Source organism: Ignavibacteriales bacterium (genome assembly GCA_016700155.1).
Taxonomy (GTDB): Bacteria; Bacteroidota; Ignavibacteria; order Ignavibacteriales; family Ignavibacteriaceae.
Window position 1 is genome coordinate 57,672 of the sequence record CP065001.1, and the last position, 57,671, is coordinate 115,342.

A 57,671-nucleotide genomic window follows, 5' to 3' on the forward strand; every position below is an offset into this window, starting at 1 on the left:
GGATCATATTCTTGAGTCCGCGGAAAGATCATTCAATCTGCTTAGTAAGCTTTTTAATTATTCGCCAAAAGAAAAAATTGTTATTGCCACATTTGATATTCATGATTATGGCTTTGGCGCAGCCACAACCGTTCCTTTGAATTTTATTAGACTTGAAATTGAACCATTTGAACCGGGTTATGAAAATGTACCTCTCAATGAGAGGTACCAGTGGATTTTAAATCACGAACTTGTGCATATACTCGTCAATGATCATTCTTCATCAGTGGAAAGATTTTTCAGAACGCTTTTCTCTAAAGTAGCACCGGAACAACCTCAACCACTGACTATACTGGCAAGTCTGTTTACGAATTCAAACAGATATACACCGCGCTGGCATCAGGAATCCATCGCAGTATTTCTTGAAACCTGGTTAAGCGGAGGTTATGGTCGTACTCTCGGAAACTTTGATGAAATGTATTTCCGCAGCATTGCAGCAGATGACAAAAATTTTGGCGGATATGTAGAAGTTGAATCTGATCTTGTACAAAATAATTTTTTACTGGAAACTCTTTATTATTTATACGGAGGCAGGTTCGCGACATATCTATACATTAAGTTTGGCTATGACAAACTTTTTAAATGGTTCATAACAGAATCTTCCGAATTTTATCCCGGATATAAATCCAAATTCGAAGATGTTTTTGGTGAATCATTTGATGAAGAGTGGCACAAATTTTCAGAATACGAAATAGCTTTTCAGAAGGAGAATATTAAACGCATAAAATCTTCCGGACTGACCGATTCAAGAAGAGTAGGGAACGAAAATTTTGGCTGGGTTACTCAGCCATATCTCGATTCAAAAAATTCAAGAATATTGTTCGGATATCATCGCCCTAATTCACTTGCGACTCTTGGATCAATAAACTTACACAATGGTTCTCAATCTGAATTACTTTCATTACCGACACCGAGTTTGATAAGTGTTGCTTCAACCGCGTATGATGCGCAAAATGATTTATTCTTTTATACGACAAATAATAACGAACTTTACAGGGATCTTTGGGTGCTTGATCTGAAATCCGGTGATAAGAAAATGATTTTTGAGAACGAACGGATTGGGCACTTGTGTCTGACACCTTCAACGAAAGCGCTGTGGGGGATTCAGCACAACGGCGGAAAAGCTATTCTTGTTTATTCTGATTATCCATACAATTCCATAAGACAATTAATCGGATTTGATATAGGTGACGATGTACAACAACTTACCTCGAATTTTTCAGGGACTATGATTGTTGCAACTCTGCATAAATCTAACGGACAGCAGATGTTAATTGTTTTTGATGGAGAAAAACTTAAACAGGGTGATATCTTCACCTATGATGTGCTTACTAACTCAGGGTCACCTGAGAATCCATCCTGGAGCGAGGACAATAAGTATATTTACTGGAATGCTTATACAAACGGAGTTTCCAATATCTATCGCTACAGTATATCAGAAAATAAAACCGAACCACTATCGAATACATTGAAAGGATATTTTAGACCGATTGAAATTTCAAAGGATTCCATTTTTGTATTTGAATTTTCAACTGATGGATTTATTCCTGTTGTTATTGCTAATAAACCAGCGGATCATTTGCCGGCTATTCAGTACCTTGGACAACAAGTAATCGACAAAGATCCAAAGGTACTTGATCTCGTAATTAATTCTTCTGGAAAGATACCTGTTGATATATCTGAAGCAGAAGAATATAATGGCTTTGAGCATCTTGATATTAACACCTTTCTTCCAGTTATAAGCGGATTTATTTCTCAGAAAGTATTGGGGTTTTATACTCACATTGCTGACCCGATCATAAATCATGATTTTACTATGGAGTTGGGAGTCTCACCATTTAAAGAAAATTCAAACGATGTAATGTTTCATCTTAAAGCTAAATATGATTACAAGAAAAGATTTGAACTCGGGATAAATCACAACGCGCCTGACTTTTATGACCTTGTAAATAAAAGAAAGAAAGGAATGCTCGGAACAAGAGTTCTTTTTGCTCACAATCACTACTGGATATATGATAATCCATTAAAGATTAAGCAAAGAACAGAGGTATCTGTTTTTACAGGAGTAGAATATTTTATCGATAACGCAATTCGTGTTTCTGAGCCGGACTTTCTTGTCGCACAGACGAATCTGAATTCAAAAAACCTTAGGAGAAGTGTCGGCAGTGTGGATTATGAAGAAGGCAGTGAATTTAATCTTTCATTTTTATTTTTTGTGTCAGACCCAAAAACATATTATGCAACCGGACAAATTTTTGCAGAATGGGATCACTACTCAGTATGGTTAGCATCACACAATGTATTTCACTTCAAACTTGCGTCAGGTTATCATCAGCCAAATGAAAGATTGTTTCAGGCAAAATTTTTCTTTGGCGGTTTCGGAAACAGGGAGCTGGAAAACATTCCGGTAAGACAGTATAGAAACCTGTTAAGATTTCCCGGTGTTCCGATTTATACAATCTTTGCGGATAATTTTGGTCAGTTATTGTTAGAAAATAATTTTCCACCTATTCACCCGGGTGATATTTCGTTCGCCTCTCAGTTTATCGATAACATAAATCTTTCGGTTTTTTCAAAAACACTTTTAATCGACCTGGAAAAACCATCAAAGTACATTGATGCCGGCGCTCAGATAAATTTTGTTTTCAAACATTGGTTTAACCTTGAATCAACATTTTCAGCAGGGGTAGCAAAAGCCTGGTATAAAGGCGGTGAATCGGATGAATGGTTCCTTTCCTTTAAACTATTGAAGAATTAATTGAACATTTATTAAGTAAGATGTCTGTTTATATATGTACTAATTGGTTTTTAATTTCTGTTCAAAAAGTTATATTGTTTGCAATTGAAATTTCTAAGTTTGAAGGGAGCAAATGAAATTTTCAGAATTTAAAAACAAACTGGATGCTGAACTTAAAAATCAGCTCCCTCCCGAAGAGTCGTCTGAAAGAGTAAAGAACCTTGAATCGATTCTTGATATAGTTAATTCGGTTAACAGGTCTTTAATTCTTGATGATGTTCTTGAGTTGGTATTGAAGAATTCAATACGCATAACGAATTCCGAAAGAGGTTTCATTGTACTAAAAGATGAAAACGGAAAACTGGAATTCAAAATCGGGCTTGACGCAAATGGAAACAATCTTCCCGAAAATCTGTTTCAGGTAAGTAATACTGTTGTTGAAGATGTGTTTATTTCCGGTCAGTCCATCTTTATCGAGGGTGCGCAAAGCGACACTAATTTTGATCCGAGTAAAAGTATTATCAAACTTGAATTACAAACAATTTTATGCTCACCGCTTATAACCGGTGATAAAAAAATCGGTGTTGTTTATGTTGACAGCAAGCATCTCCACAAAATAAAAGCAAAAGAAATTACAGATACATTCGAAATACTTGCTGGACAAGCAGCCACTGCCATTCGTAACGCACAGTTATACGACGGGCAGATAAGTGCTAACAATGCACTGCAGGAAGCTAATACGCAATTGATCCAGGCAGAAAGAAAGGCTCTTAAATCCAGTATTGATTCTGAAATCGGTCAGTCGTTACAGGGACTTGTTCACCTTGCACTGCTTGAAACTGAATCATTGATGCGTACTATTGAAAAATCCCAGAAAGAATCCTCTGAGAATAAAAGTGCTGACCCGATTTTGTTCGACAGACTTAAGTTAAAATCCAAAGTTGCGATTGACAGCATCAGAAGTATACAAAAGTATGCACAGGTATTACTTGAAACTTCTGTCATGAATCTTAATAAAGACAGTGGTGATTTGAACAGAACTATTCAATCAGTGATAAAATATATTTCGCCGATAAAAAGATTTTATTCAATGACATTTACAACTGAATTCAGTCCGCTTCCGATGTGTAAGTATGACTCTGAACAAATACAGCATTTACTTGTTCACCTGTTCACAAATTCTGCAGACGCACGGAGCGATGCAACCATACTTGTTAAAACTTTTGTTGAAAATCATTTTATAGTTGTAAGAGTTGCTGATAACGGACCTGGTTTTCCCCCGGATAAAGTTAAAAAAATATTTGAACTTGCTAATTCACAAAAAAGTAATTACGGACTTTTTCTTTGCAAAAGTATAATTGATCAACATAAAGGAGATATAAAAGTTTTGCCTGTTGAGAACGGAGCTGCTATTCAATTTACTTTGCCGGTTGTTTGATTATGAATGATACAGGCACAAAATATTTTCAGGAACTTTATGGGCAGCTTCACTTTCCTGTAGTAGTACTGAGTACTGCAGGTGAAATTGTATATGTGAATGATGAATACATCGCCTTTTGGGGGTACACAGTTGACGATCTTAAAAACTATTCCGTGTTTGACGATAGTGAACTGAGAAAAAATGGTGTGCTGGGAATCATTCAAAAAGTGATTGAAGAAAAAACGAAATTCCGTGTAGATAATTACTCTGATTCACTTTTAAGAAGTAAAGAAATTACGATTCCGGTCTTCCGCACAGAGATATTCCCGATCTTTATTGAAAACCAGTTTTATATTGTGATCACTCACGATGACCAGACGGAAATGTATCTGACAGAGCAGGAAGTAATGAAAGCACGGGATGGGAACCGTGAATCCGAACGACTCAAAAATACTTTTCTGAATGTACTATCGCATGAACTACGCACACCTCTCAATATAATTCTTGGTTATTCTTCAATCATTAAAGAAAATCTGAAAGATAAAATCAGCTCTGAGGATAAAGTTTATCTTGATAATCTTTACAGCGGAAGTGAAAGATTATTTAAAAGTATAACACAAATGCTCGAGTTTGCCCAGATTGAAGCCGGCAACTACAATTTGAAAATTGAGACAAGGGATTTAATCAATATCCTTGAGAATAGTTTAAAGCAGATCGAAAAAATTGCAGCCACCAAAAAAATTGAATTGAAAAAGAATTATAAAAATCTTCAGGCTATTGTTGACGTTGATGTGCATTGCGTTGAAAATGCTATCGACAACTTATTAAGCAATGCTGTCAAGTTTACACAGCAGGGATATATTGAAGTTGAAACAGAAGTATTTGAAGATCGTGGAATAGCTGTATGCAAAATCAAAGATACAGGAATCGGGATCTCATCAAAATATCTTGATCATCTTTTCCAGCCATTCAGCCAGGAAGACCTGGACATCGGAAGAAATTTTGAAGGCAACGGACTTGGTCTTGCATTATCAAAGCGGTACTTCGAAAAAATGGGCGGCTCTTTGCTTGTTGACAGTATAAAAGGTGTTGGCTCCACATTTACTTTTACACTGCCGCTTACTTCTACTGCGGTAAGGGAAGAAAGCACAATCAGGATTCAGCAGAATACTGAGATGAAAAAAATTCTGATGCTAGATGACTCAAGCGAATCTTATGAACTTTTAAATGCCTATTTAAAACGTACCCACATTATTGAAGCTCACAACTTCCGTGAATTCAAACTTGAGTACATCAGTAAAGAGGATTATCACGTAATAATTTTTGATGTAAACCAGAATCATTGGGAACAGAGCCTGATTATCTGCAGGGATCTTAAAAAGCATGATCCTTTAAAACGCCCGGTAGTTATTCTTTCAAGTGAGTTTATGGATGACAAGATAAAACAGTTTTATGAAGCCGGTGCCGATAAATTTATTGTCAAACCTTTCGCAAAAAACGTACTGCTCACCACACTTGAGTCAGTTACACGCTGACATTCAATTCTTTTTTAACCGGTACATTTTCCACCACGGAGTTGAAGGTGATTCGTGATGCTCAAGATGATAACCAAAAAAATAACAGCTTAGCATTGCCCATATATGATTTCGCTTTAGTGTTCTTGCATTATGCGGTTTCATTTTTTCATCATGCGGTTCCATGTGCGGTTTATAAGTCCCAAAATAAAATAACTGAATTGTTGAAAGTATAGCTGGGGCAACCCAGAAACTTATTATTGAAATTTCATCAGCAAAAAGTTTTAAAATGTTGAACACTATTGCCATTATGATTATCTGTATTAAAGACACATAATGACTTAGAAATATTACCCACCAGTAAAATAAATTTTGTGTGCGTGTTGAGTAATCCGGATCCTTTTCAGTTCCCGGATACCTGTGATGCAATTTATGATTGTCAAGAAGTCTTTTGTAAGATAACCCTGCAAATAAGAATGAGGATATAACCCCGATTAAAGTATTTAATTTCTTGTTTGTGGAAATACTCCCATGCATAGAATCATGCGCGGTTATGAATAAACCGGTGAACAAGTAAGTTTGAAGAATGATATGAGCATAGAAAAGGGGAGACATAAAATCGGTGCGCACTTCAAGAAAAATATAAACGAGGTGAACAAACCAAAGCACAATTATAGTTATTGCATAAATCACACCCATAAAACTATCCCAATATCCAGGAAAGAATCACAAAGAATAACAGTTGAACTAAAAAGTAAAATCTGAAAAGCACGTTGTCGTTTTTGATATTCATTTTGCCATAAATTATTGAACTAATAAACGCGATCAGGAACCATGCATAATAATTCCTCAGAGGAATTGATCCTGAATCCCATCGCCAGTAATCAAGAGCAATGGCGGCAGGCTCAAGCATTAAGTCAAACAAAACACAAAATACTCCTGAAAGTACTGAAGTTGTATAAAGATTTTTTTCTATCGATTGTGCTATTGTAATCGAACCCAGGATTATAAGCAACCAGTTGAATCCTATTAATAAAGGCACGGAAAAAAGTTTTAAACCAAGGGAATCACCATAGCTGTAATTTCCAAAGATCAATCCTGTTTTTACTCCTATTGCTTCAGTTGTAAATGTTATCATGTAAGTAAGCAGCATCCAAACAATCAATTTACTATTACTCTTACTGACAGAAAGAATCGTAACTGCTAAACCAGTAAAGAGCAGAATAGGCGGAGTTAAGGTGAGCATTAGCGGAAGTAAAGAGGGTATGCTGTGACCTATGATCCCAACCGAATAAAGAATAACGATCAGAATACGTACTGCTTTTACGATAAAACTTTTCTTCCTTTCCAAACAATATTTTTATTATGGAAAATTACCATTGAATAAATTCCTGTGATAAACATAAACAGCATTTGCAAAGGATGCAGAATAATATTAACTGTTGCATTCTGTTTACTCAGTATGGAAATAAATGCTCTGGAACAGATAATCATCAAAATAGGAATGAAATACATCTCGTTGACAAAAACAAAAATGAACGGTAAAACGTTCAACAAAAATATTACAAGAATAAAAACAGCAAATAAAAATGCAGGCATTCTAAAACCGGGGTAAAAATTTTTAGAAAAACCGTTTATTGATTCAAGCAGACCTTTATACATTCTGCAATTTACTAAATCGCCTCCGAGTAAAGTCATCACTCTAAAATTCAACTGTTTTGCTTTTGAAGCAAGAAACATATCTTCAACAAGTTCTGTTGAAGCAGACTGGTGTCCGCCTGTTTTATCATATACAAATCTCCGCCACATAAAGAACTGACCGTTAGCTGCGATAAAAGATTTGTTCCTTGATTTAAAAACCAGGTTAAGCGGAAGAAGTAAAAGTAATATCCAGTTCATCAATGGAACTACCAACCATTCTCCTGTTGATTTGATTTTTTGTGTCGGAAAAATTGTGAGTACATCGGTCTTATCTGAATTAAAATATTTTAATGAAGATTCAATGCAGTCTTTGTGCAGTGCTACATCAGCATCAATGAATAAGAGAAATTGACCATTAGCGTTTTCCGCAAGCTGATGACACGCCCAGTTTTTTCCAAGAAAATTTTCAGGTAATGGTTTACCGGTCAGCAGTTTATAGTTTTTAACACCAGGCAAAAGTTTTGATGCGATCTCATATGTCTTATCTGTTGAATTATCATCAAGAACAATTATCTCAATATTAGTATAGGTCTGATCCAAAATGCTTTTGACACATTTGGATATGTTGTCTTCTTCATTCCTTGCGGGAATTAAAACTGAAACAAGAGGAGGATTTATTGAATCAAACTTACTGCTTTTGAAAAGAGGGTTTGTTAACAGATTATAACCTGCAACAATTATTAAAAGAAAAAGAGGAATTGAAATAAGTAAGAATAAAATCATAGTGTAAATAAATCTATGCTCTTTTCTCCAGGAGAAAATTCATCAAGCAGGGAAAGATTATTAGTAAATTCAGTCCTGATCAGTTCGAAAGAATTCTCCCGCGGTGCAACAGAGATCATCTTTCCTGATCTGACGAACACATCAGGTAGTTTGTTTTCAGAATAACTGATTTTAAAACCCACTGGTAGAACATTTGTTTTCAATTTAGAATTCTCCAGAACCTTTAATACTCCTGGCTTGAACAATGGAGGTCGTTTTTCATATTGTTCAATTTTACCCTGGGGATAGTAGACAACAAAATTATCTAGATCATTTAGCACTTCAGCAGTGTACTGAAGCGATTCGAAGGTGGATTTGGCATTATCAGGATTTATCGAATAAGCTCCCACTTTCTTAAAGAACCAGTAACGTTTCAATTGTTCTTCAAGCATCAGGAGATGAATTTTCCTTTTAATAAAATGTTTGGTGTAGTAGTCGATAAAGAAACCATCCCACCAAGAAAAATGATTGGGAAGTATTAACAGAGATGACCCTGGTTCAATTTCAGGAAACTCATTCACAAGAATAAAACGATTGAATTTATTTTTCAGTTCACGTGTAATGTAAATATCAAAAATAAATCGCGCCCATTTTTTATGATCGGCTTTAATCATGGTTTGATGAATGTTTTAATTCTCTAATCACCTTGTCCGAAGCAAGTTTACCCGATAGAATAACTAACGGAATCCCGCCGCCGGGATGAACACTTCCTCCGCAGAAGAATAATCCGTTTATCTTTTTTGATTTATTAGGATGCCTTAGAAATGCGGCGTTCCTGTTATTTGATGAGATGCCATAAATACTTCCTTTATCACTGCCTGTTCCTTTTTCAATTTCAGCTGGAGTTAAAACATGTTCAAATAAAATCCTGCTGCGGATATCAAGCCCGGTTCGTTTTTTTATAATCCTTAATATTATTTCACGGGCGTGAGTTGTTTCTTTTTCCCAGTCCTGACCTGAATTGAAAGGTGCGTTAATCATTACAAACCAGTTTTCACAGCCGGGCGGGGCATCGTCTACATTATATTTAGATGATATATAAATATAAACAGTTGGCTCTTCCGGAATCTGCCGCTTATTAAAAATATCATCAAACTCTTTTTCATAGTTTGTTGAAAAAAGAATGTTATGGATTTCAAGTTCAGGATTTAATCCCTCTATACCCCAATAAAAAACAATTCCTGAAAGAGAGGGTTCAGTTTTCTTTTGCGAGGGATTTATTGTTCCGTTGCCGAGAAGATTTTTATATGTAGTATTTACGTCAACGTTTGAGATAACTCTGTCATACGGAATTTCAATTCCATCAACTCTTAACCCAAGAACGTTTTTTTCGTGCAGCAATATTTTTTCAACAGGTGAGTTGAAAAAAAACTTTGCGCCTTTTTTTTCAGCGATACTTTTTAACGTGGAAGGAAGTTTTCTTATCCCTTCTTTAATTACATAACTGCCAAGATTGAATTCAACGTGTGGAATTATATTTAATGTTGCCGGTGCTTCATAGGGATTTGAACCATTATAAGTTGCATACCTGTCAAATAACTGGACTACTTTTGGATCCCTGAAAAAAGAAGAGTTGGTGGTGTGCATTGTTCTGAACAAATCAATACTCTTCAAGTTAAGCAGTGCTTTAAAAGCATTTCGGCTTATGAATGTACCGGGTGAATGAATGTCCCTTGAGAGGAACAACTCGCCTGTGAGTGAATAGATCTTCTCGCAATAATCAAAGTAACGTTCAAGTGTTGAAGGTTTGTCCAATGTTTTTTTTAAAATTTCATCGCTGAACTTTTGCCTGTCCGAGAATGCATCCAGTATGGTGTTGTCGGGATAAAAATACCGGCAGATAATCTTCATATGATGAAGACGAATGAAATCTTTTGACTTAAGTCCGATTGAGGCGAACAATTCATCTATAACATGATTCATCGTAAATAATGAAGGTCCTGAATCAAAAGTAAACCCGTTACCTGAAACTACCCCGGCTTTGCCGCCTGCGGTACTGTTTTGTTCATATACATCAACAGGAAATCCGGCAGATGCAATTCTGATAGCTGCCGAAAGTCCGCCCAATCCTGAACCGATAATTGCAGTACGAACACCTGAAGTCATTTATCTGCTGCCCTTAATGTTTTGTAAATCCGACACCGAAATTGATTCTACCTTCCTTAATTGAGTAAACTAAAATCCAGAAAGAAATCATTGAATAAGAATAAAAAAAATCTTCAACAGGTATTGTTATAAACTTTAATCCCCATATTGCATGATCTGAATAAACTACAACCGGAATATATGTTAATACAAAATTAAAAATAAGGAATGGAATAAATGTGATGAGAACTGTTAACCAGTAGTTCCGTGATTTTAAAATTGATCTGAAAAACAAAAGACTTATCAAAATAAAAGAAGCTGAAAACAGCAGCACTGTTGAAGTATAAAACTGATCATAAAAAATGACTGCAGTAATTATCAGAATCAGTGAACCGACTAAGAACAAGAATGGTTTAGTGCTTATTGTTCTTTCCTTTATGTAAAATGAAATTGTTTCAAAAATAAAGAGGCAGCTATACGGCACAGTAATGAAAAATAATATTTCTTCATAGGGAAGGCTGAAGTATTTTATTCCGCTGATATGAAATGAATTAAATCCCCAATCCCCCCTGGATGAGGCAATTGAGTCCCACGTAATAAACACAGTACTTACAATGATAATTGAAAAAAGATAAGATGGAATTTTTTTGTAGAAGCGAATGTTTTTTTCAAATGAAAAAATTAATGGTACTATAACAATCAGAAGATTAATTACAAGGTAAGTACTCATTTATCAGCAAGTGTGATGGCTATCCTTTTCATATCTTCCAGTTGTGTATCATCGAGCCGCTCGCTGTCAATCATAAACTGGACAATGCCCTGCTGAAGTTTTGGATTAACTTCCGAATAGTTCCTTTCTTTCAGGAGTTGACAAATAACCAAAAGGTCTTCATCACGTTCACTTCCATACCCAAGTATTCCCGGGAGATGATGCAGTATTGAAAAACGTACAAAACGGATCTCAAGACTGCGTGGTTCTTTTTTGACGGCAACTTCAATAATGTCTAACGCTCTGATAACGTGGTTAAGTTTGGAGAAAGGATTAAATGCGTGTTTACCTTTTAGCGCTTCAACCGCGCCGAAGTATGCTAGGATTACAGGATCATATTTAGACTGATCTTCTCCAAACTTTGCAGTGATAAATTTTTCAAGCGAATATGTTTTGTCCTCGTCTTCAACAGATTCATAAAAAGTATTACGGATAAAGTTGATGAGTGCAGTATCCCTTCCGGCTGAATAACCTGAAGGGAAAAGCATGCCGCTGAAAATGACTACAAACAAAAACACAAAACGATAATTCATCTAATTGGTTCTCAAAATTTTTACTTCAACGAGAGATTTAATGAACAATGCAATCTTTGTAATATTTGAGATACGAACTCTTCTTCCAAGCAGATCTTTGGCTTTCAATTTTTTTATTTTTCTGAAAAGCATCCAATAGTAAAGATATGCTGAGTATACACCGAGTCTCACTCCATTCGGTAACTGCTTTATTCCTTTTAATGCCTCTTTAAATTCTTTATCAATGTCCTCTTCAAGCTTCATTTTATTTGCATCATCAATGTGATGAAGGTTTTCAACACCGGGCAAATATATTCTTCCTCTTTCTTCAATATCACTTTTAATGTCGCAGGAAATTTACTTTCTGAAATGCTGAACCAAGGCATCTTGCCGGGTAAATTAATTCTTCAAATAATTTGTTATCCTTATCACAAAAAACTTTTAAACACATTAAACCAACTACTTCTGCTGAACCATAAACATAAGTATCGTAATGGTCCTGTTCATAATAACTGTTGCTCAGATCCATTTCCATGCTGTCGAGAAATTTTGTGATATACTCCAAATCAATCTTATAATCATTAACGGTTTTTTGAAATGCATTTACTACGGGATTTGTAGATAGCCCCGTTTCAATTGCATACAAAGTTTCATTTCTAAAATCAGTCAGCAATTTCTTTTTATCAAAACCATGAAAACTATCCACTATTTCATCAGCGAGACGAACATAACCATAAACAGCATAAATCGCGTCGCGGTATGCGGGCGCAAATGCCTGTATTCCAAGGCTGAATGAAGTGCTGTAATTTCTTGTAATTACTTTACTGATCTTAAAAGTTGTATTATGATAAAATTCCATGGTCAGCTTTGATTCTTTCTGTTACTAATTTAGAACTAATAATTACCATCGGCAAACCTGTGCCGGGTGTTGTTGAAGCTCCCACATAATATAAATTCGGAAAGTGTTCATCTTTATTCTTTGGTCTGAATGCACCAACCTGCATCATTCCATGAGCTAATCCTAATCCTGATCCTTTATACAAATTAAATTTATCTGCCCAATCAACAGGAGTAAAAATATTTTTTACAATTATGTTAGAGTTTATATCAAACCCAGTTCTCTTAGAAAGATCATCGATAATATTTTCTGCAAGTTCATCTTTATCATCCCAGTTGTTTTTGTATCTAAGATCAGGTACAGGACAAAGTATAAAAATATTTTCACATCCTTCAGGTGCTGAAGCGGGTTCTGATTTTGAGAGTGCGTTTACATAGTAATATGGCTTTTGTGGGCTGATCGAAGATGTGAAAATCTTATCAGCATAAGCTCTGAAATTATTTCCCAGGAAATAATTGTGATGATGAAGCTTATCGATTTTACCCCTTACTCCGAGGTATATTGTAAAAGGCGCGAGTGTCCATTCCATTTTGTCCAGTTTATCTTCATGGAATTTTTTCCTGTTAAGAACTTTACCCCTGAATGATGCCGCATCTGAATTCGAAACAAAAATATCAGCTGACCATTTGTTTCCGTGATTATCAACAAGAGTATTTAACCTTCCGTTTGAAGAATCAACGCCGACAATCTCTGTATCAAATACGAAATCGACTCCTTTTCCTTTCAGGATATTCACTAACTCCTCAACTAACCTGTACATACCGCCTTCAACAGCCCAGTAGCCGTTGTGTTTCATCTCGGTGTAATTAAGTAATGAATAAATTGCAGGTGTCTGGAAAGGTGTGGCACCAAGAAAAAAAGCTACTAATGAAAAAATTATTCTTACTTCATTTGAAGAAAAAGTTTTTTCTACCTCGCTCCACATATTTCTGAAAAGGTATGGCAGATGTTTCATCGGAACTTTTGTTAACGCATAAAGATATTCAGGCAGACTATCATAATTTGATTTTACAACTTTATCTTCTGTATCGTGGAAAAACTCACCTGCCTTTTTCAAATATCGTTCAACTTTAGTAGCAAGTTCAGGTTCGATTTCGTGAAATTCTTTCTCAAGTTTTTTTAAGTCTTTCCAGATGAGATAAGGTTTGTCATGCCCTTCAAAGAAGACCTGGTAAAGAGGGTCAAGTTCCTTAAGTTTAACCGGGTTCTTAACTCCACAACTTCTGAAAAGTTCATCAAGCTCATAACTCATGCTCATAAATGAAGGACCAACATCAAAAGTAAATCCTTCCATCTTAAGCTGATTAAGTCTTCCGCCGGCTTGAAAATGTTTTTCAATTATGGTGACTTTGTAACCATTGACTGCAAGGCGCAAAGCTGTTGAAAGACCGCCAAGTCCGGCTCCTATGATAATTGCTTTTTTCATTTATTATAAAATTGATGCGTACAGAAATACAAACGCAAATATCCTTAAATAAGTTCCTTTTAAGAAAAAAAATCTGACAGTGTAAAAAATAAGAATCAGTAAACTAAATTCTGATTTTATTTTACCAAGAAAAGCGGATCATTCAAGCCAATTTAATGCAGGTTCTTCATCAGTAAACCGTTTAACGTTATAGCCGGCATTGGTCATAACAGTTATCAGGAAATCATGAGATTCGTCATCAGGTGAAGTTAAAATTGCAACTTTGGATTCGCGTTGACCCTGGAATTTAGGCATTCCTTTATAAGCAAACTGGTAATTGGAAGTTGGGGATTCGGTATTCGGCGCATCACGAACATCGTATAAAAAACTCTTTATCCCTTTTTGTGATGCTAAAGACTGGGATTCTATAGCCGTTTGTTGTCCCTTTTCAACAGTCATTTCTTTAAAAACTTTTACGACAACAAATTTGCCGGACTCAGACACTTTTATTTCATAATCCATCTATCCTCCGGTTTAAAGATTAAAAATCATTTTGTTCCATAAAGGAGAAGGCACCTGAAATATCGTGCATCTAATACTAAATAATAGTATACAAAACACAAAAAGAAAAATTGATGAACTCAACATTCAACAAAAAAATGAAAAGTCAAAACCGGTTGTCACTAATACTGGTTATCAGAGGCGCCGAATATATGCAGATCAAAATCTTTCAAAAGTTCCCGGGCTGTTTCAAAGTCATTCCTGTTAACATAAATACTTACAGGCACAAGCAACGGACTTACCATTAAGAAGTTTTCACCTGTTAAATAGTAATCAATATCGCCGTCATCAAGTATAGATTTTATTATACTAATATCCCCCTGGTTTAATGAAGTAAGAAGTAGATCATAGTTTTGACGCTCGTATATTTTTGGCGGATCGACTGAATAGTCCAGAAGCGATTCACATTCCCCGCAATGAATCCTGCCGCTGGTTCTCTCTTCTTCAGAGAGTGACAACTCACTTTGACAAACCGGGCATGTGATAACCCCTGCAATTATGCCCATAGGTTTTTCATAATTCAAGACTGCCTGACATCCAGATTTTCTGCAGTAATAATATTCATTGCCTTCAACAAGACAAGCTTCACAAAAATATTCCCCGCAGTTATGGCAGGTTGAAAGTGCTTCTTTATCCGGGTGATTAATACAATAGTTTATAAATACCTCGCTAGTATAATTTACTATCTGTATTAAGATACAAAATCTATAAACGATAAGGCAGAGGCAGGAGATCACTCAACAATAAGTTCTGTATTTCGCCCAAGGAAAATTCCATAGTTCAATACCAGTGAATTTATTTTACTCCGGATTTTATTATCACAGTCCGTTAAATACTTAATGAAGATTAAACTTCTGTTATTACTGGTTGTTCTTCGCCAGATCCCTACAACCTTTCCATCAACAACCATGATTGGTCTGAATATTCCGTTGGAGGAAATTGTTTTTGGAGAGTTAACTTTATCAAGTGAGGCGCTTCGGTCTTTATAACTAATTAAAAATTCATCATACGCAGGCAGTAGAAAAATTGAGGATTTATTTTTAACACCTGCTTTATCTCTATCATAATCTTTCTCTTTAACATAGTATTCTTTCTCACCGATTTTCACTGAAAGAAATTCATCCTTTATCAGGTCAAGAGAAAGTTTTGCGTCTTTCACTTTTAGTCCAGACCACCAGATAAAGTCCTGCAGAGTTGCAGGACCGTGACTTTGAAAATACTTTATTGCCAGCGACTTCAGTGATTCTTCTTTAGAAATATTTTTTTGTGCCGGGATACGCTCATCAAGAAATGCAAATGTCTGTTTATTGCCCGTTAACTTTCCGCTGCAAATCAATCCATTTAGTTCTGCGAACATGAGAATGTGAGCAGCGCGATTGTCGTTAGTTCGAATTCCTGCATGTTCAAGCAAATCCACCAAAACTTCACGTTTAAGATGTTCGCCTTTGCTCAATGCTTTCTCAATTATTCGGATTGACTTTTTAATTGTCGCGTCGTCAAGTTCAAGTTGTTTATGCCTTCCTTTCATTGACGAAATAATGTTTGGCGCAGTGAGTTTTAACATCCATCTGATATCTTCCGGCGAAACAAAATGCCAGGTAGGTCTTAGAACATGTGTTCGTAAAATTTCTCCATTGCTTACGGCTTTGTCTATTGATTTATCCGTTGAGCCGGGAAGTCTTACGCCAATCGCCCATTTTGCCATTGAATAATCCTGAGCCTGCATCGCGCCCATCCAGTTTACCAGTTCATTTGGTGTTTTAAAATTTGTTGCAGCTATTTGCTGGTTTTGAAGACGATGGATTGGTATAGATTTATTATTCACGTCCGTTCTTCTGGTTGGGTCTTGTGCCTGATAAAATCCCTTTAACTAATAAAGAGAAATAAGTTAAAATTATTACTAATGATATGATCATTATACCATAGTTAATTCTTATCTCGGTTAACAGATCATTCTCGCGCTCATTTATCTCTTGCTCACTTATTTTATTATTTTTTTCAACTAAAATCCTTGCTTGATCAACTTCGTACTTCATGCTTACTTGTAAATTAAAATGTGCGTATATCGAGTGTAAGAGCATTAGTACTGCCACAATAAGCAGCACTTTTTTAAATAATAATTTCAATTAAAAATAACCTCTTTCTAGTTAGACCAAAACACATTAGCACAGTTATTGCATTTATTTTCAATTTCATGATATGAAGATGGTGAACACATTATAGCAATAGGATCATTCTTTTATCTTTTTTAATCTGAAGTGAAATATCACTGATGCGGCAGCAATTGCAATTTAATTTCCATTTGAGTAAAAAGTAAACAGTTATAGATGTTAGAATAATTGCTACTCCTATATAAATAGTTACAAAACGTAAGTTCTATCGCTTGATCAGCTTTCTAGTTGTAAATGATTGTTGAGCATCTTCAATGATGATTACTGTATCTCCGTTTACAACCGGCTTAGGATTGTAATACAAATATGATGGGTACAAGTTTGTTGGGTCCATCGTTACGACTAAATCAAACTTAGAAGTATCTGTTACTGCTATCTGGTTAAATAATCCTTTAATCGATTTGTGAAACTTAAACTCATCGTACGAAAGAATTGTGTTATCTGATAATCTTATTGCTTTGGAAATAGTATCATTTACAACATAGAGTTTAAGCCAAACTCCACCCTGTGGACAGAAACAGCCCATTTGCTGCTCAATTGTGTAATCAAATTGTTCCTCAACATCGATGGATGTATCGCAGCTTGAGATCAGAAAAACCAACGCAAGAAAATAAATAGTTTTCATTTTACTTTTCCTTTAATATCGATTGGATATTTCCTATTAGTTTTGGATTAAACAACATAAGGCTGTGAATCGGAGAAAAATATTTTCTATTCTCAGCGATTTCCCATTCTGAACTTTTCGATGGAATTATCATTAAGTCAAATGGTGTTCTGAAAGAGTACATTCTAATATTGTTAAAAGAACGTTCCTTCTTTTTAAGATTTTCTAATAATTGACTTTTAGGGCGTAGTTGTTTTGTGCCGATTCCAGGATAAAAATATGCAGTATAAGTTCCGTGATGAGGGGTCGAAATGCTTATAAATTTCTCAACACGGTTTATACCTCCAAGTTCCTGAAGATAATATCTGCAAATAATTCCACCCATACTGAATCCGATCAGAATAAATTTGGAAGTTTCACCAAGTTCGATATTTATCTTATCCCGAAGTTTAACAGCCTGATCCTCAATACCATATCTGGCATCGATTGGTTTTAATTTGGGTGTAACGCAGTTGAAACCCTGTCGTGATAATTTCTTTTTCATATAAAAAAAGATTTTATCCGTACTTAAAAATCCGTGTACTAGTACAATGTCCAATTTATTGCTGGTCAGTTTCTGAATTCTCAATCCGATGCTTTATATAATAGTAATGTCCAATTACACAATCTTCTGCGATGTAATAATTATTATGGAACATAATCGACATTAGACTAATCTCTGATTCAATTGATAATCCATCAATTGATCTGAAAGATAATTCCCAATGTTTATTGTTTGCTTCAAGAAGATACTTATTCGAAAAAGAATCAAAGTCTAAACGTTTATAGTCGTCGTGGATACTATCTGAATTATCAACTTCCCACGTGAGAGATATCTCATCCAAATAATCTGATTCAACCCTGATCTTGTTATCCCTGTTTTGCTTTAAGAACTCCGGGTAATTTTCAAACATTTTTTTGTAGTGACGTTCATAAATTAATTTACCTGTCATGTTATCAGTAACTATCTCTGAGTCCGTACCATTGTTGTCAATTTTGAGTGAGATGAATAGAATTGAATACGGAGTAGGGGGAGGGTTAATGTTATTTATGACTTTAAAATCCAGGCTGTTAAGAAATTCAGTTTCTTCCGAATCCGCACATCCTGAAAAAACTAAGAGTAATATGAAATAAATATATGTATGAGAATGATTAATCTTTTTATCAAACATAATCTGATGCTTCAACATTTTATTATTGTTTTAAATTTCATAACCCTATATTAAAAATAAATCCCAGTTTTATCATTGGTCCTATTTCATTTGTTGTAACTTTTCTTGTCGCCGGTATGTATTCCAACGAGTATTCAAGCTCACGATCACCGACCGGGATATAGTAATTCAGATCCATACCAAACACGCTTGTGAATTTTACTTCTGCTCCTATTCCCGCAAAACTAAAGTCAGTGCTATGAACCCCGCCGGTATTGCCTGAACTCCCCGCATTGTTATGTTTAAGGTAGGTTATCTGCGGATAAATATTGAAAAGTAGTTTGTACCTAAATGTGAAAGCATATTCAAATCCGGAAAATGTTTCGCCTAATTGTACTCCTGCCCTGGCTTCAATTTCATAGTCATCAAGAAGATTAACGCATCCTCTGATATACCCACTCAGTGGCAGACCAATTGTTGAAAACTCAGTGTTATTACTTGAAATATTTTTATTCAGGTATCCGAGTGATTCAACCTTAAGCCCTAAACTCACGGATTGTGCAAAGCTTACTGTTGAAAATAAAATTGCGAGAGAGAGAATTTTTACCACCGACATCATAAAGCCCTTTCGAATATTATAATGTATCAATATTGACGTATCTTCAGGATAAACCCTAAAACGAAATGAGTTAGCAATCCTGTAATTGAAAAAACAGGGAAATATTTTTTCAGCTTTTTTTGTCCTCAGAATATCCGAACAATCCAAACAGACCGAACATTGCATACATGGCATATAATTCAGGTTTGTTTAAAGCAGAACCGAGTGAGCCGAGAAAACCAAGGAAACCCAAAAAGCCGAGCAGATTAAGTTTCATTTTATTCACCCTAAGTTTATTTATTTAGTCAGCTACTTAGAATTCTTCGATCCTAAAATTTTAATTACGAATAACAACTGCTAAAAAATATAGTAACAAGCACCAAAACTGAAATAAAATTTTGAATAATTGTACTCTTGTACACTCGAATTCTTTTTTAAAACTGAATTTGAATAATTCCAGAAAGAATATCCAAGTTCAAAGTGAGTACCGACATAAGAAAAAAACGGATGATCGGATTCAATAAGTCTCGTTCCGATAAACACTGAGTAGCCTGTGTTATAACCAGGACCGGAATATTCCAGCACTTTATCTTTTTCATCTATGTATGTATAACCTGTACCAACATAAATAGGCAAGAAGTAGCTAGTATTAGCCATAAAAGCAAATGTGAGAGATGCACGAATATTTAAGGTTTTATCATAGATTCTAATCGTGTTGTTTGAAGTGGATGAGTTGTGAAGGCCGTATGTAAAACTGAAAATTAATCCATTTGTATAATAAACTATTTGCGGTCCTGACGTTATTCCAGAACCATCGATGCCAATGCCTAGTTTTTTTGTTTCCAATTTTAATTGCAAAGAATCCTGTGCGTAAAGAAAAGAAGGAAAAAAGATAATAGCAGCAAGAAAGAATAAAAATTTCATTTGGTCTCTTTGATTTTTGAAATCAGAAAAATAAAATTCCTTATGTCACTCAGTTACAATTTTCTTTCCGAATTTTGTTCTTAACAAACCCAAAATAAATCCTAAACCAAAACCCTGTAAGCACCAGTTAAATTGTATCCTGAAATTATAAATATCAATTATCCTGGCTAACTTAATCCATCCAGCCAGAATGGTAATGAGTATAATCAGTAACAGAATAAAAACACTTAGGGGTTTTATAATTTTCTTTGAAAAGTTGAAACCGAGAAAAGCAAACATTAAATAGTTTGTTAGTAAGGAAATGATAGTAAGTGTTTCCATAAATCTCCTTTGAAAAATTATTTAAGCACAGACTAAATGAGTGCCTTGTTGCTTTTCTATAATGCGTACATTTAAATAAAAACATGGTTGAAACGAAACTCATTTTCACTTCTCATTCCAACTAATTTTGAAGATTTCTTTTCTAATTTATAAACCATAATCCAATCAGAAACTTATAGTGTATTTTCCTTTTCGTAAGACTTCACCACTATTAATATCAATTAAGAAGTAGTCAGTATTAGTTTCATCAATGTCGCTGGTTACAATCCAAACAAATCTTACGAGACCATCTATTCTTTCAGTTATCAACATAGCCTTAATACATTCTGGGTCTGAACTAGGTATTCCAATTAATTTCGCAATTGAAATTGCCTTAAGAGAATCAATCTCGAAAGTACAGTTTAACGAATCAGAAATACAATCTGGTAGCCAATCTGGATGGTGGTCTTTAATCAAGTTCCCTAAACTGTCATAATTCCATATGAGTTCAATTCTTTCCCATGGTTTATTTGAAATTGAAAAAAAGTATTGAACTTTGTAATATGGGAATGCTAAGTAGTACTGGTAATCGTTTTTATCGAATTGTAAATAAGTCGGATTTCCCGGGTATAATCCTGATCTCAAAGAATCAAATGAAAAATAGTTTTGGTAAATATCAATTCCACACCTTGACTTGATTAGTGAATCTACTTCTAATCTAATTGTTTCTGGCACTTCAGCTATTTTAATATAATCAGCATCTCTAACAACTATAGTTATAGTTTGTGCTTGAGTAGTGATTACACAGCATAATATTAACAAATATTTGAGAAGCTGTTCTAACTCATCTAATATCAAAATGCCACCTCCAATATGGAGCATTTATTTGCGAGTTTCATTCTCCCATTTTAATAGAAGTGATGTAACTCGGAACTTCACAAGAAAATATTCAGTAACTTTTTAATCATTATTTGTAAAACGATGTTCAAATTCTACATCAACTTTTCCTGGCGTGATTTTTATATAAACTACAACCAACCCTGCTGCGATAAGTGTTGATAGTATTACCCAGATGATCGGAATATTACCTTCCTCGAGACTGCTGCCGAGCACTGACTGCGATGATAAATACAAAAGCATTATCGCAATAAAGTTATTTGTAAAATGCGCCGCACTTGATGGAAAAATACTTTTACTCCTGTAGTAAAAGAAAGAAAACAAAACGCCAAGTATCGACAATGAAATTAAACTAAGCGGTTGAAAGTGAAACAAACCAAAAACAATTCCGGTAATTATAAAACTTTTCATCCCGTTTGTACGTTCCATAGTTCGCTGCACATATCCCCTGAAAAAAACTTCCTCACAGACTGCGGGTGTTACGGCTATCACAAGTATCAGCATTACTAATTCAAAAACTGAATTGGCGGTGAACAGCTGCGCTCCCATATTACGAACCACTTCAGGAATTTCAAGCCAGTCAAGCAGAAGGTATGATACATAGTAGCAGAAGGGCAGCATCGCAATTGTAATCAGCACGGCAAGTATAATTTCTTTGAATGAACACCATCTTATCCGTAAATACTTTTTTATTTCGTGTGTATGCCAGCGTTTAACAATCCAGATAGTTGGATAAAACATAAAGACGAATTGAGAAATCACTAATGCAACGAGTATCGGCACTTTAAGTGTTTCTGTTATTGAATTCATCCTTTCCATAAAATCACCGGATATCTCTCCAGGTGAGATTGCCTGGTATATAAAAAAGATCATCATCATAACAATGGACTGAACATTGAAGTACAGTACACCAATCCCCAGCAAAGCCGCATACGCAGCGGCTGTTATACTTCTTCCTTTTTTTTCCCAGGAACCGTTAAGTTCTATTGAATCATTATCATCAATTAGAACAGCATCCGGATGATTTTCTGTTTCGGGATTATTCAATTACTATTCCTTCATTCGTTAGGTTTGTTTCAGGATTCTCTGCAGGAAAATCATTCTTCCTTATCTTCAGATCAAAATACATTACAACATTTATTAGCGGAGTAACCAATGAATCAAATATGGTACTTATGATTATAATTATCCCAAATGAAAAGCCGAATGATTCGAACATCTTTACCATACTTGATGGATCATTGTTGATCATCCCGCCTTCCGCAATCATTTTAAAATACTGAGAAAAGAAATCCCACATCAGTATAAAGCTAAGAGGGGTTGTGATGATCGAGATTCCAAAATCAACAATGAGCGAGGTGAGCAATAAAATTCCGAATACACGCCACCAGTTACCTTTCACTAAGTATGAACTTTTAGAGAAGGAATCGAATACATAGTTGTCTTCGCCTACAATTGAAACAAAAGCAAAATACCATTTGTAAATCAGGTAGATCATCAGGAATATTCCGGTAATGATAACTAACACACCAAGTATAGTTATTCCCGTCATACTTGCGGCGGCTCCAAGTCCTATTATAAATATTCCGACAAAAATGCATGCTGAAACCACGAAACCCAGCAGGATTGATTGACCAATGCATCTGAACAAAGTAACAGAGAAAACTTTTGCGAATGCTTCACCGACAGAGATTCTTTTTCCCTGCATTTCACTGAAACTGATTTTTGTTATTCCTATCATCACCCCGAGATATCCGAATGCGAATGCAAAAATTGCAAGCATATATATTCCAAGATTAGCAAAAAAGTTTGCCGGCAGCTGCGTTTGGGTATTGCCGTACTCGTACGAGGATTGAATGGATTCTTTCGCTGTTTCCATAATTGAGGAAAAGAATACATTAAAACCATACGCCATTAATAATCCGACAGGTACTAGAAAGGCGACGGCAATAATAATGTTACGTGAAAAAGTTTTCTTGAAAAGATTGAAAGTGATGCTGAAGATATCACCGAGTTCGAAAGGTCTGGATTTATCAAACATATTTTTCTCCCTTAGCCCATTAATTATTTGAGTTGGGTTTAAAATAGTTTAAATATTTGTTAGTTGGAACGGGAAAAATTTTAAAGTTCAGACTAGCTTAGAAGATGCCTAAAAATTAATTCGCAGAATATTTATGCTCACATCAGGCTTATTTAACTGGCGGAAGTCACTGATTGATGAAGTGTGATTTACCCGCAGTAGGTCAGTTTGATTAAAATCATTCTGCGGTTTCTCAGTCGCAAAAACATAATAGCCTAAAATCTCGAATGGAATTGCACTTAATAATGCGCCGAATAAATACTCATAACCATCGAGGGTTTTGTTTTCTATCAGCAGTACAAATAATGAAATTCCTACTCCGCCGCCTAATGCCGTGCCCCAGTAGCTGCTTTCATAATCACCTATTCTGCCAATAAGATATACGCCGAGAGTTGATCCGAAAATCCATCCGGCAACACCGTATACTGGGTTTGTTTCTCTGAACGGAAGTAAAAAAATTAATCCTGAAACAGCGCCCCCAAGTAACTGTCCGCTAATTACAAAAGGACTTATCGAGCTTTCAGATTTTATTGAATCGATTGGTTGCTGAATGTTTAATGAATCCGTAACCTGCCCATAGTTAATTGAGTGAAAGAGCAAAAATGTTATTATCAGAAAAGTTTTATTGAAATAGATTTTCGGAAATGGATTCGCAGAACTATATGAAACTTCTTTACCCAAAACATCAAGCCCATAAAATTATTTGATATCAACTTAATGCTGCAGAAAACTTATGTCAATTCATTTTTTTAAGGAAGGTTGATTTAGAATGGTTTTAAAGATAAACTCAGATGTCACACTTCGATGAACTCAGTGTGACATCTGTAAAATTATATCATACTTTTGATGATTGTTGTCTTACATTTACTTAATCACATTACCATCTGCATCAAGATATTTCACTTCACCTAAGCCAAGTTCCTTAATGCCAGCTTCAATTTTTGATTTATCACCGACAACAACCCAGATCAGATTATCAGTATGAATAAGTTTATCTGCGCATCTGCTCACTTCGTCCTTCGTAAGTGAACGAACCATACCTTCATACTTTGTAAAGTAATCATCGGGCAGATTATAGGTTATAATTTCTGTTAATGAACCTGAGACAGAGCCGGCAGTTTCCCATGTGCCAGGCAAACTGAGTGTACGTGAGTTTTTATCTTTCATAAACTCTTCATCGGTAATCGGCTTTGTGGATTTAATATCGTTCAGTTCATTAAGAACTTCCGTCATAGCTTCTTTTGTTTTATCTGTCTGAACTGGTGCATAAACAAAATACGGGCGCTGACCTTTAGCACCCCATAAAATTGAAAATGAGCCGTAAGACCAGTGTTTATCTTCACGAAGATTCATATTAATTCTTGAAGTGAAAACACCGCCTAAAATATTATTGAAACTTTCAATTGCGATTTCATCATCGGCGCTTCTGCGCGGAGCTACGTGACCTGCGAAAATTATTGACTGCTGAGAACCCGGTCTGTCCATAATATATATCACAGGTTTGTCGCTTCGTTTAACGTCCGTAACATTCTTTTGAGGAACGGTTCCGCTTTTCCAATCCTTAAATAACTTTTCAAGTTTGGATTGAACTTCACTCATTGTAATATCACCGACAACAACAAGCGTTGCGTTATTAGGTTTGAACCAGTCATTCCTGAATTTTACAAGATCATCTTTTGTAATGCTGTTCACAGATGCCTCTGTTCCGGAACCAGTAAATGAATTTCCATAAGCGTGATTGCTGCCGTATAATAGTTGCGGTAACACACGCAGTCCCATTTGTACAGGTGTTGCCTTCTCTCGCTGAATGGCAACCAGCAAATTCTTTTTAAGCCTGTCAAATTCCTTTTCAGAGAATGATGAATTAAGAATTACATCAGCATAAAGATCAAGCGACTGATCAAGATTAACTTTTAAAGCATTTAAATAAACTGTGGAGTAGTCAAGATTAGAACCGGTGGATAAATTTGCTCCGAGCAGATTCAGTTGTTCACTTATTTCAAGTGCTGAAAGTTTTTTTGTTCCCTCATCCATAACATCCATAGTAAGTTTTGCCGTCCCGGGTTTTATATTCTGATCAGCAGAATAACCGGCATCAACCATAAGATTAAAACTAACAACCGGAATTGAATGTCTTTCGGCGAGAACTATTTTTAATCCGTTAGATAATGTTGCACGTTGTACATCCGGAAATTTTATTTCGGGATTCATCCCAAGTTCAGGAAGTTTTGTTCTGTCAGCACTGTCTGTTGAAGCAGTATGTTCCGGGAAAGGATGAACTTCAAGAATAAAGACTCCGTCGGACAACCATTTGTTCGCAGTCTCTTTTAAATCTTTAATTGTTGCAGATTCAATTTCTTTAAGTGTTGTTTTGTAGTGATCGGCTACTCCGCCATAAATAATATTGCTTGCAAGAATATCTGACTTTCCGCCAAAGCCGCCAATACGCTCAATGCCTCTTATGAAACCCGCAAAGTATTGTGTCTTTACTCTCTGTAATTCTTTTTCAGTAGGACCGTTTTTTAAAAGTGCTGCAAGTTCTTCATCAATTGCGTTTTCAATTTTAGAAAGATCCTGTCCCGGTTTTGCTGTCACATCAATATAAAACTGTCCGGCGATTTCCATATCATCAACAAAGGAAGATACATTTGTTGCAACTTGTTCATCATAAACTAATCGCTTATATAATCGTGATGTTTTACCGGAAGCAAGAATGCTTGAAACAAGATTCAGATGATTATTTTCTTTTGTTCCCCATTGAGGCACATTCCACACTTTATAAATTCTTGCCTGCGGAACTCTGTCCTGCATAATTTGTCTGTGTGAACCCGACATCTTTGGAATCCACGTCTGGTGTTTAGCAATTGGTGGTCCCGGGGGAATATCGCCAAAATATTTTTCCACTTTCTCCAAAGCGGTTTGCGGTGTTATATCTCCGGCAAGAACGATCACTGCATTGTTTGGACCATAATAAGTTTTGAACCATTCGTGAACATCTTCAAGTGATGCAGCGTTCAGATCATCCATTGAGCCGATAACTGTCCAGGAATATGGATGACCTTTGGGGAATGTACTTTCTGTTATAAGGTTCCATACTTTTCCATAAGGCTGATCTTCACCCTGTCTTTTTTCGTTCTGAACTACTCCGCGTTGTTCGTCAAGAACTTCCTGGTTAATTGCACCAAGCAGATGACCCATTCTGTCTGATTCCATCCATAGTGCTACATCCAGTGCTGATGTCGGAACATTCTGAAAATAATTTGTGCGGTCGTTATTTGTGGTTCCATTTAAATCAGTCGCACCGATTTTTTCCATTACCTCAAAATATTCACCGTCAAAATTTTCACTTCCGTTGAACATAAGATGTTCAAACAAATGCGCGAATCCGGTTTTACCTTCTTTCTCATTTTTTGAGCCGACATGGTACCAGATGTTAACTGCCACGATCGGGGCTTTATGATCTTCGTGTACAATGAGGGTTAGTCCATTGTCCAGCACAAATTTTTGAAAAGGGATATCTATGGATTTACTCAAATCAGTTTTAGTTTTTTGCGCTGAGATCTGAAAGGATAACAGCAAAACAAGAACTGACACAAATAATTTATTGGGGCTCATTGCTAACCTTTTAGGTTTGTTGATAAAAAAAATCTTGAAATTGTTAGTTAAAACTTAATTTATACCCGGATTTATTGAAAACCGTTTATCAAAAAACAATTAAAATTTAATTTCACGGATTAACAGGAATTACTTAATTTTCTAAGGTAATTACCTCCAATCCTTAACTAATAACAGGAGTTTGAATGCATAAAGAAATCCATAAATGGTGGAGTCCCAATCTTAATAAAGATATGGAAATTGTCGTGTATGGTCATTATGGGTATGCATTGCTTATGTTCCCGACAGCAGCGGCGGATTTTCTTGAGTATGAACGCTTCCACCTGATTGACAGCATTTCTCACTATATCAACGACGGCACACTTAAAGCGTTTTCAATAAACAGCATCAACAATGAAAGCTGGCTTAACAGGAATATGCATCCCGCTCATAAAGCGATCAGGCACCAGCAATACAACAGGTACATAACTGAAGAGGTTGTACCTTTCATCAATAACCATTGCAAACAGCATGTGCCGATAGTTACTACCGGGGCTTCACTGGGAGCTTTCCATTCCGCAAATACTTTTTTCAGAAGACCGGATCTGTTTTCAGGTGTTATTGCAATGAGCGGAACTTATGATCTAAAAAGTTATACCGATGGATATTATGACGACAACTGTTACTTTAATTCTCCCGTTGATTATCTGCCAAGCCTTGGTGATGAGTGGCACTTATCACGTATGCGCCAAAGCAGTATAGTTATAGCAAGCGGACAGGGCGCTTATGAAGATCCCGGTTCCTCAAGAAAACTTTCTGATATATTACAGGCAAAAGGGATTCAGCACTGGCTTGACCTTTGGGGCTTTGATATTACACACGACTGGCCAACGTGGAGACAAATGCTTCCTTACTTCCTGAACCATTTGAGAATGTAAATGCGAGATGACAGATAGCTGGGGAAAAATTCTTAAAGAAAAAAAAGTTATAACGGAACTTGTTATTTCATCACTGATCCTTGCATCGGTATTATGGGCATTGACAATTTTTTTAGAGAATAATGAGAGAAGACAGGGAACAATTCTGTTCGATCCTTTTCTCTCATTGTTCACTCCCGCAGATGTTACCTGGTTTACATTTATAATTCTTTATGGTGCGCTTATAATTGGTGTGATTCATCTTACAAATAAACCAATCAAATTAATTTTGTCTCTACAGTTTTATTCATTGCTTGTATTAACACGAATGCTTGCAATGTACTTCGTAGCTCTTGAACCGCCGCCATTGATGATTCCGCTTGTTGATCCTTTTGTTGAATTTTTTACAACCGGCACGGTAATGAAAAAAGACCTTTTCTTCTCCGGTCATACGGCAACGCTTTTTTTCCTCTTTCTTTTGATTGATAAGAAAGGATTAAAATATTTTTTGTTTGTGTGTACGGTCATTGTGGGAGGATTAATCCTTGCTCAGCATGTACACTATTCAATCGATGTACTGGCTGCGCCGTTCTTTACATACGGGGTATACCGGCTTGTGTTATTAATCCGGGCAAAAATTAATTTGAATTAGTGCAAAATATTTTTTATTTCTGTATAAGAATATGATAGTGTCATCAAAATCTTCTTAAAACTCCTGTTCAGACAAGAACATACCGCTTGAAAAATTAATTTATGCGAGGTATAAGATGATAGAAGAACAAACTGAAACGCGTGAAGTATCGAAACTGGTTTTTAACCAGTTCAGCAGGAACGGATTTGAATCGGTGATTTCAAAAGAAGAGTTTGATAACCTGAACGAATTTAAAAATTACCTTTCCGGTAAACTTTCAGAATTGCTTGATAAAAATTATGACTTGCTGATCAAAACTTTGTACCGGATCGATGTAAATGAGAAAAAACTTTCAGCATTATTTTCAGCTGATAATAAACAAAGCATTCCTGATTCACTCGCGGATTTAATAATTGAAAGACAGTTACAAAAAGTTCATTTCAGGAATCTTTATAAGGCTGGCGCACTTTAGAGTTTGAGTTATTAGTTAACCTGAAAAACGCAATATTTAACAATAACAAATTGATTACATTTTGACCGGAAATTGAAAAATCCATCAGGATAATTATTACCGGGTTACAGAAAAAATTTGTTAAAACCTCGAAATAATTAGTCATTCATAATCTTGATTTATAGTATAATTTTTGAAAGATTGACGGCAAAACTAATCGAATAATTATCTGCATACAGGCAATAGTTGCCAAAGTCCAGGTGAAATATGTTAACAGGAGTCATTTATGGGCATTCTAAGTTCTAAAGCGGTTGATCAACTTCGTAAAGAGAATGAGGAACTTAAAAATAAGTTCCATCAGATGTACGAGAAGGAAAAAGATGTAAAGAATCTTGAAGACACAATCAATAAACTTAAAGTTGAAGTAACCCGCCTGCTCAAAAAAAGAAAAGTACTTGTCGAAGATCTTTCCGCAAAACAATCTGAAGATGAATTAAAGAAACAAACAATTGCCGAACTTGATAAAAGAGTTGCTGATCTGACAGAAATGAAGGATGATCTTCAGAACACAATTTTAAATTTTACAGACAGGCTGCAGGTGCTTGAAACCGGAATGAAAGACGGTAACATAAGCCAGGTGCAGTCGTTGCATTCAGAAGTTTCTTCAGAATTAAAATCAAAAGTTGAAGAACTTGAAAAAAGGGAAAAAGAACTTTCCGACAAATTATCAGCTAAAGAAGAAGAACTTTTCAGTATCGAAAAACTTATTAATGAAAAACTTGAATCAGCTGGAAGTTCTGATAAAAATTTATCCCTTATAGAAGAAGAATTCCGCGTTAACACTGAACTTGATTCCAAAAGAAAAGAGATTGATGAGCTCACCAATAAGCAGAGAAAATTACAGTTGGAATTAAGCTCCGGGGCTAAAAAGATTTCAATCTTAAAGGATGAAGAAACCCGGCTGAACAATAAGGTAAAAGAGTATGATAAAATTTTTGATGAAAAAAATATTCAGCTTCTGGAACTTGATGCCGGAATAGAATCAAATAAAAATATAATTGAGACTTTCAAAAATGAAATTCTGAATATAGAATCGCAAAATGAATCGCGTATAAACAGGCTGCAGGAAGAAGAAAAAATAAAGAACATACTGATTGAAGATTTAAACAAAACTATTTCAGCGAAAGAAGAAACTAAAAGATCACTTGAAACTGAGATCGATAAACTCAGGAAAAATGTCAATGTGCAAAAGCAGGAAGAAAGTGAAACAGTATGGCGGATTGACAAACTTGTAGAAGTGGAAAAATCCAAAAATGAACTGATAGCTGAGATTGATAACAAAATCAAATCACTTGAAATTGAAAAGAATAATTTTGAGTTGAATAATTCCGAGTTTATCAAAAAAGTAAATCACCTTCGTGATGAGGAAAAATCGATTGAGGCAAAGTTAGCCAGGCTTAATGAAGAGGAGAAAGACAGATCCAAACTATTGGAGGAAATAAGTAAATCGATCACTGTAAAAGAAGCGGAGCTTTCAGTAATAGAAGGTAAACTGAGTGAAGTTGACGATGAGTTCAATAAAAAATTTACTGCTCTTGCTGAAGAGGAAAAGGCAAAAATCAATTTTGCAAAAGAACTTGATGACCTGATCAACAGAAAAGAAAAAAATAAAAAAGTTCTTGAAGAAAAAATACTTACCATCAACGAAGAGTTGAGGGTTAAAACAAGCGGGTTGACCGATGAGATTAATTCGAAAAGTGAAACGCTTAAAAACCTTGAAAATGATATAGCCATTAAAGAAAATGAAAAAATTGCTCTTCAGAAAAATTTTGATTCGCAAAAAGAAAAACTGCTTTCACTTATATCTGAAGCTGAAGATCTGAAATTGAGAAATGAAGAAATGGCTGAGGAAGAACGAACCAAAATTGATTTTGTAAGACATCTTAATGAAAATATTGCCTCGCTTGAAGAAGCAAAATCATCGTTAGTACCAAAGATACCTATACTTGAAAAAGAAATTAATGAACGTCAGAAAAGGATAAATGTTTTAATACAGGAAACCGAATCGATTCAAAAAAATCTTACAATCAAATCAACAGAACTGGAAAACATATCAACTGAAATTTCCGGTAAAGCTGATGAGATCGAAAAATGGGAAAAGAATATCCAGGAACTTGAAAAGAAGAGTTTGTCGATCAAAGATGAAATAGAATTTTACGAAACGTTGAAAACCGAACTTCCGCAAAAAATAAGTGCTGAACAGGAAACGTATGATAAACTTAAAGAACAAAACAATAAGCTTTCCGAGCTTGTTGGGTTACTGGAAGACCGGAGAGGTGAAATTGAAAAAGGTAATACTGCATTAGAGAACCGGTTTACAAAAATGTTTCAGAAGTTTAACACTGAACTGAATGAGATAAATAAAAAACGCAACATGCTTGAGCAGATAGTTCTGAAAAAAGAGAAAGATATTGAAGAACGCGATCAGCAGTTATTTGAAAAAATTGCGGCGCTCGAAGAAAGTGAACGCGTTTTAAGCATGCGCCAGGCAGAGATAGAATCCTTTGAACAGGTTATACGTGATTCAAAAGAACAGAAAGAAATGGTTAAACTTGAAATGCAGAAGCTTCAGGATAAAACCACAGAGATGCTTACAGTGAATGATGACATTAAACTTGAAACCGACATGCTTCTGAAAAAGAAAGCGGGACTTGAACGCGAACTTCAGGACCTGCTAAATATGATGAGCGATAAATACAGCCGCTCAAAAGATGATAAACTCAGGCTCGACAATGAACTGAAAGAATATGACGATCAGCTGCAGAGATACCGTGAGAGAATAACAGATTCAATGAAAGAGCTTGGCGATCTTCAAAAAGAGGTGAGTGCTGCGAGAGTTGACAGTGAAGAACTACGCGGCAACATTTCAAAATTGTCTGCATCAAAAACCAAGCTTCAGGAAGAAATTTCCAAGCACCAGGCAGTGCTTCAAAAATACCAGCAGATACGTGAAAAACTTAAGATGCAGCAATCATCATCCGAAACAAAAAATGAGGAGCAGCCAGCTAAAGAAAATTAGGCGGCATATCAACCAAACGGCTTTGTTTAGTATTTGTGATATTCTAATTTTACAGGCGTCAGATTAAAACCCTGGCGCTTTTTTATTTATGTATTATGAAAATAATCTGAGGATTCAATGAATAGAATTAAATCTACCAACGTGTTTATAGTACTGTTGTTATTTGTTTTTCAGAACACTCTTTTCAGCCAGGTTCATAAGTCTATAATCAAGCATCCTGAATGGAGTTATAATCTTTCAATCTATGAAGTAAATCTGCGTCAGTACACAGAAGAAGGTACATTCAAAGCTTTTGAAGAACACATTCCAAGACTTAAAGAACTGGGAGCTGGAATTTTATGGTTTATGCCAATTCATCCGATTGGAGAACTTAACAGGAAAGGAACACTCGGCAGTTATTATTCAGTTAAAGATTACCTCGCGGTGAACCCGGAACACGGTACGATTGAAGATTTTAAATCTCTTGTTAATAAAATTCATGAAGCAGGTATGTATGTAATAATAGATTGGGTTGCCAACCATACTGCATGGGATAATCCTCTCGTTACTGAGCATCCGGAATGGTACACAAAAAATGCTGATGGAAATTTTGTTCCACCTGTTGCGGACTGGGCTGATGTTATCGATTTGAATTTTGATAATGCTGAGTTAAGAGAATACATGCTCAACGCGCTCAAGTTCTGGGTTGAAGAATGCAACATTGATGGTTACAGATGTGATGTTGCAGGTATGGTACCGATGGAATTCTGGAATCGTGTACGGGAAGAACTTGATAAAATTAAACCGGTATTTATGCTCGCTGAGGATGAAAAACCTGATTATCATGAAAAATCATTTGATATGACTTATTCGTGGGAACTCCATCATTATTTTAATGAAGTTGCTCAGGAGAAAAAACCCGCATCAATAATTGCTGACTATTTTGAATCCGAGAAAATTATTTATCCTAACAGTGCATTCAGAATGAGGTTTACTTCAAATCATGATGAAAATTCCTGGAACGGAACTGAATACGAAAGACTTGGCGAAGGCGCTGAAACATTTGCTGCTCTTAGTTATATAATTCCGGGTATGCCCCTTATTTACAGCGGTCAGGAAGCAGCATATAATAAGCGGCTTGACTTCTTTAAAAAAGATGTGATCAAATGGGAAGAACATGAAATTGGTAAACTCTATTCAAAACTGAATCAGTTGAAAGAAGGTAATCCATGTTTGTACAATGGTGAAATGGGAGGTGGATTCGTAAATCTTCCAAACAGCAAAGGAGAAGATGTTTTTACGTTTGCAAGGATAAAAGGTGAAAGTATTGTCATTGGCATTTTTAATCTTTCCAAAGATGAAGTTCATTTTGACTTTGGCGGAGAGGGAGTTGAAGGTAATTACAAATCACTAAACAACGATGATCTGGAGATTGAAATGAATAATCATTTTAAACTTGAAGCATGGGAGTATAAAATTCTAATAAAGCAATGATGCTGACTTTTATAATTGTAATTGACCGTTTATAAGTTTTTTATTTATAGCCCTGAAGCATTTCGTAAGTTTCACATACAAATTTTAATTGACAAACTAATGGAATAAAAATGATAAAAAAAATTCTGATCTTGCTCGCGCTCACTTTAACTTCTGCAAATATTAATGCGCAATCTGCCGGAATAAATTTTACACTTGGGTTCCCGATGGGTGAATTCAAAGACAACCTTGACAGGCTTGGTTACGGCATCTCAGGACACTTTGCTTTATGGAATCCTAAACCTCAAATGCCTTTTACATTTGGATTGAATATCGGCTACCTTAATTACGGAAGTGAATCGAGGAGAGAGCCTTTCAGTCTTACCATTCCTGATGTTACAGTTGATGTAGACAGAACAAATAATCTTGTGAACTTTCATTTGCTTTTCCAGGTGATGCTTCCTGAAGGTCCTTTCAGACCATATGCTGAATTTCTTTTTGGAGGAGCTTACTTATTTACTGAAACATCCATTCATAGCAGAGGCGATGGTGATGACGTAGCAAGCTCAACAAACTTTGATGACTTTGCATGGAACTATGGAGCCGGCGGCGGATTTTTAATCCAGGTAAGTGAAGGCAATGATGAGGAAGTCGGCGGAGTTTTTATCGACCTTAAAGCACGATATCTTTTTGGGTCAGAAGCTGAGTACTTAAAAGAGGGTTCTGTAAGGGTTCAAAATGGTAGGGTGATTTATGATGTTACAAAATCAAAAACAGATTTATTAACTGCACATCTTGGTGTGATAGTTTTCTTCAATCATTTGTAGAAAAAATATGCATCAATTCCGGCACAAAATAAGTGAGACTGCCGGAAATCTTTCAAAAATTAAAGCCTCGTTCAACACGGGGCTTTCTCTTCTCATAGTTTGGAATCCACTATATCCAAATTCTCCCAAATGACAAATGCTCTGCTAAATGTGAAATAAAGGCGGTATATATCAGCAGAAATCAAACCATTTCAATGGAATATTATTTGAAATGATGCCCGCTCAAGAACAGTACTGTTCACAAATTTTTATTCACTTTAGTGGTTTGAAATGTACAACTCCATAGTGATGGTAAAACAGGTACCCGATACAGCTAATATTTCGGGTAAAGTAATGAAGGATGACGGTACGGTAAACCGTTCAAAACTACCCGCAATTTTTAATCACGAAGACAAGGTAGCATTAGAACTTGCGCTCCAGGTTAAAGAAAAATACGGCGGTAAGGTTACTGCAATAACAATGGGTCCGCCAAGAGCATCAGATGTACTTCGCGAATGTTTATTCATGGGCGCAGATGAAACTTATCTGATAAGTGACAGAAAATTTGCAGGCGCTGATACGCTTGCTACATCTTATGTTTTAAGTGAAGCGATAAAAAAAATCGGTGGCTATGATTTTATTTTTGCAGGCAGACAGGCGATTGACGGGGATACCGCTCAGGTTGGACCGCAGACAGCGGAGAAACTGAAAATACCACAAGTTACTTACACAGAAGAGATCCAAAATATTGAAAACAAAACCGCTACTATAAAAAGAAAAATTGATGGCGGGTTTGAAGTTCTGAAAACAAAACTCCCGGTGTTAGTTACTGTTCTTAAAGATTCAATTGAACCAAGACCATATTCAGCAAAAAGGGTGATGGCGTTTAAAGGCGCTAAGTCTCTTATGGATATAGAAAAACTTGCTGAAGGTAACCCGCTTCTTTATGTCGATTCACTTCTTCACGAATATAAATCACGTTCACTTTTTATTCCGACACTAACGATGGATGACCTTCAGCTTGATGTTGAAAAATGCGGAATAAAAGGTTCGCCGACAAAAGTTTTTAAAGTCGAATCTGTTGTGCTTGCCGGCGGTAATCACATAAATATTGAAGCTAACAAAGCAGGAATGAATCTGCTCGTTGAAAAATTAATGGAAGATCACATTTTCGGATAAGAATTATGCAGATGAAAACAACCAATGAAGTCTGGGTATTTATTGAACAAAGAAGCGGCAAACCCGCTGATGTAAGTTTTGAACTTTTATGCAAAGGAAGAAAACTTGCTGATGCAATGAACGGTATTCTTAAGTCCATTGTGATAGGTTCAGGTGTTAAAGAGATTGCAAAGGAAACTTTTAAATACGGTGCTGATGAATCCATCTTAATAGATCACGAACAGCTTAAAGACTATAAAACAATTCCCTACAGCAGAATATTAAATGACCTTGTAAATAAAATTCAACCGAGAATTGTGTTGTTCGGTGCAACAGTTATTGGCAGAGACCTTGCACCTCGTGTTGCTTCAAATACAAGAAGCGGACTTACCGCTGACTGTACTGATCTTCAGATTTCTGATCTGACTTACCTCGGACAAAAGTATGAAAAGCTTTTGCTTCAGATAAGACCTGCATTTGGCGGAAATATTATTGCAACGATTATCACCCCTGATAATCCCGTTCAGATGGCAACAGTAAGAGAAGGTGTGATGGAAAAATCATTTTATCCTTCACCTAAAGAAATTAAGATTACAGAGATTCCTTATGCTCACGAAGAATATGATGATCTTGTTTCAATAATCATGCAGCATAGAGAAGAAAGCAAAGTGAATCTTAAAGCAGCACCGATAATTGTCGCAGGCGGCTACGGACTTGGAACAAAAGAAAATTTTAAACTCGTTACTGAACTTGCAAATGTAATTGGCGGCGAAGTTGCTGGAAGCCGTGCAGCGGTTGATGCAGGTTTTATTCCTGCTGAAAGACAGGTTGGACAAACAGGCGTAACAGTGCGGCCAAAATTATATATCGCCATCGGAATATCGGGAGCGATACAACACCGGGCTGGTATGCAGGAAGCAAATAAAATCATTGCGATAAACAGTGACCCAGATGCACCGATATTCGGTGTAAGTCATTATGCAATAGTAGGTGATGCGATGGAAGTTATACCCGCTTTCATTGAAGCATATAAACACAAATTGAAATAGGAAATGTATGTCAAACTATTTTCTTGAAAACGCCGATCTTCAGTTTCATTTCAATAATCTTAAAATAAATGAAATTGTTGAAATGGCAGAAAATAATTACAAGCAGTCAGAACAGTTTAATTATGCTCCTGTCAATTATGAAGATGCAATGGAGAATTACAGGAAAGTTCTTGAAGTTGTTGGTGACATTGCCGCAAACTTTATTGCCCCAAGAGCTGCTGATGTTGATCACGAAGGCGCTGCTCATCAAGATGGTAAAGTTACTTATGCAAAAGGTACAAGAGAAAACCTACAGCAACTATCCCAGGCTGATTTAATGGGAATGATTCTGCCGCGTAAGTACGGCGGACTTAATTTCCCGTTCGTTATTTATATGATGGCAGTTGAAATGGTTTCAAGAGCTGATGCTTCACTCATGAATATTTTTGGTCTTCAGGATATCGGTGACACAATCCGGAAATTTGGCAGTGAAGAACAACGCCAGGAATTTCTTCCCGGGTTTTCTTCAGGTAAATATACCGGTGCAATGGCACTAACAGAACCCGACGCAGGCTCTGACCTGCAGGCTGTAAAATTAACTGCGTACCAGGATGAAAATGGAAACTGGTTTCTTAAAGGAGTAAAGAGATTTATAACAAACGGAAATGGTGAGGTACTTTTGGTACTTGCTCGTTCAGAGCAGGGAACAAAAGACGGCCGCGGTTTAAGTATGTTTGCTTGTTATGGCGATGAAACAGTTAGAGTAAGAAGAATTGAAAATAAACTTGGAATTCATGGATCACCTACTTGCGAACTTCAGTTTAATGATACGCCTGCACAGCTTGTCGGCAGCAGAAAATTCGGATTGATAAAATACGTTCTTGATTTGATGTACCGTGCAAGAATGGGAGTTTCTGCACAGGCTCTCGGCATTTCACAGGAAGCTTATGAAGAAGCAGTTAAGTATGCGAAAGACAGGGAACAATTTGGTAAATCAATTTATACTTTCCCTGTTATTTCGAATATGCTGATTGATATGCGTGTTCAGCTTGAAAGTAATCGTTCATTATTTTACAGCGCCGCACAATGGGTTGACAGAAAAGAAAATTATGAAAGACTGATTGACGAACTCAAAGCTGAGCATAAACCTTTTTCGGAACAGAATAATGAATTAAAATGGATAACGAAAGTAGCGAACTTTATTACGCCGCTTACAAAATATATTCTGACTGAATCTGCCAACAAGATAACTTATGACGCACTGCAGATACACGGCGGAACAGGTTATATGAAAGAGTTTAAGATTGAACGCCTTGCACGTGACGCACGCATCACTAACATTTATGAAGGCACTTCGCAGCTTCAGATTGTTGCTGCCTCCGGCAGCGTTATCAATGATATTCTAAAAGATTACTTTGACTCAAAAGAAAAGAAAGATTACAAAGGCGGATTATCCAGACTTGCAGCATATCTAAAAGAGATCAGGGCAATTTTTTATGACTGCCTTAAATACGTTGTTGAGAAAAAAGACCAGGGCTTCCAGGATGTTGCCGCAAAAGATCTTGTTGAATTGTATGGTTACCTGTATATCGGTTATCTTCTTCTTGATGAAGCTGAAATTGAACCGAGAAAAATATTTATAGCAAACAGATACATAATAAATTCACTGGCTCTTGCCAGAAAAAATGCTGAATCAATTAAAGATGAATTATTTTCTGATATACTTCACGCAGATAAAATATTAATTTAGAAATAAAAACCGGATCGTTATGAACACACAATTATATTATTACAGAATTTTTGATGATAAGGAAGAGTTCAGTTATATAAAAAGTTCGCTTGACCACGATAAGGTTGAAAAACTTGTTAAGGATTTTGAAAAGTCTCATGAAAAATATCTTAATCCCGATCTAGTTGACTATCTTCAAAGATTTGACCCTGAAGCTGAACTTATTTCAGTAAGTGATATATCTTACTAGGATCAAAAAACATTTTATGTGTATGATCATCTCCGGGAATAATTCACGGAGATGATGCGTTAGACAAGCCGATCCCCAATTAATAACTGTTATTTCACTCCGTATATCTTTCACTTTTTCATATATTTGATATAAAAATTTTGTTTTAATTCGTTTTCCGGAGTAGAAAAATGCCCGTTACCTCAAAAAAGATAGATGAACTTGCCATAAATACAATCCGTTTCCTTGCAGTCGATGGTGTACAAAAAGCCAATTCCGGTCATCCAGGAATGCCGATGGGATGCGCACCAATTGGTTACATGCTTTATGCGAAACTAATGAATCATAATCCATCAAATCCAAAGTGGTTGAACAGGGACAGATTTATTCTATCTGCCGGGCACGGAAGTATGCTTCTTTATTCACTGCTTCATCTATGCGGATATGGTGTCAGTCTTGATGAATTGAAAAAATTCAGAACGTATGGAAGTATAACTCCGGGGCATCCTGAATTTGGATTAACACCTGGAGTTGAAACTACAACCGGACCGCTTGGACAAGGTTTTGCGAATGCTGTGGGAATGGCAATTGCGCAGGAATATTTAGCTTCAATGTTCAATAAAGGCAAACACAAAATTTTAGATCACTACATATACGGAATATGCAGCGACGGTGATCTGATGGAAGGTGTTTCGCATGAAGCTGCATCACTCGCCGGACATTTGAAATTGAGCAAACTTATTTTCTTTTATGATGATAATAAAATCACAATTGACGGTTCAACTTCACTTGCATTTTCAGAAGATGTCGGTCAAAGGTTTGATGCTTATGGATGGCAGGTTTTAAGAATTACGAATGTAAATGAGTTATCACAGATTGAAGATGCAGTTAATAAAGCCAAAGCCGAAACAAAAAAACCAACTTTAATAATTACCAAAACCAATATCGGTTACGGAAGTCCTAATAAACAGGATACATCAGAAGCGCACGGTTCGCCGCTTGGCGATGAAGAAATAAGACTGACAAAGAAAAAATTAGGCTGGCCCGAAGATCTATCATTCCATATACCTGAAGAAATATTTGAAATGTTTACAAAGGTAAAAGATGAAGGTGAACAAAAAGAAAAAGCCTGGAAAGAATTATTTAATGAATATAAAAAAGAATTTCCGGATGATGCCTCAAAGTTTATTTCATATATGAATAATGATTTTGGCAATGAGTGGGAATCCGCTTTACCTGTATTTGAAGACGATGGAAAAAAACTTGCAACACGCGCGGCATCAGGAAAAGTTCTAAATTCAATTGCTTCCAAACTTCCTACATTGATTGGCGGCTCAGCGGATCTTGCACCATCAAATAATACTTTTATTAAAGGTTTCGGAGAATTTTCCGCAGAGAATCGTTCAGGAAGAAATTTTCACTTTGGAATACGCGAACACGGGATGGCGAGTATTATGAATGGAATGGCTATCTACGGAGGTGTAATTCCTTATGGTGGAACATTCCTTATTTTTTCTGATTATCTTCGTCCGGCCATAAGACTCGCATCATTATCACATGTAAAACCAATTTATGTTTTAACTCACGATAGTATTGGACTCGGTGAAGATGGTCCAACGCATCAGCCGGTTGAACATCTTGCATCATTAAGAGCAATTCCGGGAAATCTTGTAATCAGACCTGCAGATGCTAACGAAACCGCAGAAGCATGGAAAGCAGCACTGAATCATAAGAACGGACCGGTTGGTTTAATACTTACCCGCCAGGGTTTGCCTGTACTTGATCAGAAAAAATATAAATCAGCGGCGAACCTGCACAAAGGTGCTTATGTTCTTTATGAAACTTCATCTGAACCTGATATTATTCTTATCGCTTCTGGAAGTGAAATAGGTGTAACACTTAAAGCTGTCCCTTTACTTGAAGAGAAAGATATAAATGTTCGTGTTGTTAGTTTTCCATCATGGGGGTTGTTTGAAAAACAAAATGCGGATTATAAAGAATCAGTACTTCCGCATAAAATAAAAGCACGTGTTGTTATTGAAGCAGGTGTTAAACAAGGCTGGGAAAAATATGCGGGTGAATCAGGCGAGATAATAAGCATCGAAAAGTTCGGCGCATCCGCTCCAGTTGAGGTAATATTTGATAAATATAATTTCAATCCCGGCTATATATCTGAGACTGCTTTCAAGGTAGTTGAAAAGCTGAAAAAGTTAGGTAAGAATATTTGAGTTTATGTTATTTGGTAATGTCACCGGATGTCTAAAATTTATAAACAATTCTCCGATAAAGAATGGAATGACTGCTGCGGTAAATTTTGCAGCGGATGTGAAATAGCAGCAGCTTTCAAAAAGAAGTATGGAAAGAAAAAGGGTGAACAAAAGCTTAAAAAAACAATAAAAAAGATTTGTTAAGTAGTTAGTGAATTAAATATATTCTCACGGTTCATTTTTTTTATTATTATTCGATAATTCAAATGATAGTTTCACTTTTGTTATAACCAATAAAATATTTTTTACTGGGCGCCGTTATTAAAAAATTTTTTAAAATAATTATTCTTCTGGTTTTAGCGGTTCTGGTATTTATCCAGTTCATACCGACTAAAAGAACAAACCCGCCAAAAGCTGGCGAGATACTTACCCGCCAGGAAGTAAAGCAATTGTTGAAACGTTCCTGTTATGATTGCCACTCAAATGATACTAAATGGCCTTCATACAGTTATGTTGCACCGCTTTCCTGGTACTTTATTGAAGAAGTCGATAAAGGCAGAAGAAAATTAAATTTTTCAAACTGGAACCGGCTTTCAAAAGAAGAGCAGGATAAACTGCTCGTTGATATCTGGGATGAAGTTGAAGACAGCGATATGCCTCCTTCCCAGTATTTATGGTTGCATGGAGAAGCAGAACTTTCTGCCGGTGATAAAGATTTAATTTACAGATGGACTCACGGTCTTCTTCCTGAATTTTAATACTCTTTCTAAAGTTCTTTTATTCATTTCCGATTAACATTTTCCACTAATAATTCCACTTCCCGATATGAAAAAGAAAATTACAGTGCTTGGTTCAGGTATGGTTGGCAGTGTAATGGCTGTTGATCTTTCAAATAACTATGATGTTACTTGTGTAGATCTTGATGAGCAAAAACTTGATCTGCTAAAAAACAAACCGGGTATAAAAACACTTAAAGCAGATTTATCAGATCAGAAAATTATTCAGGATACAATAAAGGATTGTGATCTTGTGGTGTGTGCCGTTCCCGGCTTTATGGGTTTTGAAACAATCAAAACAATCATCGCTTTAGGGAAAGATGTGGTTGATATTTCTTTCTTTGACCAGGATCCGTTTGAGCTCGACAATCTTGCAAAAGAAAAAGATGTTACAGCTATTGTTGATTGCGGTGTAGCGCCTGGTATGAGCAATATTATTCTCGGATACCATAAACAGAATATGGAGATTGATGAATACGAATGTCTTGTCGGCGGACTGCCATTTCAGAGAAGCTGGCCGTTTCAGTATAAAGCTCCGTTTTCGCCATCTGATGTAATTGAGGAATATACAAGAGAGGCAAGGTATGTAGAGAACAGCCGCATTGTTTACAAGCCGGCGTTATCTGAACCCGAATATGTTGAATTTGACAAAGTCGGTACACTTGAAGCTTTTAATACTGACGGACTAAGATCATTAATTAAAACAATGAACATCCCTAATATGAAGGAAAAAACTCTCCGCTACCCGGGACATATAGAGCACATGAGGGTTTTAAGTGAAGCCGGATTTTTCAGTAAAGAATTAATTGATATAAAAGGAAAAAAAATTCGTCCGCTAGATGTTACATCTGCTTTATTATTTCCTTTATGGAAACTTGAGAATAGTGAACCTGAATTCACCGTTATGAGGATAACCATAAAAGGAATTGAAAATAATGTTCGTAAAGAGTATACATATCATCTGTTTGATACCTTTGATGAAATAACAGGGAACACTTCCATGGCGCGTACAACAGGTTACACCTGCACTGCCGCTGTAAAACTGGTAATGGACGGCAAATTTGTCCGCAAGGGTATATGTCCGCCGGAATTTATCGGCGCAGAGAATGATTGCTTCAACCTGGTGAACTCCTATCTTAAAGAAAGAAATGTTATTTATACAAGCGTCGAAAAGGTTCTCAATTGATCATTGAATAATCTTTTAAAATTAAAATCATCTTATCTGATAAAGATGCAGGACAAAAAATATTTTGTTATTGCACTCGCATTATTGGTCACTTTTCTCTGGTCTACATCATTTGTAATAATCAAAATCGGTTTAAATAATATTCCGCCCTTGACTTTCGCAGGACTCAGATACTTTCTTGCATCTCTGACACTGCTTCCTTTATTGTTTTCAAAAAAGAATAAATCGTCACTTGCCAAAATAACGCGGAGACAATTCCTGCAATTATTTTTACTTGGGATACTTTTCTATTCACTTACACAAGGGGCTCAGTTCATCGGGTTATCGTTACTGCCGGCTGTTACCGTAAGTCTTTGGCTGAATTTTACTCCGTTTGTTGTAGCGTTCTCGGGAATGATCTTTATCAATGAGTACCCAACAAAAATGCAATGGATAGGAGTTATTTTTTTTATATGCGGAGTGATGATTTATTTTTTGCCTGTTTCTATTTCTGAAAACCAGGTTTGGGGATTATCGGTTATGACTCTTGGTGTATTAGCAAATGCCGCGTCATCGGTATTAGGCAGGAAGATTAATAAAACAGGGAATCTCCCTGTCATTGTAATTACGGTAGTGAGTATGGGTTTTGGATCAATATTATTACTGGCTACAGGTATCACCACTGAATCATTTCCGCAAATTACCGGGGAGAGTATTTTGTACTTACTCTGGCTCGCTGTCATTAATACCGCGTTAGCATTTACAATCTGGAATTACACTTTAAAATATTTAACTGCGATGGAATCATGCATAATAAACGGTACGATGTTAATACAAATTGCACTGCTTGCCTGGATATTCTTAAATGAACAGATATCATCTAAAGAAGTAACCGGAATGATTATCGCAGCACTGGGAGCGGTTTTGGTGCAGATAAAATTCAGCAGAAAAAGTCATCCGGAAACAAAAAAGTAATTTTACAATACGTTTCAAGTAGGTTTTTGAAGTATTATCTTACAGCAGGTTCAATTCTTTTCTCTTTTAGCAAGTGGTGTTGGTAGTTAATTTAACTTAAAGCAAAAAAGGAGAATTTATGAAGTATATCAAAATAATTTTGATATTATTTATTCTGGTGATAGTATCATCCTGTTCGGGACTTAAACTTTCACCAGCAGAATTCAGCTGGCCGATTGAGTCAGTATTAAAAGTTGGTTCCGACGGTTCAGTTAAAGAAGAAAGATATTCAATTTCATTTAATACAAAACCTATGTTCATAAAAGAAACTGAAGACTCAACCTCTTTTATGGGCAAATCAATCCATCTCATCCGGAATTTTGAAGGGCACTATTTTATTACAAGCGCCGGGTTCAAGCATGTTTATGTTTTCAATATGACCGAAGGTGCTTTGGTCAACAGGAGCCGTATTAAAATTTCAGAAGAGAATATGAAAAATCCTGTTTTCAATCAGCGGAATCCTTTCATAGAACTTGTTGATGACGGAAAAACTTTTAATCTCACTTCAGAAGGAATTGACGGAGGTGAGGAATGAAAAATCTAATATTCCTGTCATTAATATTTCTTGTTTTTATTCTGCAATACAGTATGATCGCTCAGTCAGATTATGAAATGGTTCAGAGTTATAAAGACCGCCATCTTTCAATTACACGCGGGATAGAAGCGGCTGACAGCCTCGGTGATTTGAATAATCTTCTTGCAGAAGTTGATAAACTTCGCAGGGATTTTGCGGATAAAAAGGAAATTCTTGACCAGAGTCTTTATCCGGATAATTTTGAATCTTCACTTGAAAAACTTACCTCAGCAATAGAATTGAGGAAAAAGGATTTTGCGGAAATTGTTGAGCTTGAAACTGAAGTCGGAACATTAAAGTCTGAGATCGATGCCATCAATAAAAAGAATAATTCACTTATCAACCAGATAAATGTTCTGGAATCCCAACGCAAAAAAGATGCTGCTACAATTGCCAAACTTGAAAAGCTTGTTTCGAATTTGCGTGCTACAATTCTTCAACGTGATGAATTGATTTACGGTATTGTTGACAGTCTTATCCCAAGACTTCCGGGAAATGTTTCTGAACTTTCCCAGCAGGAAAAAGAAAAAGTATTTTCCGAGGTTGAAAAAACAAACGTACTTTCTGTAATAAAAAAATCGTTGAAGGATAATTCAAGACTGTTACAGGTAACAACCCTTAACTCCCACGATCTTGATGAAGTTAAAGAACAACAACAGGAGTTTACTGCTATGTGGCAGAAGATAGGACCAAAACTTGTCGATGTCTACCAGGATCAGAAAAACCGGCAGGCGGAATTAAATGAAGTTGATTTTCTTTTCAACGAGTGGGAAAAATATATACGTCATGAAGCCTGGGAATCTATTAAAGAAGAATTTGCTTTATATAGTATCAACCTTAAACGATTCGCAAACGGTAAAGAGTTCTCGGAAGTCGTTTCAGAATTTATCGAAGATGAAATAAAAAACAACGGCATAAAAAATAAAGATGAATCAGAGATGATTTATCTTCAGTTCACTGATAGTGTGTGGTTTAAATCAGTCAGCCCTGACTGGATTCCGTACCTGATAGACAACAATATGATGGATACTGAACAGAAAAATCTCATTGAAGGTAAAATAGCCAAGTGGAAAGCTATTGTTGCTCCGTCAAATCTTGCATGGTTGTACATTGTGATTGTTGTTGTTCTCATCAACGCCGCGGTGTACCTTATTGTAAAAAGAAGGAAGAAGAACAAAATTAAAACCACTGATGTTTCCGGCGAAGTTTAGAAAATAAAATTTGCAATTAAATGTCACTCCGTGTTAAACCGGGGTGACATTTTTTTATGTCATCAGTTCAATTAAGCATTCTTTTTATTTTAGCATTAAGTAGTTTTGTACTTGAAATAACAATGATGGGTGAAAAAATGAAAAGACCTTTCTTATATAACCTGGTAATTATTCTGTTTGCTGCTTCCTTCATTACGACATATTCGCAGGATAGTGTTCATACAGATATAATCTCACTTAAAAAATATACTGAATCACTTGAACACAGGTTTGATGTACTCGAAAAATCAATTGATGATATACTCTGGCATCAAAGGTTAGGCGATGCGGCATTTATTGATAAAGTTTTTCTCACAGGACCGCCATTGTGGAAAGAAAAAAATCCGACAGGGCAGGGCGCCGGCAATCCTGTAAAATTCTGGTCATACGTATTTATACCAAAGAACATTGATGTAAATAAAAAGTATCCGCTTATAGTTTTCCCGCACGGTGGAGTTCATGCAAACTTTTCAACCTACTATACCCACATAATAAAAGAATTACTTGCCCAGCAGTACATCGTTGTCGCCGCTGAATACAGGGGAAGTACCGGTTATGGTAAAGCTCACTATGAAAAAATTGATTACGGCGGACTTGAAGTTGAAGATGTTGATGCCAGCAGAAATTTTATGATTGAAAATTATAGTTTTGTTGATGCGGATCGAGTTGGGATTTTTGGCTGGAGTCATGGAGGGCTTATAGCGTTAATGAACATTTTCAGATACCCGGATAATTATAAAGTCGCGTTCGCCGGTGTGCCCGTGAGTGATCTGATTGCACGTATGGGATATAAAGATCAAAGTTACCGTGATTTGTATGAAGCGGACTATCACATTGGTCAAAGTGCCGAGGAAAATGTTGAAGAATACAGGCGTAGATCACCGGTTTGGCATGCGGATAAACTTAACACACCGCTTCTTATCCATACAAACACAAATGACGAGGATGTTAATGTACTTGAAGTTGAAAGCCTGATAAACGCACTCAAAGCTGCTGACAAAAAATTTGAATATGAGATTTTCAAAGATCTGCCGGGCGGACATTCTTTCGACAGGCTTGATACTAAAACTGCTAAAGAAATCAGAGTTAAGATTTATAAGTTTCTTGCAAAATATTTATCGCCGCCCAACCCAATAAACAGTGTGGATGACATAAATAAAGCGGCGTATTTAATAAAATAATTTTTTTGCGCCGGGAATAGTTTTTCTCAAATAAAGCAGAAGTGTAATTATTTCGATTTATAGTAATCTTCGGCACGCTTCTGCATTTCTTCAGGAGTTACATCTTCAACATGTGTTGAAAGATTCCAGGAGATATCATTTGCATCAACTACTAAAGCACTTCTGTCGCCGTAGAACTGGTTCTCGGGCTGCCTTATCACTTTTGCGCCAGCTTTAACAGCGCGTTTAAATGCTTCATCAATATCATTTAAATAAATATGAAGCATACAAGGCTGAGGAGGGTACTGCTCACTTGACTGTCCCATCATTAGTACCGAATCACCTATTCTTAACTCAGCATGAACAATCTCACCTTCCGGTGTATCCATTTTTTCAAGCACTGTCGCGTTTAGCGCAGACTTTGCAAATTCAATTGTCGCTGCGGGATTTTTTATTACCAGGTAAGGTATTACTGATTGGTAGCCATCCGGAATTGGTTTTACGGGCATAGTTGTCTCCATGAAAATAATTTTTAGAAATTTTTATTAAAGCAAAGTCGTGGTGTCTTAATTCAATGACTTATACTGATTTCAAGATAGTAAATAATCGTCATCATTTCTATATTTAGGTGGTGCACAATTTTATAGTCAAATAACAACAAACACAATCGAATATGGAACAATTCAAAATTCGGGGTGAAAACCCGACAAGGTTAGAAAACTTCAGCGATGCTGTGTTCGCGTTTTCTATAACACTCCTTATGATTTCACTTGAAGTACCCCAATCGTTCACACGCATACTTGAACTTACAGATGAATTAATTGCCTTCGCTATTACAATTATTCCGTTGTTTGTTATATGGCAGCAGCACCGTTTGTTTTTCAGAAGGTACGGTATTGATGATAAGGTTATTCTCAAATGGAACACCATGCTGTTGTTCATTGTCCTTGTATTTATTTTCCCGCTGAAATTTCTTTCTCTGTTTCTTGTAAGATTTTACAGCGCATTAATCTTTGGTACTGAAAGTGTATTCGGAACAATGATTGAAGGTGAGCAAGTCCCGATGCTAATGGTCTATTACGGAATTGGAGCGCTTGGATTGGTGTTTGTGTTTTCAAGATTTTATAAATATGCGCTGAACAAAAAAGAAGAACTTAAACTAACTCCTTACGAGTCTAAACAAACAGAATATTACAAACGTATTTTCACTCATTTGTGTTACATACCAATCTTATCAATTGCATTTGTGCTTGTGTTTATGAATGTGAATGTAACGATTGCCAGTATTATCTCCGGAGTGTTGTATGCACTAACTGGCGTTGTGTTTGTTGTTAACCAGAGATGGTTGAAGAGGAATTAAGAAAATATATTAATCAGTTTTTTACCACTCCGCCTTTTCTTAAATCAATTCCATGTTCAACATATGCTTTTAAGCAGCAGAGGAAATGAGTCCAGCCTTCTGTTTGTCCCATTAGATGATTGACGCTTTCATAATCAACAGCCCAGTCTTTCTCAGTTATTTTTACTAGTGTGAGGACATCATTTCGTTTTTCAAAAAGTATTTCTGTTAATGTTTCAACATTGCCAACAGCCCAGTTAAAGGAAATGTATTTATCGGTTTCAACTTTAAGAACTTTTATATCGTGAGTTGCATCATAATCATCCCATCGCCAGGTAATTGTTTTATTTGATTCAAGTCTTCCGCTTCCTTTGGAAATAAAATATTTATTCATCTTATTGTTATCTGCAACTGCTTCAAATACCTCTCCAACCGGTTTTAAAATTCCCATCTGGGTTTTCATATAAATTCTTTTTTCAGACATAGCTTCTCTTGGTTATCATTAATAAGTTAGAGTATGATTGACTGGCGGTAAGAAGATAAAGATATTATTCAATGAATGAAAGTTAGTTGTGATGAACAGAATATATCTCACTCATCATTTTTTCGCTTCACCTTCATAAAACATTCATTATTTTTGAACAGCAAATAAATAATAACGGATAAATCCATGAAATACATTTTAATTATTCTGATCTCCGCATCATCATTGCTGGCACAGGTTAAAGCTGATGATGTGAAATCATTCACACTCAAAAACGGAATGAAGATTTTTGTTCTTGAAGACAACTCGATCCCGAACGCAAACATGTATTTGTTTTACAAAGTCGGATCAAGGAATGAATACCCGGGTATAACCGGAATCTCGCACTTCTTTGAACACATGATGTTCAATGGTGCTAAGAAATACGGACCAAAACAATTTGACCGCGTAATGGAAGCTAACGGCGGCTCGAACAACGCATACACAACCGAGAACGTTACGGTTTATACAGACTGGTTCCCGAGCAGTTCGATGGAAGTTATGTTTGATCTTGAGGCGGACAGAATTCAGCACCTTAACTTTGATCCTAAAATGATTGAAAGCGAAAGAGGTGTTGTGTTATCTGAAAGAAGTACCGGTCTTGAGAACAATCCAATGGAACAATTATGGAATGAAGTGCAGGGGGCTGCATTCTTCGCGCATCCATATATGTGGCCTGTTATTGGTTATGAAAGCGATATGAAAAACTGGACAAAAGAGGATCTTGAAAATTATTTTCATACATACTACGCACCTAACAATTGTGTTGTTGTTATCGCGGGTGATGTTAAACTCGCTGAAGTAAAAAGATTATCAGAAAAATATTTTGAACCGATTCCTTCAGGACCAAAACCAAGAGTTGTTCACACAGTTGAGCCTGAACAGATGGGGGAGAAAAGGGTTTTTGTCAAAAGGGAAGTTCCTAATCCTTATTTGTTGATTGGATATCACGTGCCCGACAGCAAACACGAAGATTATTATGCTCTGGATCTTTTAAGTTCAGTTTTATCAGAAGGTCGTTCATCAAGATTATATTCTTCTATAGTTGAAGATAGACAACTCGCTATTGAATCAGGGACTTCATTCGGCAGTTCGTTTGATCCAACGCTTTTTATGTTTTACGGGATATGTAATGATGGAGTAACAATCAAGCAGTTAGAGGAAGCAACCTTAAGTGAGATAGATAAAATTATAAAAGAAGGAATCACTGAAAGTGAACTTCAAAAAGTAAAGAATCAAAAACTAATGAGATTTTTCAGAACATCTGAAACTATAAACGGAATGGCAAATACAATCGGAACTTATGAATTGTTTTTCGGTGACTACGTTAAAATGTTTTCTGCACCGGATGATTATAAAAAAGTTACAACTGCTGATGTTCAGAGAGTTGCAGAAAAATATTTTACCAAACAGAACAGAACAGTCGGCATTTTACAGACGGAGGAATTACAATGAAAAATAAATTATTATTCGTACTCGTTGTTTTGGTTTTTACATCCACCGTCTATTCGCAGTTTAAACTTCCGGCTTATGAGAAATTTACTTTACCAAACGGACTGACAGTTTATTTAATGGAAAAGAAAGATGTACCATTAATCTCAATCTCAACAGTGTTTGATGCGGGTACTACAAAGGATGGATTACTGTCAGGCATCGCTTCATTCACGGCGGAGGCGTTGAAGTTTGGGACAACCAATTACTCCAAATCACAGATCGATTCTATTTTCAATTATTATGGAAGTAATCTTGTAACGTATTCAACTCTTGATTACGCGGGAATGAACGCAACTATAATGAAAGATGACTTTGATGTTTTATTTCCTGTTTTAAAAGAAGTAATGACAACCCCGACATTTCCTGAATCTGAATTTGAAAAAAGAAAACAAAGATGGATCGTAGAACTCGATCAGGCAAAGGAAAGTCCGCGAGCAGTGATTGGAAGTTATTTCAATAAGTTTTTGTTTGGTTCAAATGAATATGGTAATCCTGTCGATGGTACAAAAAAAAGTATTGAGGGATTGAGCAACACACAGATCAAGAATTTTTATAATAGTTATTATCGTCCCGAAAAATCAGCGATAGCTTTAGTCGGTGATTTTGATATAAGCTCTATGAAGATAAATATAGAAAAGGAATTTGTTGCCTGGTCAAAATCAGGATTGATGCCAGTGACTGATATAATCTCGAATGAATCTAAGTTTACCGAACCAAAAGTTTATCTTATCAACAAACCAAATGCTACTGAAACAACATTTCTAATCGGCGGATACGGGACTTTGATGAATAACTCTGAACAAACCCAGATAGATGTTATCAATACAATACTCGGCGGCAGGTTTACATCGTGGTTAAATGATGAACTTCGCGTTAACGCCGGTTATACTTATGGCGCGAGAAGCAGATTCGCTTCATATAAAAGTGCGGGGACATTCTATATTAGTACTTTCACAGCAACAAAAAATACTGAGCCGGCAATTGATCTTGCATTAAAAACCTACAACAAGTTGTTTGAACAGGGAATTGATGAAGCAACTTTAACATCCGCTAAAAATTATGTTAAGGGACAATTCCCGCCTGACTTTGAAACAGCAGGCTCGCTCGCAGGTTTGTTGACTCAGATGTATGTTTACGACCTTAGTGATTCATACATAAATGATTTTGAAAAGAATGTTGACGAACTTACTGTCGCAAAAGCAAACGAGATCATTAAAAAATATTTCCCGAAAGATAATCTTCAGTTTGTGATGATTGGCAAAGCTTCTGAAATAAAAGACATAGTAAAAAAATATGGAAAGGTAGTTGAGAAAGAATTATCTGAAGATTCTTTTTGAAGGCTAAGAGATAACATCTTTTTAAAAGATGTCATTTCACAAAAATTTAAATAAAAAAAGTCCCGTGCCACTCATCTCACGGGACTCTCATTTAAGGAGGTCTCTTTGCGACTATTGGACCCTTATCAGTTCCCCTGTAATTGCGTTTACTCTTACTTTATATTCTCTGTCTGATTGAATTCTGAATCTATATTCCCATCTTGCATCACTGACATCAAATTCAAAATCCCATTCGCTTATATTACCCGGCTTTACGGTTAACGCTGTTTTTCTTGCGCTGCTATATGTAACAAACTGTCCCCCTGGTGTAACTTCATAATCAAACGGTCCGCTTAATCCTTTAATTTGGTGAAGGCTTCCGTCAGCAGAAAGATATTCGAATTTAACTACTCCGCCTCCGGGCATTGTAACACGGACTTCAAAATAACCTTTGCTGTCCCTTGAAATGTGGGTGACAGAATTCACTGTGCCGTTGACCATCAGATTTGTTTTTTGAGTTATACTCTGTTCATTAACTGCTGATGGCTCATTTGTATTTTGACTGCAAGCCTGTAAAAACAATCCCAGGCTGAAGATTAACGCGACTAACATTTTTTGTTTTAACATGACGAACCCCTAAAGAATAATTTTTGTTTTTTTATTATTTAACTTTGAATTAGTACTTCATTCAAAAGTTATAGTGGATTGAGCTGATGAAAGAGGGACATCAGTTGAAGAGAAAAATATTTTTACATCCTGTTGAAGTATTTCTTTCCATCAGTTCGCCGCCAGATGAAGAGATGTATGATGCCGGATATCGGTGTTAGAGTTGTCAACCATTCAAAGTGAAAATTATAGTTGTGCGTAATGTTGATTATCCAGAACAGGAGAAATCCATAACAGATAATTAATCCGCCTACACCATCAAACTTGTAACCGATAATGAAACCGATCAATGTTATAATTGATGAAAAGAGGATCAACAATTTATCGCTGCTGAACTCTGTAATTGATGGAAGGTTTGCAAAAAAGAAATGAAATAAAATCAGCAGGAACAACAATATATCCAGAATTGTTGCCGCAATTTTTGCTAAACGAGTATATCGGACCCCTAAATTGTCTTCTTGTTCCATAAAATCACTTACCTTTTTAATTGGTCGTGACTCCGGTTGGAATTGTACAAAAAGATTTTTTAAGAAGCTATATAATTTTGTTACACTTTCTGTGATAAGTAAAATTATTTCTTTTAAATTGGTGACCGTTAAACTATAACTACAGAATATTTATGCTGCCATTAAGAGAATTAGGTAAGACAGGAATTAATGTAACCATACTTGGATTCGGTGCCGGTCAAATCGGCGACAATTCAATTTCCGAAAAAGAAACAGAGTTTTTATTGAATTCTGTTTTGGATCTAGGAATTAATTTTATTGATACAGCCAGGGGATATGGACTATCCGAAGAAAGAATCGGAAAATATATTTCAAACAGAAGAAGTGAATATATTCTCTCAACAAAAGTCGGTTATGGAATAGATGGTATTCAGGACTGGACTTACGATTGTATAGTCGCTGGTGTTGAGTATGCTTTAAAATTACTTAAGACCGATTACATTGATGTTGTTCATTTACACACCTGCCCATTGCAAACACTTTTACAAGGTGATGTTATAAATGCGCTACACAGATGTATAGAAAAAGGAAAAATCAGAGCGGCTGCTTATTCTGGCGAAAACTCCGAGCTTGAGTGTGCATTAACGTCCGGACAATTTGAGTCTGTACAAACATCAGTTAATATTTTTGATCAGTCAAAACTTAGTGATCTTGTTCCCATGGCTGTTGATAAAAAAATAGGAATAGTAGGTAAACGCCCTCTTGGCAATACTCCCTGGAAGTATAAAGAACGACCGGTAAATCACTACTCCGAAATTTATTGGGAGCGAATGAAAAAAATGAAACTTGACTTTGGAGAACAGTGGGCAGAAACAGCTCTAAGGTTCAGTGTCTTTTCAGAAGGTATTACAACATGTATTACCGGAACAAAAAATTTTGATCATCTGAAAGAAAATTCAGACCATGTTTTGAATGGTGCATTGCCTGCGGAAACATATAATCTAATTCGTGGTAAATTTCAGGAGTGCAATGAAGGATGGGTTGGTCAGGTTTGAATCCTCATAATAAAATCATTATTGATTTTGGAAATAATTGTTACTACCTTTTTATCGCAAAAGCTTATTAGTAGACTTTAATTTCAATTCAGCGTTAAACCAAAACAGCAATATTGACTGCTGTTGTTTATCCAATAAAATAAATTTTATACAATGCAGATAATAAATACCTGCGTGAATTGTATAGTCTCAATTATTCTACATAACTCTTGAAAGGGTACAACATTGGAAATAGTAAGACAAATACTTGAATCAAAAGGAACAGATGTTTGGACGATAAAACCCGAATCAACTATTTATGATGCGCTTAAGCTTATGGCAGAAAAAGGTGTTGGTGCACTGCTTGTAATGGAAGGTGAGAGTGTTAAAGGTATTTTTTCAGAAAGAGATTATGCAAGAAAAGTTGTACTAAAGGGAAAAACTTCCCGCGAAACACTAGTACATGAAGCAATGTCCTCAAATGTAATATACGTAGGACCCGCAATGGGGATTGAAGAATGTATGGCACTTATGATTGATAAAAGAATCAGGCATCTTCCGGTGTTAAATGAAGGAAAACTTGTCGGGCTTATTTCAATAGGTGATGTAGTAAAAGCTGTTATCGGTGAAAAGAAGTTTATGATCGAACAACTAATTCACTATATAACAGGTAACCGCTGATTATCTATTGATAAAAAATTTTAGTGATGACCTCAATCAGCTTTCTTTTGTGTAAAGTCTAATCAACTTTTTTATCAAAAATTTTCCTGTATATAAGCAATGCGATTGCTGCCGTAACTCCAATCCCCGAAAAATAGTACCAGATATAATGTGCATTGTCATAAGCATGGGTTAGTTGCTCAGGAGTAAGAGTAGCCGGATCGGGGCAGTACGCCGTCAATAAATATCCTGAAATGCCGAACCCAAGTATCGATGATAGAAAAGAATGCAAATGACTGAAGCCAAGGTACAGACCCTCTTCTCCTTTGGGCGCCTGCAGAGAAAAGTATTCAAGATAGCGTGGTGAAATAAAACATTCAGCAAGTCCTTGTACGACAATTCCCGCGATCATCATTATTGTTATCGGGTGCGCACTTAAAATTCCAAGTATCGAAACAGAAGTTCCTGAGATTGATTCCAGAATCGCACTTGAAGCCATAAGCAATGCCGATAGAGGCATAAGGAACATTCCAACTGCCATTGAGGAAACAGCTTTTACATTTTTCATTAATGCAGTTATTAACACTACCATTGACATTACTACAAATGGGTTTACATTTGCAATCCATTCAGGTGAAGCATTTTCACCTACTGTACGCAGTACATATTTCGGCATTGTTGCATAAAGCTGGTGCTGAATGATCCAGAATCCGGTGACAATAACTATCAGCAACACGAGTCTGATATTTGTGATAACCCGTATAAAGCCATCCCAGGCTGCTCTGAAGGTTTTACCTTCTCCATGAGCATCTACACTTTTATAAAAATAGTAAACCACTATCAATGCAAGTAATGTCATAAATGCCGCGTAGTAGTTTATTGATTGCAATCCCCAATTCAACCTGAGCGGATACGCAAATGTTTTCCCAAGGAATGCCCCTACATTTACCATCCCATAAAAAATAGAATACCCGCGAGCACGTGTCATTTCATTAGTCGTTTTTGCTACAGTTCCGGTTATGATTGATTTTATAAAAGAACCGCCGAACATTAAAATCGCCAATGCAGGTAGCACAGTCACTTTATACGGCAGCGCTCCTAAAGTAAAATATCCTATGGTCAGTAGAAGAAAGGCGAGGTTGATAGCTTTTCTGAAACCGATTTTATCAGCAAACGCGCCTGTAAACGGAGGAAGAAAATATAATCCTGCCGAAAAAACACCGCTGATCCATGCTGCGTCAATATCATTGAAACCAACCACATTGGATAAGTAAAGTGTAATGGCAATGAACATAGCGTAGTATGCAGCACGTTCAAATAGTTCAACGACGTTTGCAGTCCAGAATGTTGATGGAAAATTCCATCCTGAATTTGATGTATTCTCCTGGGTATTATTCACTATTGCCTCTCAATTTTTAAAAAGTTTTACAAAGATAAATAATCTGTGTTTTATACTCTAATAAAATGAGGCTGAGTAGCTTGATTATGATTTGAAGCAAATCTGGATTTAGATGGGAACTAACGGAAAATTCTTTTTAATTTTTCTTAAAGACAATCGGGATGGTTACTTTAACTTTTACCGGTTTACCTCTCTGTAAACCAGGTTTAAATTTTGTCTGTCTTACAGCATCAAGCGCGACTTCATCACACCCGGCGCCTATACCTTTTATCAATTCCACTTTGGTAACAGTACCATTTTCATTTACATAAGCCTGCACAATAACTTTACCTTCAATACCTGCAAGCTTGGCAAGATTTGGATAAACAACACGCTGCTGAATGCCGGCAAGACCGCCTATCGGTGAAGGCATTTCTTCTACAGCGACAAAGTAAGAAGGCTCCTCATCTATTTTCTTTTCTTCTTTAGGCGGCGTTACAATTTTTTCCTCTTTTTTCGGTACTTCTACAGGTTCTTTTTTTTCAGTTGAAGTCGTGTTTGATTTTATTTCAGTATTAAGTTCAGGCACAATAGGAGTCGGCTGTTTTGGCGGAGATGGTAATTTATTTTCCGGCTGAAGTTCTATTTTATTTTTTTGTTTTACAGGCACAATGTTTTCGACAATAACAGTGCCTTCGGGTTTCTTTTCTTCAACAACCTCTGTATATGTTTCGGTTGGCTGCTCAGAATTTACCTGGTTAACCTGATTTTCATTTTGTGAAAGATTGACAGGTTCACCTTTAACTTCATTTGATGACTGCATAAAGAATAGTACCGAAGCACAAAGAACAATAATAGATGCAGCAATAACAGCAGCTTTTTTAAAACTGCCTGAGGAAGTTTGTTTTTTAAGTTTTACCGGTGATTTAACTTTTTCTTTCTCAGGTGGTGCTTCGATTCGTTCTGTGGCTTCCTGTTTTATCTCCTGTTCATGCAAAACAGCAGCTTCGTTTGTTTTTGATTCCTGGTTTGGTTTTGCTTCGTTATCAGTTTTTGCCTGTAATGATTTTTCCTCTTCAACTTGTTTTATAACGACTTCCAAATGTTCTTTATTCTTATTTCGAAAATCCTGACGGGCATTTTTTTCATTCCCGTTAGTTTCCTGATTTTCCTTAAATAAACTATGAAGCTGGGAAAGATTAGGTTCTCTGAAAGAAATTATTTCGCCGGGCTGTTTTGATTTTGCTGAAGTACTGCCTTGGTCCTGTTTTTCAGGATGGGAGGAAAGTTTGTCGTTTATTTCTTCTTTTACCGGCAGCTGATTACTGACGGACTGGACAAAATTTTCACTTATCTCTGCAGCTATATTATCCACAGATTCTGAATCATTGTAAATAATAATGTCATCGTCTTTTTCGATTGGTGATTCTGCTGCATCAAAGGTTTGAGTCTGAATCTCAACTTCCGACGTGTTTTCAATGGCGGATAATTCAGGTTTTGTTTCGTCATCTTCATGAGTCTGAGAATTTTCCGGTTCCGCATCCTGAACTTCTTGAGTTAGTTCAACCGTGGATTCGGTAACCGGATTTTCTTCAAGATTTATTTCTATTTCTTCAATCTCGTAATGTGATTCTGCAACAGGTTGAATTACGTCATCCTGATTCAGTGATTCTTCGCTTGTCTCTTCAATCGCAGGTGAAGTATCGGGTTGTGAGACTTCAAGGTCATATTCCTCAATCTCATAAATATTTTCAACCGGACTTTTTTCCTGATTCTGAACTTCTTCCTTTTGTTCTTCGGTAGACTCAATTTCCGCTGGAGTATCGATATCGAATTCTTCTATCTCCACTATTGGTCCCTGAGCAGGGGCAGGCGGAATTGAATCAATTTTAAATTTGTTGGTTGTCTCTTCTATGCCGGAATTAATTTGCGTTTCATTTACAGTTGAAGTCTCAAAAACCTCTTCCTGTTCTGATCTTGGTTTGAATGAATATAATCGCTCAAATATTTTTGATTTTAATTCAGTATCCGGCTGTTCAATCTTGGATGTGACAGCAAGCTGCGCGATAAGGTTTTGATAATCGCCGAGTTCTTTCCATGGGAAATCGTCATCATTTCGTTTTAAGTACTGTAGTGCTTCAGCATCCTGTGCATCAATGTTGCTAAGCACATCAAGTTTAATCAGTCCTATGGCGATTTTCTTTTCCATAACAGCAGTTTAATTACCAAGTTTTTCCATTAATAATTCCATAATATGCTGGAGCTTCAGCTTAACTGTAGCAACGGGTATATTGACTCTTGATGCAATTGCTTTATCGTTGTAGCCTTCATAATAAACCAATGACAACATAAACATCTGCTCATCAGATAAACTGCCGATTGCGGAGGTTACTCTTTCCCTCATTTTAAGAGCCTGTTTTAATTCTAT

At 36.2% G+C, this 57,671-nt stretch carries 56 protein-coding genes and 1 pseudogene (2 of these 57 cut by a window edge); 25 read left to right on the plus strand and 32 right to left on the minus strand.

From position 1 onward, the window contains the following. From IPM56_00195 to IPM56_00205, 3 genes are all read left to right on the plus strand, one after another. Window positions 1–2,797: the 3' portion of a PD40 domain-containing protein gene (locus tag IPM56_00195; GenBank protein ID QQS36411.1), read on the plus strand. 863 nt of this gene lie to the left of the window's left edge; only the last 2,797 of its 3,660 coding nucleotides appear in the window; its start codon lies off the left edge, out of view; its stop codon occupies window positions 2,795–2,797. Window positions 2,798–2,909: 112 nt separating this feature from the next. Then, window positions 2,910–4,214, plus strand: coding sequence for a GAF domain-containing sensor histidine kinase (locus IPM56_00200; GenBank protein QQS36412.1), 1,305 nt, complete (start codon window positions 2,910–2,912; stop codon window positions 4,212–4,214). Between the two features lie 2 nt (window positions 4,215–4,216). Beyond that, window positions 4,217–5,731: a response regulator gene (locus tag IPM56_00205; protein ID QQS36413.1), complete on the plus strand. Its 1,515-nt coding sequence runs from the start codon at window positions 4,217–4,219 to the stop codon at window positions 5,729–5,731. A gap of 3 nt (window positions 5,732–5,734) precedes the next feature. Here IPM56_00205 and IPM56_00210 read toward each other — a convergent pair whose 3' ends face one another. The 25 genes and pseudogenes from IPM56_00210 to IPM56_00330 all read right to left on the minus strand — a co-directional run bounded on the left by IPM56_00210 (window position 5,735) and on the right by IPM56_00330 (window position 26,782). Next, window positions 5,735–6,409: a fatty acid desaturase gene (locus IPM56_00210; protein ID QQS36414.1), complete on the minus strand. Its 675-nt coding sequence runs from the start codon at window positions 6,407–6,409 to the stop codon at window positions 5,735–5,737. A 4-nt stretch (window positions 6,410–6,413) separates the two neighbouring features. Beyond that, on the minus strand, window positions 6,414–7,061 hold the full coding sequence (locus IPM56_00215) for a carotenoid biosynthesis protein (protein ID QQS36415.1): 648 nt from the start codon (window positions 7,059–7,061) through the stop codon (window positions 6,414–6,416). Continuing rightward, a complete protein-coding gene (locus IPM56_00220) occupies window positions 7,034–8,134 on the minus strand; it encodes a glycosyltransferase family 2 protein (GenBank protein ID QQS36416.1) in 1,101 nt (366 codons plus the stop codon). Before IPM56_00220 ends, IPM56_00215 begins: the two co-directional genes overlap by 28 nt. Further along, window positions 8,131–8,787, minus strand: coding sequence for a lysophospholipid acyltransferase family protein (locus IPM56_00225; protein ID QQS36417.1), 657 nt, complete (start codon window positions 8,785–8,787; stop codon window positions 8,131–8,133). Before IPM56_00225 ends, IPM56_00220 begins: the two co-directional genes overlap by 4 nt. Continuing rightward, window positions 8,780–10,279, minus strand: coding sequence for a phytoene desaturase (gene crtI, locus IPM56_00230; protein ID QQS36418.1), 1,500 nt, complete (start codon window positions 10,277–10,279; stop codon window positions 8,780–8,782). The genes IPM56_00225 and crtI (IPM56_00230) overlap by 8 nt, the downstream gene beginning before the upstream one ends. Window positions 10,280–10,292: 13 nt before the next feature. Further along, window positions 10,293–10,988: a lycopene cyclase domain-containing protein gene (locus IPM56_00235; protein QQS36419.1), complete on the minus strand. Its 696-nt coding sequence runs from the start codon at window positions 10,986–10,988 to the stop codon at window positions 10,293–10,295. Next, complete coding sequence (locus tag IPM56_00240) at window positions 10,985–11,560, minus strand: hypothetical protein (GenBank protein ID QQS36420.1); 576 nt, start codon at window positions 11,558–11,560, stop codon at window positions 10,985–10,987. Before IPM56_00240 ends, IPM56_00235 begins: the two co-directional genes overlap by 4 nt. Further along, window positions 11,561–12,398: pseudogene (locus IPM56_00245) on the minus strand (phytoene/squalene synthase family protein). It abuts the gene before it with no gap. Beyond that, window positions 12,382–13,863: a phytoene desaturase gene (gene crtI, locus IPM56_00250; protein ID QQS36421.1), complete on the minus strand. Its 1,482-nt coding sequence runs from the start codon at window positions 13,861–13,863 to the stop codon at window positions 12,382–12,384. Before crtI (IPM56_00250) ends, IPM56_00245 begins: the two are co-directional and overlap by 17 nt. Before the next feature lie 138 nt (window positions 13,864–14,001). Further along, the gene (locus IPM56_00255) at window positions 14,002–14,364 is read right to left on the minus strand and encodes a hypothetical protein (GenBank protein QQS36422.1); all 363 of its coding nucleotides are present in this window, start codon (window positions 14,362–14,364) and stop codon (window positions 14,002–14,004) included. Window positions 14,365–14,525: 161 nt separating this feature from the next. Beyond that, on the minus strand, window positions 14,526–14,909 hold the full coding sequence (locus IPM56_00260; GenBank protein ID QQS36423.1) for a DUF2007 domain-containing protein: 384 nt from the start codon (window positions 14,907–14,909) through the stop codon (window positions 14,526–14,528). A 227-nt stretch (window positions 14,910–15,136) separates the two neighbouring features. After that, on the minus strand, window positions 15,137–16,228 hold the full coding sequence (locus IPM56_00265) for an AlkZ family DNA glycosylase (protein QQS36424.1): 1,092 nt from the start codon (window positions 16,226–16,228) through the stop codon (window positions 15,137–15,139). Continuing rightward, window positions 16,221–16,439, minus strand: coding sequence for a hypothetical protein (locus tag IPM56_00270; protein QQS36425.1), 219 nt, complete (start codon window positions 16,437–16,439; stop codon window positions 16,221–16,223). Before IPM56_00270 ends, IPM56_00265 begins: the two co-directional genes overlap by 8 nt. 340 nt (window positions 16,440–16,779) lie before the next feature. After that, window positions 16,780–17,199: a hypothetical protein gene (locus IPM56_00275; GenBank protein QQS36426.1), complete on the minus strand. Its 420-nt coding sequence runs from the start codon at window positions 17,197–17,199 to the stop codon at window positions 16,780–16,782. 1 nt (window position 17,200) lies between these two features. Further along, window positions 17,201–17,776 (minus strand): alpha/beta fold hydrolase, encoded by a 576-nt coding sequence (locus tag IPM56_00280; GenBank protein ID QQS36427.1) that lies wholly within the window; start codon window positions 17,774–17,776, stop codon window positions 17,201–17,203. A gap of 1 nt (window position 17,777) precedes the next feature. Further along, on the minus strand, window positions 17,778–18,389 hold the full coding sequence (locus tag IPM56_00285) for a hypothetical protein (GenBank protein QQS36428.1): 612 nt from the start codon (window positions 18,387–18,389) through the stop codon (window positions 17,778–17,780). A 37-nt stretch (window positions 18,390–18,426) separates the two neighbouring features. Further along, window positions 18,427–18,987, minus strand: coding sequence for a hypothetical protein (locus tag IPM56_00290; GenBank protein ID QQS36429.1), 561 nt, complete (start codon window positions 18,985–18,987; stop codon window positions 18,427–18,429). 109 nt (window positions 18,988–19,096) lie between these two features. Beyond that, complete coding sequence (locus tag IPM56_00295; protein ID QQS36430.1) at window positions 19,097–19,243, minus strand: hypothetical protein; 147 nt, start codon at window positions 19,241–19,243, stop codon at window positions 19,097–19,099. Between the two features lie 80 nt (window positions 19,244–19,323). Further along, window positions 19,324–19,890, minus strand: a complete 567-nt coding sequence (locus IPM56_00300; protein ID QQS36431.1) for a hypothetical protein — start codon at window positions 19,888–19,890, stop codon at window positions 19,324–19,326. Window positions 19,891–19,935: 45 nt separating this feature from the next. Further along, on the minus strand, window positions 19,936–20,211 hold the full coding sequence (locus IPM56_00305) for a hypothetical protein (protein QQS36432.1): 276 nt from the start codon (window positions 20,209–20,211) through the stop codon (window positions 19,936–19,938). A 165-nt stretch (window positions 20,212–20,376) separates the two neighbouring features. Continuing rightward, the gene (locus tag IPM56_00310; GenBank protein QQS36433.1) at window positions 20,377–21,048 is read right to left on the minus strand and encodes a hypothetical protein; all 672 of its coding nucleotides are present in this window, start codon (window positions 21,046–21,048) and stop codon (window positions 20,377–20,379) included. A gap of 102 nt (window positions 21,049–21,150) precedes the next feature. After that, the gene (locus IPM56_00315) at window positions 21,151–22,134 is read right to left on the minus strand and encodes a CPBP family intramembrane metalloprotease (protein QQS36434.1); all 984 of its coding nucleotides are present in this window, start codon (window positions 22,132–22,134) and stop codon (window positions 21,151–21,153) included. After that, window positions 22,127–23,128: a hypothetical protein gene (locus IPM56_00320; GenBank protein QQS36435.1), complete on the minus strand. Its 1,002-nt coding sequence runs from the start codon at window positions 23,126–23,128 to the stop codon at window positions 22,127–22,129. The genes IPM56_00315 and IPM56_00320 overlap by 8 nt, the downstream gene beginning before the upstream one ends. A gap of 108 nt (window positions 23,129–23,236) precedes the next feature. Beyond that, window positions 23,237–23,848, minus strand: coding sequence for a hypothetical protein (locus IPM56_00325; GenBank protein QQS36436.1), 612 nt, complete (start codon window positions 23,846–23,848; stop codon window positions 23,237–23,239). 183 nt (window positions 23,849–24,031) lie between these two features. Then, on the minus strand, window positions 24,032–26,782 hold the full coding sequence (locus IPM56_00330; GenBank protein ID QQS36437.1) for an insulinase family protein: 2,751 nt from the start codon (window positions 26,780–26,782) through the stop codon (window positions 24,032–24,034). Window positions 26,783–26,967: 185 nt separating this feature from the next. Between IPM56_00330 and IPM56_00335 the strand changes: the two genes are divergently transcribed. The 17 genes from IPM56_00335 to IPM56_00415 all read left to right on the plus strand — a co-directional run bounded on the left by IPM56_00335 (window position 26,968) and on the right by IPM56_00415 (window position 46,408). Beyond that, complete coding sequence (locus IPM56_00335; GenBank protein ID QQS36438.1) at window positions 26,968–27,699, plus strand: esterase family protein; 732 nt, start codon at window positions 26,968–26,970, stop codon at window positions 27,697–27,699. 7 nt (window positions 27,700–27,706) lie between these two features. Beyond that, window positions 27,707–28,330: a hypothetical protein gene (locus tag IPM56_00340; protein QQS36439.1), complete on the plus strand. Its 624-nt coding sequence runs from the start codon at window positions 27,707–27,709 to the stop codon at window positions 28,328–28,330. Between the two features lie 115 nt (window positions 28,331–28,445). After that, on the plus strand, window positions 28,446–28,781 hold the full coding sequence (locus IPM56_00345; protein QQS36440.1) for a hypothetical protein: 336 nt from the start codon (window positions 28,446–28,448) through the stop codon (window positions 28,779–28,781). Between the two features lie 265 nt (window positions 28,782–29,046). Further along, window positions 29,047–31,839 (plus strand): hypothetical protein, encoded by a 2,793-nt coding sequence (locus tag IPM56_00350; protein QQS36441.1) that lies wholly within the window; start codon window positions 29,047–29,049, stop codon window positions 31,837–31,839. A gap of 117 nt (window positions 31,840–31,956) precedes the next feature. Continuing rightward, window positions 31,957–33,312 carry an alpha-amylase gene (locus IPM56_00355; GenBank protein QQS36442.1) on the plus strand — a complete coding sequence of 452 codons (1,356 nt, stop codon included), beginning with the start codon at window positions 31,957–31,959 and terminating at the stop codon, window positions 33,310–33,312. Between the two features lie 110 nt (window positions 33,313–33,422). Continuing rightward, window positions 33,423–34,118 (plus strand): hypothetical protein, encoded by a 696-nt coding sequence (locus IPM56_00360; protein ID QQS36443.1) that lies wholly within the window; start codon window positions 33,423–33,425, stop codon window positions 34,116–34,118. A 270-nt stretch (window positions 34,119–34,388) separates the two neighbouring features. Next, complete coding sequence (locus tag IPM56_00365; protein QQS36444.1) at window positions 34,389–35,276, plus strand: electron transfer flavoprotein subunit beta/FixA family protein; 888 nt, start codon at window positions 34,389–34,391, stop codon at window positions 35,274–35,276. Window positions 35,277–35,281: 5 nt separating this feature from the next. After that, window positions 35,282–36,304: an electron transfer flavoprotein subunit alpha/FixB family protein gene (locus tag IPM56_00370; GenBank protein QQS36445.1), complete on the plus strand. Its 1,023-nt coding sequence runs from the start codon at window positions 35,282–35,284 to the stop codon at window positions 36,302–36,304. Between the two features lie 7 nt (window positions 36,305–36,311). Further along, window positions 36,312–38,033, plus strand: a complete 1,722-nt coding sequence (locus IPM56_00375) for an acyl-CoA dehydrogenase family protein (protein QQS36446.1) — start codon at window positions 36,312–36,314, stop codon at window positions 38,031–38,033. Between the two features lie 19 nt (window positions 38,034–38,052). Then, the gene (locus IPM56_00380; GenBank protein ID QQS36447.1) at window positions 38,053–38,262 is read left to right on the plus strand and encodes a hypothetical protein; all 210 of its coding nucleotides are present in this window, start codon (window positions 38,053–38,055) and stop codon (window positions 38,260–38,262) included. Between the two features lie 170 nt (window positions 38,263–38,432). Then, window positions 38,433–40,469, plus strand: a complete 2,037-nt coding sequence (tkt, locus tag IPM56_00385; GenBank protein QQS36448.1) for a transketolase — start codon at window positions 38,433–38,435, stop codon at window positions 40,467–40,469. Window positions 40,470–40,741: 272 nt separating this feature from the next. Continuing rightward, complete coding sequence (locus tag IPM56_00390) at window positions 40,742–41,206, plus strand: heme-binding domain-containing protein (GenBank protein QQS38188.1); 465 nt, start codon at window positions 40,742–40,744, stop codon at window positions 41,204–41,206. Window positions 41,207–41,273: 67 nt separating this feature from the next. Next, entirely contained in the window at window positions 41,274–42,410 is a 1,137-nt protein-coding gene (locus tag IPM56_00395; protein ID QQS36449.1) for a saccharopine dehydrogenase NADP-binding domain-containing protein, read from the plus strand. 3 nt (window positions 42,411–42,413) lie between these two features. Beyond that, window positions 42,414–43,364: a DMT family transporter gene (locus IPM56_00400; GenBank protein QQS36450.1), complete on the plus strand. Its 951-nt coding sequence runs from the start codon at window positions 42,414–42,416 to the stop codon at window positions 43,362–43,364. 118 nt (window positions 43,365–43,482) lie between these two features. Continuing rightward, entirely contained in the window at window positions 43,483–43,938 is a 456-nt protein-coding gene (locus IPM56_00405; GenBank protein QQS36451.1) for a hypothetical protein, read from the plus strand. Beyond that, the gene (locus tag IPM56_00410; GenBank protein ID QQS36452.1) at window positions 43,935–45,188 is read left to right on the plus strand and encodes a hypothetical protein; all 1,254 of its coding nucleotides are present in this window, start codon (window positions 43,935–43,937) and stop codon (window positions 45,186–45,188) included. Before IPM56_00405 ends, IPM56_00410 begins: the two co-directional genes overlap by 4 nt. A 137-nt stretch (window positions 45,189–45,325) precedes the next feature. Continuing rightward, window positions 45,326–46,408, plus strand: a complete 1,083-nt coding sequence (locus IPM56_00415; GenBank protein ID QQS38189.1) for a S9 family peptidase — start codon at window positions 45,326–45,328, stop codon at window positions 46,406–46,408. Window positions 46,409–46,455: 47 nt separating this feature from the next. Here the strand turns inward: IPM56_00415 and IPM56_00420 are convergent, their stop codons facing one another. Continuing rightward, the gene (locus IPM56_00420; protein QQS36453.1) at window positions 46,456–46,896 is read right to left on the minus strand and encodes a VOC family protein; all 441 of its coding nucleotides are present in this window, start codon (window positions 46,894–46,896) and stop codon (window positions 46,456–46,458) included. 164 nt (window positions 46,897–47,060) lie between these two features. On the opposite strand from IPM56_00420, the gene IPM56_00425 reads away from it, so the two are divergent. Next, on the plus strand, window positions 47,061–47,747 hold the full coding sequence (locus IPM56_00425) for a DUF1211 domain-containing protein (protein QQS36454.1): 687 nt from the start codon (window positions 47,061–47,063) through the stop codon (window positions 47,745–47,747). A 13-nt stretch (window positions 47,748–47,760) separates the two neighbouring features. Here the strand turns inward: IPM56_00425 and IPM56_00430 are convergent, their stop codons facing one another. Further along, window positions 47,761–48,210: an SRPBCC domain-containing protein gene (locus tag IPM56_00430; GenBank protein QQS36455.1), complete on the minus strand. Its 450-nt coding sequence runs from the start codon at window positions 48,208–48,210 to the stop codon at window positions 47,761–47,763. A 186-nt stretch (window positions 48,211–48,396) separates the two neighbouring features. Between IPM56_00430 and IPM56_00435 the strand changes: the two genes are divergently transcribed. Then, on the plus strand, window positions 48,397–49,704 hold the full coding sequence (locus tag IPM56_00435) for an insulinase family protein (GenBank protein QQS36456.1): 1,308 nt from the start codon (window positions 48,397–48,399) through the stop codon (window positions 49,702–49,704). After that, window positions 49,701–51,080 (plus strand): insulinase family protein, encoded by a 1,380-nt coding sequence (locus IPM56_00440; protein ID QQS36457.1) that lies wholly within the window; start codon window positions 49,701–49,703, stop codon window positions 51,078–51,080. The genes IPM56_00435 and IPM56_00440 overlap by 4 nt, the downstream gene beginning before the upstream one ends. Window positions 51,081–51,191: 111 nt before the next feature. Here IPM56_00440 and IPM56_00445 read toward each other — a convergent pair whose 3' ends face one another. Together IPM56_00445 and IPM56_00450 are read right to left on the minus strand one after the other, a co-directional pair. Next, window positions 51,192–51,686 (minus strand): PepSY domain-containing protein, encoded by a 495-nt coding sequence (locus IPM56_00445; protein ID QQS36458.1) that lies wholly within the window; start codon window positions 51,684–51,686, stop codon window positions 51,192–51,194. A gap of 122 nt (window positions 51,687–51,808) precedes the next feature. Next, entirely contained in the window at window positions 51,809–52,192 is a 384-nt protein-coding gene (locus IPM56_00450) for a hypothetical protein (GenBank protein QQS36459.1), read from the minus strand. 155 nt (window positions 52,193–52,347) lie between these two features. Between IPM56_00450 and IPM56_00455 the strand changes: the two genes are divergently transcribed. Both IPM56_00455 and IPM56_00460 read left to right on the plus strand, forming a co-directional pair. Further along, window positions 52,348–53,226 carry an aldo/keto reductase gene (locus IPM56_00455; GenBank protein QQS38190.1) on the plus strand — a complete coding sequence of 293 codons (879 nt, stop codon included), beginning with the start codon at window positions 52,348–52,350 and terminating at the stop codon, window positions 53,224–53,226. 225 nt (window positions 53,227–53,451) lie between these two features. After that, window positions 53,452–53,886 (plus strand): CBS domain-containing protein, encoded by a 435-nt coding sequence (locus IPM56_00460; GenBank protein QQS36460.1) that lies wholly within the window; start codon window positions 53,452–53,454, stop codon window positions 53,884–53,886. A 58-nt stretch (window positions 53,887–53,944) separates the two neighbouring features. Here the strand turns inward: IPM56_00460 and IPM56_00465 are convergent, their stop codons facing one another. The 3 genes from IPM56_00465 to IPM56_00475 all read right to left on the minus strand — a co-directional run. Further along, window positions 53,945–55,159, minus strand: coding sequence for an MFS transporter (locus IPM56_00465; GenBank protein ID QQS38191.1), 1,215 nt, complete (start codon window positions 55,157–55,159; stop codon window positions 53,945–53,947). Window positions 55,160–55,400: 241 nt separating this feature from the next. Next, window positions 55,401–56,066 (minus strand): TonB family protein, encoded by a 666-nt coding sequence (locus IPM56_00470; protein QQS38192.1) that lies wholly within the window; start codon window positions 56,064–56,066, stop codon window positions 55,401–55,403. Between the two features lie 1,395 nt (window positions 56,067–57,461). Continuing rightward, a protein-coding gene (locus IPM56_00475; protein ID QQS36461.1) for a sigma-70 family RNA polymerase sigma factor crosses the window boundary here: on the minus strand, window positions 57,462–57,671 show its end. The gene runs 363 nt beyond the window's last position; only the last 210 of its 573 coding nucleotides appear in the window; its start codon lies off the right edge, out of view; the stop codon is at window positions 57,462–57,464.

Coding starts and splice junctions, on each gene's coding strand:
- IPM56_00200 (QQS36412.1), top strand. CDS start 2,910: ATGAAATTTTCAGAATTTAAAAACAAACTGGATGCTGAACTTAAAAAT.
- IPM56_00205 (QQS36413.1), top strand. CDS start 4,217: ATGAATGATACAGGCACAAAATATTTTCAGGAACTTTATGGGCAGCTT.
- IPM56_00210 (QQS36414.1), bottom strand. CDS start 6,409: ATGGGTGTGATTTATGCAATAACTATAATTGTGCTTTGGTTTGTTCAC.
- IPM56_00220 (QQS36416.1), bottom strand. CDS start 8,134: ATGATTTTATTCTTACTTATTTCAATTCCTCTTTTTCTTTTAATAATT.
- IPM56_00225 (QQS36417.1), bottom strand. CDS start 8,787: ATGATTAAAGCCGATCATAAAAAATGGGCGCGATTTATTTTTGATATT.
- crtI (QQS36418.1), bottom strand. CDS start 10,279: ATGACTTCAGGTGTTCGTACTGCAATTATCGGTTCAGGATTGGGCGGA.
- IPM56_00235 (QQS36419.1), bottom strand. CDS start 10,988: ATGAGTACTTACCTTGTAATTAATCTTCTGATTGTTATAGTACCATTA.
- IPM56_00240 (QQS36420.1), bottom strand. CDS start 11,560: ATGAATTATCGTTTTGTGTTTTTGTTTGTAGTCATTTTCAGCGGCATG.
- crtI (QQS36421.1), bottom strand. CDS start 13,863: ATGAAAAAAGCAATTATCATAGGAGCCGGACTTGGCGGTCTTTCAACA.
- IPM56_00255 (QQS36422.1), bottom strand. CDS start 14,364: ATGGATTATGAAATAAAAGTGTCTGAGTCCGGCAAATTTGTTGTCGTA.
- IPM56_00260 (QQS36423.1), bottom strand. CDS start 14,909: ATGGGCATAATTGCAGGGGTTATCACATGCCCGGTTTGTCAAAGTGAG.
- IPM56_00270 (QQS36425.1), bottom strand. CDS start 16,439: ATGAAGTACGAAGTTGATCAAGCAAGGATTTTAGTTGAAAAAAATAAT.
- IPM56_00275 (QQS36426.1), bottom strand. CDS start 17,199: ATGAAAACTATTTATTTTCTTGCGTTGGTTTTTCTGATCTCAAGCTGC.
- IPM56_00285 (QQS36428.1), bottom strand. CDS start 18,389: ATGTTTGATAAAAAGATTAATCATTCTCATACATATATTTATTTCATA.
- IPM56_00290 (QQS36429.1), bottom strand. CDS start 18,987: ATGATGTCGGTGGTAAAAATTCTCTCTCTCGCAATTTTATTTTCAACA.
- IPM56_00295 (QQS36430.1), bottom strand. CDS start 19,243: ATGAAACTTAATCTGCTCGGCTTTTTGGGTTTCCTTGGTTTTCTCGGC.
- IPM56_00300 (QQS36431.1), bottom strand. CDS start 19,890: ATGAAATTTTTATTCTTTCTTGCTGCTATTATCTTTTTTCCTTCTTTT.
- IPM56_00305 (QQS36432.1), bottom strand. CDS start 20,211: ATGGAAACACTTACTATCATTTCCTTACTAACAAACTATTTAATGTTT.
- IPM56_00320 (QQS36435.1), bottom strand. CDS start 23,128: ATGTTTGATAAATCCAGACCTTTCGAACTCGGTGATATCTTCAGCATC.
- IPM56_00330 (QQS36437.1), bottom strand. CDS start 26,782: ATGAGCCCCAATAAATTATTTGTGTCAGTTCTTGTTTTGCTGTTATCC.
- IPM56_00335 (QQS36438.1), top strand. CDS start 26,968: ATGCATAAAGAAATCCATAAATGGTGGAGTCCCAATCTTAATAAAGAT.
- IPM56_00340 (QQS36439.1), top strand. CDS start 27,707: ATGACAGATAGCTGGGGAAAAATTCTTAAAGAAAAAAAAGTTATAACG.
- IPM56_00345 (QQS36440.1), top strand. CDS start 28,446: ATGATAGAAGAACAAACTGAAACGCGTGAAGTATCGAAACTGGTTTTT.
- IPM56_00350 (QQS36441.1), top strand. CDS start 29,047: ATGGGCATTCTAAGTTCTAAAGCGGTTGATCAACTTCGTAAAGAGAAT.
- IPM56_00355 (QQS36442.1), top strand. CDS start 31,957: ATGAATAGAATTAAATCTACCAACGTGTTTATAGTACTGTTGTTATTT.
- IPM56_00360 (QQS36443.1), top strand. CDS start 33,423: ATGATAAAAAAAATTCTGATCTTGCTCGCGCTCACTTTAACTTCTGCA.
- IPM56_00365 (QQS36444.1), top strand. CDS start 34,389: ATGTACAACTCCATAGTGATGGTAAAACAGGTACCCGATACAGCTAAT.
- IPM56_00370 (QQS36445.1), top strand. CDS start 35,282: ATGCAGATGAAAACAACCAATGAAGTCTGGGTATTTATTGAACAAAGA.
- IPM56_00375 (QQS36446.1), top strand. CDS start 36,312: ATGTCAAACTATTTTCTTGAAAACGCCGATCTTCAGTTTCATTTCAAT.
- IPM56_00380 (QQS36447.1), top strand. CDS start 38,053: ATGAACACACAATTATATTATTACAGAATTTTTGATGATAAGGAAGAG.
- tkt (QQS36448.1), top strand. CDS start 38,433: ATGCCCGTTACCTCAAAAAAGATAGATGAACTTGCCATAAATACAATC.
- IPM56_00395 (QQS36449.1), top strand. CDS start 41,274: ATGAAAAAGAAAATTACAGTGCTTGGTTCAGGTATGGTTGGCAGTGTA.
- IPM56_00405 (QQS36451.1), top strand. CDS start 43,483: ATGAAGTATATCAAAATAATTTTGATATTATTTATTCTGGTGATAGTA.
- IPM56_00410 (QQS36452.1), top strand. CDS start 43,935: ATGAAAAATCTAATATTCCTGTCATTAATATTTCTTGTTTTTATTCTG.
- IPM56_00415 (QQS38189.1), top strand. CDS start 45,326: ATGAAAAGACCTTTCTTATATAACCTGGTAATTATTCTGTTTGCTGCT.
- IPM56_00420 (QQS36453.1), bottom strand. CDS start 46,896: ATGCCCGTAAAACCAATTCCGGATGGCTACCAATCAGTAATACCTTAC.
- IPM56_00425 (QQS36454.1), top strand. CDS start 47,061: ATGGAACAATTCAAAATTCGGGGTGAAAACCCGACAAGGTTAGAAAAC.
- IPM56_00430 (QQS36455.1), bottom strand. CDS start 48,210: ATGTCTGAAAAAAGAATTTATATGAAAACCCAGATGGGAATTTTAAAA.
- IPM56_00435 (QQS36456.1), top strand. CDS start 48,397: ATGAAATACATTTTAATTATTCTGATCTCCGCATCATCATTGCTGGCA.
- IPM56_00440 (QQS36457.1), top strand. CDS start 49,701: ATGAAAAATAAATTATTATTCGTACTCGTTGTTTTGGTTTTTACATCC.
- IPM56_00445 (QQS36458.1), bottom strand. CDS start 51,686: ATGTTAAAACAAAAAATGTTAGTCGCGTTAATCTTCAGCCTGGGATTG.
- IPM56_00450 (QQS36459.1), bottom strand. CDS start 52,192: ATGGAACAAGAAGACAATTTAGGGGTCCGATATACTCGTTTAGCAAAA.
- IPM56_00465 (QQS38191.1), bottom strand. CDS start 55,159: ATGTTCATTGCCATTACACTTTACTTATCCAATGTGGTTGGTTTCAAT.
- IPM56_00470 (QQS38192.1), bottom strand. CDS start 56,066: ATGCAGTCATCAAATGAAGTTAAAGGTGAACCTGTCAATCTTTCACAA.